Source organism: Clostridium sp. 1001270J_160509_D11 (assembly GCF_015667935.1).
Taxonomy (GTDB): domain Bacteria; phylum Bacillota; class Clostridia; order Peptostreptococcales; family Peptostreptococcaceae; genus Intestinibacter.
Window position 1 is genome coordinate 1 of sequence record NZ_JADPET010000005.1, and the last position, 40608, is coordinate 40608.

Annotated in this window: 37 protein-coding genes, 1 tRNA gene and 1 riboswitch; all 38 genes read left to right on the forward strand. The window is 30.0% G+C overall.

What is annotated here, in order from left to right:
- Window positions 1-161: 161 nt before the first annotated feature.
- On the forward strand, window positions 162-1019 hold the full coding sequence (locus I4U58_RS01125) for a tetrahydrofolate dehydrogenase/cyclohydrolase catalytic domain-containing protein (RefSeq protein WP_195929112.1): 858 nt from the start codon (window positions 162-164) through the stop codon (window positions 1017-1019).
- Window positions 1020-1061: 42 nt separating this feature from the next.
- Window positions 1062-1736, forward strand: coding sequence for a methylenetetrahydrofolate reductase C-terminal domain-containing protein (locus I4U58_RS01130; protein WP_195929114.1), 675 nt, complete (start codon window positions 1062-1064; stop codon window positions 1734-1736).
- Between the two features lie 33 nt (window positions 1737-1769).
- Window positions 1770-2651 (forward strand): methylenetetrahydrofolate reductase, encoded by an 882-nt coding sequence (locus tag I4U58_RS01135; RefSeq protein ID WP_195929116.1) that lies wholly within the window; start codon window positions 1770-1772, stop codon window positions 2649-2651.
- Between the two features lie 238 nt (window positions 2652-2889).
- Window positions 2890-4278, forward strand: coding sequence for a dihydrolipoyl dehydrogenase (lpdA, locus tag I4U58_RS01140; RefSeq protein ID WP_195929118.1), 1389 nt, complete (start codon window positions 2890-2892; stop codon window positions 4276-4278).
- A gap of 78 nt (window positions 4279-4356) precedes the next feature.
- Window positions 4357-5127, forward strand: a complete 771-nt coding sequence (locus tag I4U58_RS01145) for an AAA family ATPase (RefSeq protein WP_195929120.1) — start codon at window positions 4357-4359, stop codon at window positions 5125-5127.
- A 52-nt stretch (window positions 5128-5179) separates the two neighbouring features.
- A complete protein-coding gene (gene acsD / locus I4U58_RS01150) occupies window positions 5180-6124 on the forward strand; it encodes an acetyl-CoA decarbonylase/synthase complex subunit delta (RefSeq protein WP_195929122.1) in 945 nt (314 codons plus the stop codon).
- Window positions 6125-6157: 33 nt separating this feature from the next.
- Window positions 6158-7513 carry an acetyl-CoA decarbonylase/synthase complex subunit gamma gene (gene acsC, locus I4U58_RS01155; RefSeq protein ID WP_195929124.1) on the forward strand — a complete coding sequence of 452 codons (1356 nt, stop codon included), beginning with the start codon at window positions 6158-6160 and terminating at the stop codon, window positions 7511-7513.
- A 134-nt stretch (window positions 7514-7647) separates the two neighbouring features.
- On the forward strand, window positions 7648-8460 hold the full coding sequence (gene acsE, locus I4U58_RS01160; protein WP_195929125.1) for a carbon monoxide dehydrogenase/acetyl-CoA synthase methytransferase subunit: 813 nt from the start codon (window positions 7648-7650) through the stop codon (window positions 8458-8460).
- Window positions 8461-8537: 77 nt separating this feature from the next.
- Window positions 8538-10673, forward strand: a complete 2136-nt coding sequence (acsB, locus tag I4U58_RS01165; RefSeq protein WP_195929127.1) for an acetyl-CoA decarbonylase/synthase complex subunit alpha/beta — start codon at window positions 8538-8540, stop codon at window positions 10671-10673.
- A gap of 42 nt (window positions 10674-10715) precedes the next feature.
- Window positions 10716-11096, forward strand: a complete 381-nt coding sequence (gene gcvH, locus I4U58_RS01170) for a glycine cleavage system protein GcvH (RefSeq protein ID WP_195929129.1) — start codon at window positions 10716-10718, stop codon at window positions 11094-11096.
- A 106-nt stretch (window positions 11097-11202) separates the two neighbouring features.
- A riboswitch (cobalamin riboswitch) is annotated at window positions 11203-11378 on the forward strand.
- 421 nt (window positions 11379-11799) lie between these two features.
- Window positions 11800-13731 carry a corrinoid activation/regeneration protein AcsV gene (gene acsV, locus I4U58_RS01175; RefSeq protein ID WP_195929131.1) on the forward strand — a complete coding sequence of 644 codons (1932 nt, stop codon included), beginning with the start codon at window positions 11800-11802 and terminating at the stop codon, window positions 13729-13731.
- Window positions 13732-13937: 206 nt separating this feature from the next.
- Window positions 13938-14129, forward strand: coding sequence for a CooT family nickel-binding protein (locus I4U58_RS01180; RefSeq protein ID WP_195929133.1), 192 nt, complete (start codon window positions 13938-13940; stop codon window positions 14127-14129).
- Window positions 14130-14177: 48 nt separating this feature from the next.
- The gene (locus I4U58_RS01185; RefSeq protein ID WP_195929135.1) at window positions 14178-14594 is read left to right on the forward strand and encodes a DUF3842 family protein; all 417 of its coding nucleotides are present in this window, start codon (window positions 14178-14180) and stop codon (window positions 14592-14594) included.
- 15 nt (window positions 14595-14609) lie between these two features.
- Window positions 14610-15077, forward strand: coding sequence for a zinc transporter (locus I4U58_RS14210; RefSeq protein ID WP_195929137.1), 468 nt, complete (start codon window positions 14610-14612; stop codon window positions 15075-15077).
- A gap of 70 nt (window positions 15078-15147) precedes the next feature.
- The gene (gene hisJ / locus I4U58_RS01195) at window positions 15148-15963 is read left to right on the forward strand and encodes a histidinol-phosphatase HisJ (RefSeq protein WP_347708155.1); all 816 of its coding nucleotides are present in this window, start codon (window positions 15148-15150) and stop codon (window positions 15961-15963) included.
- A 182-nt stretch (window positions 15964-16145) separates the two neighbouring features.
- Window positions 16146-16237: transfer RNA gene (locus I4U58_RS01200), tRNA-Ser, on the forward strand.
- Window positions 16238-16474: 237 nt separating this feature from the next.
- Window positions 16475-17149 carry a Wzz/FepE/Etk N-terminal domain-containing protein gene (locus tag I4U58_RS01205; protein ID WP_195929139.1) on the forward strand — a complete coding sequence of 225 codons (675 nt, stop codon included), beginning with the start codon at window positions 16475-16477 and terminating at the stop codon, window positions 17147-17149.
- A gap of 23 nt (window positions 17150-17172) precedes the next feature.
- The gene (locus tag I4U58_RS01210; RefSeq protein ID WP_195929141.1) at window positions 17173-17871 is read left to right on the forward strand and encodes a CpsD/CapB family tyrosine-protein kinase; all 699 of its coding nucleotides are present in this window, start codon (window positions 17173-17175) and stop codon (window positions 17869-17871) included.
- 28 nt (window positions 17872-17899) lie between these two features.
- Window positions 17900-18586: an exopolysaccharide biosynthesis polyprenyl glycosylphosphotransferase gene (locus tag I4U58_RS01215; RefSeq protein ID WP_195929143.1), complete on the forward strand. Its 687-nt coding sequence runs from the start codon at window positions 17900-17902 to the stop codon at window positions 18584-18586.
- 13 nt (window positions 18587-18599) lie between these two features.
- Window positions 18600-20291 (forward strand): phospho-sugar mutase, encoded by a 1692-nt coding sequence (locus I4U58_RS01220; RefSeq protein WP_347708156.1) that lies wholly within the window; start codon window positions 18600-18602, stop codon window positions 20289-20291.
- Window positions 20292-20303: 12 nt separating this feature from the next.
- Entirely contained in the window at window positions 20304-21137 is an 834-nt protein-coding gene (gene rfbD / locus I4U58_RS01225; protein ID WP_195929145.1) for a dTDP-4-dehydrorhamnose reductase, read from the forward strand.
- Between the two features lie 30 nt (window positions 21138-21167).
- On the forward strand, window positions 21168-22082 hold the full coding sequence (gene rfbA / locus I4U58_RS01230; protein WP_195929147.1) for a glucose-1-phosphate thymidylyltransferase RfbA: 915 nt from the start codon (window positions 21168-21170) through the stop codon (window positions 22080-22082).
- Between the two features lie 9 nt (window positions 22083-22091).
- Window positions 22092-22664: a dTDP-4-dehydrorhamnose 3,5-epimerase gene (gene rfbC / locus I4U58_RS01235; protein ID WP_195929149.1), complete on the forward strand. Its 573-nt coding sequence runs from the start codon at window positions 22092-22094 to the stop codon at window positions 22662-22664.
- Between the two features lie 2 nt (window positions 22665-22666).
- Complete coding sequence (gene rfbB / locus I4U58_RS01240; protein WP_195929151.1) at window positions 22667-23689, forward strand: dTDP-glucose 4,6-dehydratase; 1023 nt, start codon at window positions 22667-22669, stop codon at window positions 23687-23689.
- A 61-nt stretch (window positions 23690-23750) separates the two neighbouring features.
- Window positions 23751-24911, forward strand: a complete 1161-nt coding sequence (locus I4U58_RS01245; protein WP_195929152.1) for a glycosyltransferase family 1 protein — start codon at window positions 23751-23753, stop codon at window positions 24909-24911.
- Window positions 24912-24956: 45 nt separating this feature from the next.
- A complete protein-coding gene (locus tag I4U58_RS01250) occupies window positions 24957-26240 on the forward strand; it encodes a polysaccharide biosynthesis C-terminal domain-containing protein (protein ID WP_195929154.1) in 1284 nt (427 codons plus the stop codon).
- A 62-nt stretch (window positions 26241-26302) separates the two neighbouring features.
- Window positions 26303-27403, forward strand: coding sequence for a glycosyltransferase family 4 protein (locus I4U58_RS01255; RefSeq protein ID WP_195929156.1), 1101 nt, complete (start codon window positions 26303-26305; stop codon window positions 27401-27403).
- Complete coding sequence (locus I4U58_RS01260) at window positions 27390-28718, forward strand: O-antigen ligase family protein (protein WP_195929158.1); 1329 nt, start codon at window positions 27390-27392, stop codon at window positions 28716-28718. The genes I4U58_RS01255 and I4U58_RS01260 overlap by 14 nt, the downstream gene beginning before the upstream one ends.
- The gene (locus tag I4U58_RS01265) at window positions 28678-30030 is read left to right on the forward strand and encodes a hypothetical protein (protein ID WP_195929160.1); all 1353 of its coding nucleotides are present in this window, start codon (window positions 28678-28680) and stop codon (window positions 30028-30030) included. The genes I4U58_RS01260 and I4U58_RS01265 overlap by 41 nt, the downstream gene beginning before the upstream one ends.
- Window positions 30031-30095: 65 nt before the next feature.
- On the forward strand, window positions 30096-31268 hold the full coding sequence (locus I4U58_RS01270) for a hypothetical protein (RefSeq protein ID WP_195929162.1): 1173 nt from the start codon (window positions 30096-30098) through the stop codon (window positions 31266-31268).
- A 2-nt stretch (window positions 31269-31270) separates the two neighbouring features.
- Window positions 31271-32503: a glycosyltransferase gene (locus tag I4U58_RS01275; RefSeq protein ID WP_195929164.1), complete on the forward strand. Its 1233-nt coding sequence runs from the start codon at window positions 31271-31273 to the stop codon at window positions 32501-32503.
- 95 nt (window positions 32504-32598) lie between these two features.
- Entirely contained in the window at window positions 32599-33756 is a 1158-nt protein-coding gene (locus I4U58_RS01280; RefSeq protein ID WP_195929166.1) for a glycosyltransferase family 4 protein, read from the forward strand.
- A gap of 248 nt (window positions 33757-34004) precedes the next feature.
- On the forward strand, window positions 34005-35831 hold the full coding sequence (gene glmS, locus I4U58_RS01285; RefSeq protein WP_195929168.1) for a glutamine--fructose-6-phosphate transaminase (isomerizing): 1827 nt from the start codon (window positions 34005-34007) through the stop codon (window positions 35829-35831).
- Window positions 35832-35910: 79 nt separating this feature from the next.
- Complete coding sequence (locus I4U58_RS01290; RefSeq protein ID WP_195929170.1) at window positions 35911-36450, forward strand: small multi-drug export protein; 540 nt, start codon at window positions 35911-35913, stop codon at window positions 36448-36450.
- Window positions 36451-36474: 24 nt separating this feature from the next.
- Window positions 36475-37494, forward strand: a complete 1020-nt coding sequence (gene galE / locus I4U58_RS01295) for a UDP-glucose 4-epimerase GalE (RefSeq protein ID WP_195929172.1) — start codon at window positions 36475-36477, stop codon at window positions 37492-37494.
- A 61-nt stretch (window positions 37495-37555) separates the two neighbouring features.
- Window positions 37556-38437 (forward strand): UTP--glucose-1-phosphate uridylyltransferase GalU, encoded by an 882-nt coding sequence (gene galU, locus I4U58_RS01300; protein ID WP_195929174.1) that lies wholly within the window; start codon window positions 37556-37558, stop codon window positions 38435-38437.
- Between the two features lie 109 nt (window positions 38438-38546).
- On the forward strand, window positions 38547-39551 hold the full coding sequence (gene galE, locus I4U58_RS01305) for a UDP-glucose 4-epimerase GalE (RefSeq protein ID WP_195929176.1): 1005 nt from the start codon (window positions 38547-38549) through the stop codon (window positions 39549-39551).
- A gap of 41 nt (window positions 39552-39592) precedes the next feature.
- Window positions 39593-40519 (forward strand): DUF368 domain-containing protein, encoded by a 927-nt coding sequence (locus I4U58_RS01310; RefSeq protein ID WP_195929182.1) that lies wholly within the window; start codon window positions 39593-39595, stop codon window positions 40517-40519.
- Window positions 40520-40608: the final 89 nt, after the last annotated feature.

A 40608-nucleotide genomic window follows, 5' to 3' on the forward strand; every position in this document is an offset into this window, starting at 1 on the left:
TATCTATAATGAATAATTAATATATTCATTTGAATAATTTTTTAACAAAAAACTATGGTTATACACAAAACTTTATACAATATTTGCCACAGAAGTATATAATTATAGTATATAAATATACATAAACCAAATAAAATTTAGAAATTAGGGGGCGTTAAAAAATGGGACAAATAATAAAAGGTAAACCAGTTGGAGATGCGTTAAGTGACCAATTAAAAGTAGAATGCGAAGCATTAGTTAAAGAAGGAATTCAACCAAAATTAGCAATATTAAGAGTAGGTGCAAAACCTAACGACCTTTCTTATGAAAAAGGTGCTTTAAAGAAATGTGAAACTATAGGTATTCAAACAGAAGTTACTGAACTTCCAGAAGGAACAACTCAAGATGAATATATAGCAGCACTAGAAAAATTAAATAAAGATACATCAGTTAATGGTATATTAACATTTAGACCATTACCAGAAGGTATAGATGAAAATGTTATAAAAAATATTATAGCAGCAGAAAAAGACGTAGACTGTTTCAGTCCTTTAAATACAGCTAAACTTATGGAAGGTGACAAAACAGGATTTCCACCATGCACACCAACAGCAGTTGTAGAAATATTAAAACATTACAATGTGCCACTAAGTGGAGCTAATGTAGTTGTATTAGGTAGATCTATGGTAGTAGGTAAACCAGCTGCAATGTTATTATTAGCAGAAAATGCAACAGTTACAATTTGTCATTCAAGAACTAAAGATTTACCAGCTGTTTGCGCTAAAGCAGATGTTTTAGTAGCAGGTGTTGGTAGAGCTAGAATGGTTAAAGCTGACTACGTTAAAGAAGGTGCAGTAGTTATAGACGTTGGTATAAATGCTAAACCAGAAGGTGGCGGAATTTGTGGTGACGTTGATACAGATGATGTAGTAGAAAAAGCATCTATGGTAACTCCAGTTCCAGCAGGTGTTGGTTCTGTTACTACTTCAATTCTTGCTAAACATGTTATAAAAGCTTGTAAACAACAAAATAACAAATAATTTTCTATAGATTTTTAGAATTCAAATTGGGGGGAAAATCGTATGGTAATTTCTGAAAGAAAACCAATGGAAGAAATATTAGGATTTTTAAAAGGATGCGAAAAAGTAATCCTTGTTGGCTGTGGTCAATGTGCTTCAGCATGTAAAGTTGGTGGAGCTCCTGAAATAGAAGAAATGACAGCTTTATTAGAAGCTGAGGGGAAAACTGTTTTAGGTAGCGTACTGCCAGACTCTACGTGTAACTTACTTCTAAATAAAAAAGAATTAAAATCTGTTAAAGAAGAATTAAAACAAGCAGATGCTGTATTATCTCTTGCATGTGGAGATGGTACTCAAACTATAATGAAAAACACTAAAAAACAAAATATACCTGTTTATCCAGCAAACAACACTATGTTTATAGGTGAAGTTGAAAGAGTTGGTAAATTTGAAGAAGCTTGTAAAGCTTGTGGAGAATGTGAACTTGGATGGACTGGAGGTATATGCCCAGTAACTATGTGTGCTAAAGGCTTAGTAAATGGTGCTTGTGGTGGAGCTAAAAATGGTAAATGTGAAGTTAGCCCTGACAATGACTGTGCATGGGTATTAATTTACGAAAGACTTAAAGATTTAGGTCAATTAGACAACTTAAAAGAAGTTAGACCACCTAAAGATTATTCTAAACAACTTAATCCAAGACGTTTAGATGCTAATAAGAAAGCAAGCGCAGAAGCTTAAAACAAAGGTTATTATTAAAGGGGGATTTTTTAGATGAGTAAGTTAAGAGAAGCATTCGAAAAAGGTGAATTTGCAATAACAGCTGAAATGGCACCTCCAAAAGGAACTGATTTATCACATTTAGCAGAATGTGCAAAATTAGTTATTGGGAGAGTACATGCAGCTAATGTTACAGACAATCAATCTGCTGTAATGAGAACTTCATCTCTTGCTACATGTAAAATGTTAAAAGATTTAGGATTAGAGCCAGTTATACAAATGACAGGTAGAGACAGAAATAGAATTGCTATAGAAAGTGAAATGCTTTCTGCAGGATTCTTTGGAATAGATAATTTATTAGCTTTAACAGGGGACCATGTCTGTGTAGGTGACCACAAACAAGCTAAACCAGTATTTGACTTAGACGCTGTTAGTATATTATCAACAGCAACTATGATGAATAATGGTACAGATAGTACAGGATTAGAATTAAAGGGTAAAACAGACTTCTTCTTAGGAGCTTGTGTTACTCCAGAATATGATCCAATAGAAGTACAATTATTAAAAATGGAAAAGAAAATAAAAGCTGGAGCTAGATTTTTCCAAACTCAAGCCGTTTATGATATAGAACATATGAGAAAATTTAGAGAATTAACTAAAGATATGGACTGTAAAGTAATGGCTGGTATAGTTCCGCTTAAGTCACCAGGAATGGCAAGATTTATGACTGCTAATGTTCCAGGTATATTCGTTCCAGATGATCAAATCGAAAGATTAAAAGCTGCTGGTAAAGGTAATTATGTTGCAGAAGGTATAAAAATGGCAGGTGAATTTATCAGACAATTAAAAGAAGAAAATCTTTGTGATGGTGTTCACATAATGGCTATAGGTGCAGAAGAAAATGTACCACTAATATTAGACGCTGCAGGTTTATAGGATATATCTGTTTAAACAGAATAATTTTAAGGGGTATTCTCTAAAAATATTACATAGAATGTTAAAATTCTAGATAATAAGAGAAAAATCTAAAAATATTTGTAAAAATTTAACAGAAAAACAAGCTAAATGGGTCTATATTAGCTATAATATAAATAGATATATATTATATCTATATAGACCTTAATAATAAATAATAAAACTATAAAACATACAAGGTAAATGGGGGAAATAACAAATGAAAGTAGCAGTAATAGGAGGAGGCCCAGGTGGATATGTAGCCGCTCTAAAAGCAGCTATGCTTGGTGCTGAAGTAACTGTAATTGAAAAAAACAAATTAGGCGGTACTTGTTTAAATGTAGGTTGTATACCAACAAAAGCTTTATTAGCTTCTGCTGATGTTTTTAGAACTGTGAAAGAAGCTAAGAACTTCGGAATCGAAGTTGAAGGCGATGTTAAACCTAATTTTGATGCTATAATAGCAAGAAAACAAAAAGTAACAGATGAGTTAGTAGCTGGAATCCAATTTTTATTTGACAAAAGAGGAGTTAAAAAAATAGATGGATTCGCTAAATTAGTAGACAAAAATACTATAGAAGTTACTAAAGCAGATGGTACTGTAGAAACAGTTGTAGCTGATAAAATTATATTAGCTAATGGTTCTATCCCAACTGTATTCCCAGGCATGCCTTATAATGGTAAAAATGTAATAACTTCTGATGAAGTTTTAAACTTACCAAAACAACCAGAATCATTAATCATAGTAGGTGGAGGAGTTATAGGTAGTGAAATAGGACAATTCTTCGCTACAATAGGAACAAAAGTAACTATAGTTGAAATGGCCCCACAAATACTAGGAAGAATGGACTCAGAAGCAGCAAAAAGCTTAACTAGACAATTCAAAAAAGATAAAATCAAAGTTATGACAGGTGTAGGAGCAGACAACTACATTGTAAATGATGATTCAGTTAAAATAGAATTAAATAATGGAAAATCAGTAGAAGCTGAAATGGTATTACTTTGCGTAGGTAGAAGACCTAACTTAGCTAACTCAGGTGTTGAAGAAGTTGGTATAGAAATGGCACCAAGAGGATTTATAAAAGTTAATGAATACCTAGAAACAAGTGTTGAAGGTGTATACGCAATAGGGGATATAATACCAGGAGCAATGCTTGCTCACGTTGCATCTGCTGAAGGTATGGTAGCAGCTGAAAATGCTGTTAAAGGTAACAGCGAAACAGTTAACTATAAAGCTATACCAAGCTGTGTATATACTGAACCAGAAGTATCTGGTGTTGGTGTAACAGAAGACGAATTAAAAGCTAACGGTACACCATATAACGTTGGTAGATTCGAATTTAGAAGCTTAGGTAAAGCAAAAGCAATAGGTAAATTACAAGGATTTATAAAAGTAATGGCCGACGAAAATGACACTATAATAGGTGCTTCTTTAGTTGGACCTCATGTAACTGACCTATTAACAGAATTATCTTTAGCTGTAGGTTTAGGATTAAAAGCTAAAGATGTAGGTAAAGTAATACATGCTCATCCAAGTTTATCAGAAGGCTTAATGGAAGCTATACATGATATACATGGAGAATGTGTACATGCTATACCAAAAAAATAATTTGAAAACACAGAGTTTGACATAATTTGATAAAAAGCTCTGTTGTGATAACACTTAGCTTAAGGGGGATATCATAAGATGACTTATAACATTGCTGTAGCCGGCAAAGGCGGAGTTGGTAAAACTAGTCTAACAGGGCTTTTAATTGACACATTAGTAAAACAAAAAAAGGATCCAATTCTAGTAGTTGATGCAGATGCAAACTGCAATCTGTATGAAGTATTAGGAACAGAGGAGCCAGAAACAATTGGACATATTAGAGAAGTAGCTAATATGACTGAAAAAAATGGGGATTCATTTCCAGGGGGAATGACTAAAGCTCAATTCCTACAATGGCAATTAAGCATGATCTTAGAAGAAGGCGATGGATACGACATGCTAGTTATGGGTAGATCAGAAGGGGAAGGTTGCTATTGTTTCGTAAATGGAATATTAAAACAACAAGTTCAAAAAATTTCAGATCACTATAAATATGTAATCACTGATAATGAAGCAGGTATGGAACATATAAGTAGAAAACTTACAAAACATGTTGATACTCTTATATTAGTTAGTGATTGTGCAAAACGTAGTATTCAAGCTGTTGCAAGAATTAGAGATTTAGCAGAAGAAATGAATTTAAGCGTTGGAAAAATCGGCTTAATCGTTAACAAAGCTCCAAATGGAGAATTAAGTAATGGTGTTAAAGAAGAGATTGAAAAATATGGCTTAGATTTATTTGGAGTAGTTCCTTCAGATGAATTAATATATGAATATGATTCAGAAGGTATACCACTAGTAAAATTACCTGATGATTCAAAGTCTAGGGTAGCACTAGAAAAAATAATAGAAACCCTAGATTTACCTTAATTTTTAAGGGGCACACATTATAAATTAAAATAGGCTTAAGGGGGAAAAAGATATGGCATTTAAAATGTCTACTCAAAAAGTTACTGGAACAGTTAATGTAGTAGAAATAGGTACAGGAGATAAAGCTATAAAATTAGGAGGAGAACAAGTTCTACCTTTCTATAGCTTTGATGGAGAAACAGGAAATGCGCCAGTTGTTGGTGCAGAAATATCAGATATCCAACCTGAAGAATGGATAGAATGTTATTCTAAAATATATGGAGACGTTTGGGCAGATCCTGCTAAATGGGCTAAATATGTTGAAGATAACACAGAAGCAGATTTCATATGCTTAAGATTAAATGGAGCTTCTCCAGATGGAGCTGATAAATCTCCAGAAGAATGTGCAGAAGTAGCAAAAGCTGTTGCTGATGCTATAACTTTACCATTAGTAGTTGCTGGATGTGGTAACGCAGAAAAAGACGGTAAAGTCTTTGATAAAGTTTCTGCTGCATTAGAAGGAAAAAATATATTAGTAATGTCAGCTGTAGAAGAAAACTACAAAGCAGTTGGTGCTGCGGCTGGTATGGCCTATGGTCAAAAAGTTGCTGCAGAATCTGCAGTTGATATAAACTTAGCTAAACAAATGAATGTATTACTGACTCAATTAGGCGTTAAACAAGAAAATATAGTTATGAATGTTGGTTGTTCAGCAGTTGGTTATGGTTATGAATATGTTGCATCTACTATGGATAGAGTTAGATTAGCAGCTTTTAACCAAAATGATAAAGCATTACAAATACCAATAATAACTCCAGTTTCATTCGAAGTTGGTCACGTTAAAGAAGCAATAGCTACTGAAGCTGACGTACCAGAATGGGGAGATAATGAAGCTAGAACAATAGGTATGGAAGTATCTACAGCTGCAAGTGTACTTGTTGGTGGATCAAATGCAGTAATACTTCGTCATCCAGAATCAATGAAAACTATAAAAGGTTTAATAAGCGCTTTAGCGTAATAGAATTATTTGTAAGGTTAGGGGGAAATAATAATGGCATTAAAAGCATTAGATATATTTAAATTAACACCAAAGAAAAACTGTAAGGAATGTGGATTCCCAACTTGTATGGCTTTCTCTATGAAAGTTGCAAGTGGGGCTGTAGAAGTTTCTGCTTGTCCTAAAATGGCTCCAGAAGCATTAGCTAAATTAGCTGCAGCTACTGCACCTCCAATGAAAACTTTAAAAGTTGGTGCTGGAGAAAGTGAATATGAGCTAGGTGGAGAAACAGTTTTATTCAGACATGAAAAAACTTTAGTAAACAGAAATAGATTTGCTGTTAAATTCTGTGATTGCATGGATGAAGCTACAGTAGATGCTAAAATAGAAGGAATGAAAGTTGTTCATTATGAAAGAATAGGCGAAATAATGAAACCTGAATTCGCTTATGTTAAATACAATGACAATAAAGATAACTTCTTAGCTATAATCAACAAAATAAAAGATAGCGATGTTGAATGTGCATATGTATTAGAAGTTGCAGATGCAGACGTTGCTAAAGAAGCTGTTGCTGCATTAGCTGGATTAAAACCAGTAGTAATAGGAGCAAACAAAGATAACTTTGCTGCTATGGTAGATGTAGTTAAAGCTGACAGTTTAGCTTTAGGTGTACAAGGTGCTAACTTAGAAGAATTATATAAAACAGTACAAGCTATAGAAGCTGCTGATTACAAAGAATTAATAATAGATGTAACAGGAGAAACTATAAAAGATACTTATATAAATGCTGTACAAGTTAGAAGAATAGCATTAAAAGAAGGAGATAGAAGTTTTGGTTATCCATCATTCGTAAACGTAGCTAAATTAGCTAACGGAGATGCTAACTTAGAAATAGCTTTATCTTCAATATTTACTATTAAATACGGAACTATATTAGCTGTAGAAGATATGACTTATGCTAAAGCATTACCACTATATGCATTAAGACAAAATATCTTCACTGACCCTCAAAAACCAATGAGAGTAGAAGCTAAAGTTTATCCATTAAATAACCCAGACAAAAATTCTCCAGTATTATGTTCAGTTGACTTCGCGTTAACATACTTCACAATTACTGGTGATATAGAAGCATCTAAAGTACCTTGCTGGTTAATGATACCAGATGCTGGTGGATATTCAGTTCTTACAGCTTGGTCTGCAGGTAAATTCGGTGGATCTGTTATAGGTGCATTTGCTAAAGAATGTAATATAGAACAATATACTGATTGCAGAGATATAGTTATACCAGGTAAATTAGCAGTTATAAAACCTGACGTAGCTGATAATATGCCAGGATGGAATGTAATCATAGGGCCATTAGAATCTATGGAACTTCCAAAATTCTTAAAAGAATATGCTGCTAATCACTAATATATATTAGTAATGAGTTGAATAATTAATATAAAAAAGCTTATTAAATTTAAACATTAATAATTATAGATAGAGACTTGAGGTTTTCCTTAAGCCTCTAAGATAATATAAAAATTCTAAGGGGGATATTAAGTATGGAAAAATTTATGATCATAGGGGAAAGAATACACTGTATAGCACCACCAATAAGAAAAGCTATAGCAGAAAGAGATCCTGAACCAATATTAAAAAGAGCAATAGAACAATTAGATGCAGGAGCTCATGTTATAGACTTCAACATAGGGCCAGCTGAAAGAGATGGAGCTGAAATAATGACTTGGGGTGTTCAATTATTACAATCTGAATTAAATAATGTACCTCTTGCATTAGATACAGCAAATGTCGCTGCATTAGAAGCTGGACTTAAAGTTTATGATAGAACTCATGGTAAACCAATTATAAACTCTGCAGATGCAGGTGGAAGAAAACACTTAATGGAATTAGCAGGTGAATATGATGCAGCTATAATAGCATTATGTGCTAAAGAAGGTATTCCAGCTGATAATGATCAACGTATGGGATATTGTACTGAATTAATTGAAGCTGCTGCTATGGCCGGTATAGACCCAGAAACAGATGTTTATTTTGACCCACTTTGCTTAGTTATAAAAGGTATGCAAGATAAACAAATGGATGTTTTAGATGCTATCAGACAAATGACTGAAATGGGATTAAAAACTACTGGTGGTTTATCAAATGTATCTAATGGTTGTCCAAAACATATAAGACCAATATTAGATAGTAACTGGTTAGCAATGGCAATGGCTAACGGATTTTCTTCAGCAATAGTTAACCCATTAGATGAGTTATTAATGCAAACTATGAAATCTTGCGATATTATAAGAAATGCTTCTTTATACGCTGATTCATACTTAGAAGTTAAAGAATTAGGATTTGAATACAAATAAAAACTATAAATAAATAAAACTCTCGGTCAAGCTTTATAAAAGCTTGACTTGTGAATATATTTAAAGGGGGAAGTAGAGTGAATTTATATAACATAATTTATACAGGTGCTAATCAAGCATATGATGCTGCAAGCCAAGCTTTAACAGCTGTAGTAGCAGAAAAAGGTAAAGACCATCCAGTAGCATTCCCAGATACTGCATATGCAATCCCATGTATATATGCTGCAACTGGATTAAAAGCTACAACTTTAGCAGATTTAGAAACAGCTTTAGGTGTTGCTAAATCATTAATAGTAGAAAAACCATTATTAGAAACTGCTTTAAATGCAGGTTTAGCTACTGCAGTTTGTGCAGAAATAATAGAAGCTATAAAATACGTAAATAGTGATGCTCCATACGAAGCTCCTTGTGCAGGACATATAGTTGACCCTATAATAAGATCTCTAGGTGTTCCACTTGTTACAGGAGATATACCTGGTGTTGCAGTTGTTCTTGGTGAATGCCCAGATTCTGAAACATTAGGAAAAATAGTTAAAAAATATCAAGCTGCTGGTATCATGACTTTCTTAGTTGGTAAAGTTATAGACCAAGCTATAGAAGCAGACGTTAAAATGGGTGTAGACCTACGTGTTATCGCTTTAGGATATGATGTAACTTCAGTTATCCACGTTGTTTCTGTTGCTATAAGAGCTGCTTTAATATTCGGTGCTGTTAAACCAGGTGACTTAAATGCATTATTAGCATATACAGCAGAAAGAGTTCCTGCATTTGTTAATGCATTCGGACCACTTAGTGAATTAATAGTTGCTTGCGGTGCTGGTGCAATCGCCCTTGGATTCCCAGTAATAACTGACCAAGTTGTTACAGAAGTTCCATGTAACTTATTAACTCAAAGAGATTATGATAAATTTGTTGATACTTCATTAGAAGCTAGACATATAAAAATAAAAATAACTGAAATACCAATTCCAGTTGGATTTGCAGCTTCATTCGAAGGTGAAAGAATCAGAAAAGCTGAAATGGCTTACGAATTTGGTGGAAACAAAACTACTGCTTGGGAATTAGTTAAATCATATGATTTAGGTGAAGTAGAAGACCATAAAATAGAAGTAATAGGACCTGAAATAGATCCAGAAGCTGCTAAAGATGGTGTTGTAAGATTACCACTTGCAATAATCGTTCAAGTTGCTGGTAGAGCAATGCAAGATGACTTCGAACCAGTTCTAGAAAGAAGATTCCACTACTTTATGAACTATACTGAAGGTTTAATGCACGTTGGACAAAGAGACCAAGCTTGGGTAAGAATATCTAAAGACGACGTTGCAAAAGGATTCCAATTAAAACACATAGGTGAAGTTATGTACGCTATGATGAAAGACGAATTCGATGCAGTTGTAGATAAATGTGCTATAACAATAATAACTGATGAAAAAGTAGTTGAAGAAAGAAAACATGAAGCTATAGAAAGATATAATGCTAGAGATGACAGATTAGAACAATTAACTGACGAAGCAGTTGATGATTTCTATTCTTGCAACATGTGCCAAGCATTCGCTCCAGCACACGTTTGTATAGTAACTCCAGAAAGACTTGGATTATGTGGTGCAGTTTCTTGGTTAGATGCTAAAGCTACTAAAGAACTTAACCCAACAGGACCATGTCAACCAATAGAAAAAGGTCCATGTCTAGATGAAAAGAAAGGTATCTGGCAATCAATGTCTGATGCAGTTTGTGAAATATCTCAAGGTGCAGTAGAAAATGTAACATTATACTCTATAATGGAAGACCCTATGACTTCTTGTGGATGTTTCGAATGTATATGCGGTATAATGCCTGAAGCTAATGGATTAGTTATAGTAAACAGAGAATATGCTGGTACTACTCCAGTTGGTATGACATTTGGTGAATTAGCATCTATGACAGGTGGTGGAGTTCAAACTCCAGGATTCATGGGTCATGGTAGACATTTCATATCTTCTAAAAAATTCGCATATACTGAAGGTGGACCAGAAAGAATAGTATGGATGCCTAAAGAATTAAAAGATGCTGTTGGAGAAAAATTAAATAAAACAGTTAAAGAAATGGCTGGTATAGATAACTTTACTGACTATATCTGTGACGAAACAATAGCAGTTGATTCTGAAGAAGTTTGTGCTTTCTTAGCAGAAAAAGGACACCCAGCATTAGAAATGGGTTTCATAATGGGAGAATAATTTTCCAGAAATTAAGAAAATACGATTAGGGGGAAAATAAAAATGGAAATACTAAACGATAGAAAATACAGTCCAAAACATACTTGGGCAAAATTAGATGGAGAATATGCTTATATAGGAGTAACTGACTTTGCTCAAGATCAACTTGGTGAAGTTCTATACGTAGACGTACCAGAAGTTGAAGATGAATTAACTAAAGACTCTGATTTTGGAGTAATAGAATCTTCAAAAGTTGCTTCTGAATTAATAGCACCTATATCTGGTGAAGTTGTAGAAGTAAATGATGAAAAATTAGAAGACGAACCAGAATTCGTTAATGAAGCTCCATATGATGCTTGGATTTGTAAAATAAAAGTAGCTGATATGGCTGAATATGAAGCATTATTAACAGCTGAACAATACGAAGCTACTTTAGCTGAATAGTATTTGAACCCGCTTATTTCAGATTAAAATAAAAGTATAGTGAAGGTGAGTAAATTCACTTTTACTATACTTTTTTAAAAAAGATAGGGGATAATTATATCTGATAAAATTTAATATAAATTTAGGTTTTCTTAATCGAAATTAATAGGGAAAAAGGTGAGAATCCTTTACAGTTCCCGCTACTGTAATATAGACGAAACCAAAAGGCCACTGTATTTTACGGGAAGGCCGGAAGTAGGATGAAATTAAGTCAGGAGACCTGCCTAAATTAAACGTGATTTACCTCGGGAGATAGGATAACTTCACAACATTATTTAGGTTAGGTTCAAATTAAAAAATACTATAAATAAGATAAATTTAAGTATTTTTAGAACTTAATATAAATATGTTTGAATTAAAAAGTCTTCATGGAGAAGGCTTTTTTTAATTTCCAACATATTAACTTAAGCAACGGACGAAGTCGTTGGCGTCATGAACGTAGTGAATTTTAACTTAAGCAACGGACGAAGTCGTTGGCGCCATGAACGTAGTGAATTTTAACTTAAGCAACGGACGAAGTCGTTGGCGCCATGAACGAAGCGAATTTTTAATTTTGGGAATGACTAAATTTGGTAAAATAATAACGATGTTTTTAACTTATTATATGTCGAATATGATAAAATAATAGTAAGAGTTTATTTATAATTTTGGGGGAGGATAAATTATGGCGAAAGTTGTTTTTAGACCATCAGGCAAAACAATAGAATGTGAGATAGGGGATAACTTATTAGAAGTTGCAAGAAGAGCAGATGTTTATATAGAAGCTCCATGTAATGGTAGTAAAAGTTGTGGAAAATGTAAGGTAAAATTATTAACAGGGGAAGTTAATCAAGAAGTATCATCTCACTTAAGTGATGAAGATAGAGAAAATGGATTTATCTTAGCATGCTGCACAACAATAATATCAGATATAGAAGTTCTTACAAACTCTTCTTTAGATATGGCTATGAGAGGAATGAAAGTTGAAGGCGGAGATAAAGCTAAGGACAAAGTATTATTTGATAAAGCTGTAGAAATAGCAGAAAAACACAACATAACTTTAGAAAATAATATAAAGAAAACTTGTATAACTCTTGATGAACCAACATTAGACGACAATATAAGTGATGTTGATAGATTAGAAAGGCATATAAGTATGAACTTCGGTGGAAAACAAATGACATACGACATAGAAGTTCTAAAGAAAATGCCAAAAGCATTTAGAAAAAATAACTTTGAAATAACTATTACATATAGAGATTTTGACGATAGATTAGAAATAATAGATGTTGAACCAGGAAATACAGAAGGTGAATTATATGGTTTAGCAATAGATATAGGTACTACTTCTGTTGTTGTATGTTTAGTAAACTTAATCACAAATGAAGTAGTAGAAAAAGGTGCATCAGGAAATGGACAACTTCAATTTGGTGCAGACGTTATAAACAGAATAGTTTATGCAATAAAGAAAAACAACATAGAAAAAGCTAAAGCAGCTGTAGTTGATGATACTTTAAATATGTTGATAAACGAATTAGTAAAATCATCAGGTGTTAAAAGAAATAATATAGTAAGCGTTGTTGCATCAGGAAATACAACAATGTCTACTTTATTCTTAGGAATATTCCCTGATTATTTAAGATTAGAACCATTCATCCCACCATTTTTTAAATCACCAAAATTAAATGCAAAAGAAGTTGGGTTAGATATAAATCCAAGTGCAAGTGTTTATTTATCACCAAATGTAGCTAGTTATGTTGGTGGAGATATCACATCAGGTGTACTTGCGTCTGGTATTTGGGCTAATGAAGAAAATGTTCTATTTATAGACTTAGGGACTAATGGTGAAATAGTATTTGGTAACCAAGATTTTATGATGAGTTGTGCATGCTCAGCAGGTCCAGCATTTGAAGGTGGAGGAATTAGTTGTGGTATGAGAGCATCTGCAGGAGCAGTAGATGGTGTAGATATAGACCCAGAAACTCTAGTTCCAAAATTAAATACTATAGATAATGAACCAGCTATTGGTATATGCGGTTCTGGTATAATCGATTTAATTTGTGAAATGCTTAAGAAAAAAGTAATCGACAGAAGAGGAAAAATACACAGAGATTTAAATAATGAAAGAATAAGATTTGATGAAAATGATATTGGTGAATACGTACTAGCATTTGCTAAAGATAATGAGCATCTACAAGATGATTTATTTATAACAGAAGTAGATATAGATAACTTTATAAGAACTAAAGGTGCTATATATTCTGGAGCAGCAACATTAGTAGAAAGTTTAGGTATGGATTTTGACTGTGTAGATAAAGTTTATATAGCAGGTGGTATAGGAAACCACTTAAATATTGAAAACTCAGTATTTATAGGATTACTTCCAGATATCGATAGAGATAAGTTCCAATACATAGGAAACAGTTCACTTATAGGATCTTACTTAACATTATTAAGTGATGAAGCTAAAGCTAAATTGGAAGAAATATCAGATGTAATGACATATGTTGAACTAAGCGTATACCCAACATATATGGATGAATTTATATCTTGTTGTTTCTTACCTCATACAAATATAGATGCTTTCCCAAGTGTAAAAGCTATATTAGAAGGGTAATTTAGTGATAACAAAATAGAATTGAAATAAAATACAATATTTGGATATTGTGTTTGACTTTGGATAAATAACAGTGCTATACTTAAGGTATATGAATATTGTGTAACGAAATCATGAAGGTTTCTATAAGTATAGCAGTACTATAGAAATCTTTTTTGATTTTTTTTAGAAATCGCTTTAAAGTATTTATAGGAGGGTGATTTAAAATGTGTGAATCTTCAGCATTTGTATTAGGGAAAAATAATGAATTAACAAGAGTTATGGAAAACGTAGTTAACGTAAATCCTGTTAATGGAAAGGTATATCTAACTGATTTATTGGGAGAAGAAAAAATATTAGATGGATATATAAAAGAAATAAAATTAATGGATCATAAAATCATATTAGCTCAAGATTAATAATATAATATTATCTTAGCTTAAAAAAGATTAGATGAGGTATAGCACATGGTAATAGCAGTAATAGATGGAATGGGTGGGGGAATAGGAGCCCAAATAATATTATCTTTAAGAGAAGAATTACCAACATATATTGATATATATGCTTTAGGCACAAATTCAATTGCAACTAGTGCAATGATGAAATCCCATGCCAATAAAGGAGCAACAGGGGAAAATGCTATAGTAGTATCATCCAAAAAGGCAAGCGTAATAGTTGCACCAATCGCAGTAACAATGCCTAATACTATGATGGGTGAAGTTACTAGTAAAATTAGTGAAGCTATATGTGATAGTGAAGCTCTAAAAATATTACTACCTATAATGCCAGAGAATTTTTCTTTAGTAGGGGTAGAAAATAAACCACTATCTTTATTAATAAAAGATACAATAAAAGTCATAAAGAAAGAATTTAATATAAAGTAATTGGAGGACAAAGAAATGATATTTAACAGAGACATAATAAGACAACATCATGGAGATAACTGTGGATGTGGAGGACATGACCACGGGCATTCACACGGACACGAAGCAGCTCACAGTCATGGGGATGACTGCGGATGCGGGCATGACCACGGACATAGCCACGAAGAAGAACATGCACATGCACACGGAGACGATTGTGGATGCGGACATGACCATGATGATCACGGACATAGCCATGGAGATGACTGCGGGTGCGGTGGACATGACCACGCAACAGTAGTAGAAAATAAAGACGAAAAAACTTTAAATATACTATTAGTTCATTGGGTAAACCACAACCAATCTCACGAAGAATCATTCCAAGAATGGGTAGAAAAAGCTAAAGCTATGGGTAAAACAGAAACAGCTACTTGCATAGAAAAAGCTATAGAATATATGAATAAAGCTAACGAAATGTTAATGGAAGCTAAGAAAAGTATGTAATTGAGCATAAGAAGTAATACAATGTATTTGTATTACTTCTTTTTTATGTTCAAAATATAGGGGGGAGAAAATGAACAAATCACCACATAAATATCTGAAAGATGGGCATATACATACACCATACTGTCCCCATGGGACAGATGATTCATTTGAAGAATACGTACAAAAAGCTATACAAGTTGGGCTGGATGAAATATCATTCACAGAACACTTTCCACTACCAGAAGGATTTGAAGACCCAGCTCCAGCAAAAGATAGCTCTATAGAAGCAGATAAAATGGAAAGCTATATAAATGATGTAAAAAAAATAAAAGAAAAATATAAAGACCAAATAAAAATCAACATCGGCGCAGAAGTAGATTATATAGAAGGGTTTGAAGAAGAAATAAAAAACAACTTAAATAAATACGGTGAGTATTTGGAAGATAGCATTTTATCTGTGCATATGATAAAAATAGAAGACAAGTATTATTGTATGGATTTTAGTTGTGAGGAATTTGAAAAAATAGTAAACTTGCTCGGTTCAGTAGAATCAGTATATAATCTTTACTATGAAACACTTATAAAAGCTATTAATTCGGACTTAGGAAAATATAAACCTAAAAGAATAGGACATCTAAACTTAGTAAGAAAATACAATAAGAAGTTTCCATATGATTATTCAAATAATAAAAAATTAAAAGAATTAGTAAAACTAATATCAGATAGAGGATATGAACTCGATTATAACATAGCAGGATTATTTAAAGAAGATTGTGGCGAAACTTATATAAGTGGATATCTCGCAGAATTGATTAAACAATATAATATAAAATTAGTTTTAGGTTCAGACTCACATAGTGCAAAGTATATAGATAAATATGAAAAACTTAATGAACAAATCTAATAGATTTTGCATATCTTAAATATGAATTAGTTTTGATTCAAATGCTTCTCTGGATGCTGCTTAGGGGAGAGGGCCGTTCAGAGAGGCAAGATTTATTTTTTGAAAGAATTAAAATAATAAATAAAATAAAAATAAATTATTGACTACTGTAAAAAAATAGTATATACTGTGTATATAGAAATGGAGAAGTACTCAAGTGGCTCAAGAGGATCCCCTGCTAAGGGATTAGGCTGGGTTAACCGGTGCGAGGGTTCGAATCCCTCCTTCTCCGCCAGTAAGCTCTGATGATTTCATCAGAGCTTTTTTTGTATTTTATTTATAAAGTATTAAAATTCAGAATTTATCCACTAAATCTTAATATTAAAAAAACAAATAAAAAAAATAAAAGATAATGAAATTTATTCTATACAATTCTGATAAAAAATATTATAATATTCTTTGTCGGAAAAAATTAGAATAATATGCATTATTTATAAATAATGTGTAAATATAAAATCGGGGAGGGAAAAAATTGGAGGAAGAAGTAATAGACTTAAGGGAGTATCTTTCTATTATTAAGAAAAAATGGTTTATAATAGCGATATTATGCGCTGTATGTGTAGCAGCAAGCGCAGTATACAGTTTCTTTATCGCAAAACCAGTATACCAAGCAGAGACAACATTAATTGTAAAGACTGAGAAAACAGAGGGGACAAATACAGTAACAAGTGATCAAATTAAAACGACTCAACAATTAGCTGTAACATATGGGGAAATAATAAAATCAAGAAAAGTTTTAGACGATGTTATAAAAAACTTAGATTTAGATGAATCATATAGTCAATTATCTGGGAAAATATCTGTTTCAACAGTTTCAGACACACAGATAATAAAAGTATCAGTTCAAGATACAAATAAGTCTAATGCAGCAAAAATAGCAAATGAAATACCAAAAGTATTTGCTAAGGAAGCTATCAGAATAGCTGATGCAAACGGTGTAGAAGTTATAGACAAAGCTCAAACACCAGTAAATCCAGTTTCACCAAATAAAAAGATGAACATCTTAATAGCAGGTGTGCTAGGTGTAATGATAGGATTATTTATTATATTTATAATAGAATTCCTAAATACAAAAATAAAAACACCGCAAGATATAGAAAAGGAATTGGGACTTCCTTTACTAGGTGTAATACCAGAAGAATTATAAAAATAAATACATAGGGAGATAATATGGGAAAAATAACGAGTTTAGAAAAACCACAATCAAACATATCAGAAGCATATCGAACTATAAGAACGGGGATAGAATTCTCTAATTTAGATAAAAATTTAAAAGTAATTTGTGTAACAAGCTCTAAAAAAGATGAGGGAAAAACAACTGTTTTATGCAATTTAGGAGTAAACTTTGCAAAAATAGACAAAAAAGTTCTTTTAATAGATGGAGATTTGAGAAATCCAACAGTTAACAAATTATTTGATACAAAAAATGCACAAGGTCTAATGGATATATTATTAGGACGAAAAAATATTGAAGAATGTATAAAGAAAACTACACAGGAAAACTTATACGTTTTAACAGGAGGAACAATACCTCCAAATCCTGCAGAAGTTTTATCTTCAAAAAAAATGAGCCAGTTTATAGAATCTATAAAAGATGACTATGATTATATATTTATAGATACTCCACCAGTTGGGATAGTGAGTGATGCATCTATAATATCTTCATATTCAGATGGAGTTATATTTGTAGTAGGCTCTGAAGAAGTAGATTCAAATTTAGCAAAAGTGGCAAAAGAAAGACTAGATAGTGTAAATTCAAATATATTAGGCGTTATTCTTAATAAATATAAAACTGAGACAAATAGCGAATATTATAATTATTACTATCATAGCCAAGAAGAAAAGAAAAAGAAGAGAAAAAGAAAATAATTTTTGTTTATAGAGAGGGGGAGTATTAATGGAAAAAACAATCTCTAAAAACAAAAATACAGATTTAACTGATGGTATTAACTTAAATGAGATTTTAGAGAGGGAATCAAATTTATATCTTTTTATAAAAAGAAGCATAGATATCATATGCTCTTTAGCTGGGATAATAGTATTATCACCAATATTTTTAATAGTAGCCATCCTTATAAAAATAGAAGATCCAAAGGGACGTATATTTTTCTGTCAGGAGAGAAATGGCCAACATCCAAAAACTTTTAAAATGTATAAGTTTAGAAGTATGGTTCACAATGCCGAAGAATTACTAAAACATTTACAAGAACAAAATGAACAAACAGGTCCAGCATTTAAGATGACTGATGACCCTAGGATAACAAAGGTAGGAAAATTTATAAGAAAGACTAGCTTAGATGAATTACCGCAATTATTTAATGTTTTAAAAGGAGATATGAGCTTAGTCGGACCGAGACCACCAATTCCTAGAGAAGTTGAGCAATATAATTCATACCAAAAACAAAGACTTCTTGTAAAGCCAGGTCTTACTTGTATATGGCAAGTCAGCGGAAGAAATAATATCGGTTTTGATGAATGGGTAGAGATGGATTTAGAATATATAAAAAATAGAAATTTATTATTAGATATAAAATTGATTTTAAAGACAGTAAAAGTACTGTTTGGAGACAGTAATGCATCTTAGGGAGTGTAAGTAAGTGAGGGAATATATAAAAAATTATAATGAATGGATGAATAATCCATATTTTGATGATGAAACAAAACAAGAACTAAAAGCAATTCAAAATGACGAAAAAGAAATAGAAGATAGATTTTACAAGGAATTAGAATTTGGAACTGGAGGACTTAGAGGAGTTATTGGTTATGGAACTAATAGAATCAACAAGTACACAGTGAGAAAAGCAACTTTTGGACTTTGTAATTATATCTTAAAAAAATGCAAAGAAGACGGTCAGAAAAGAGGCGTAGTAATAGCCTATGACAGCAGACACAAATCAAAAGAATTTTGCATAGAAGCGGCAAAGACATTAGCAGCTTGTGGAATAAAAGCTTATATATATGACAGCTTGAGAAGCACACCGCAATTATCATTTTCCGTAAGATACTTAAATTGTGTAGCAGGTATAGTAATAACTGCGAGTCACAATCCACCAGAATATAATGGATACAAAGTTTATTGGTCAGATGGAGGACAAGTTTGTCCAGATGTTGCAAATGAAATAATATCAGAAGTAAATAAAATAGATGATTACAGCAAGATACCAACTACTAAACTTGGCGATAATTTAATCCAAGTATTAAATAAAGACATAGACAAAGCATTTATAAATGAAGTAAAAAAACAAATTATAAACCAAGATGTAATAGATAGAGTTGGAGATAAAATAAAAATAATTTATACACCTATACATGGAACAGGGAATATCCCAGTAAGAGAAGTTCTAAAACAATCAGGATTTAAAAATGTAGAGGTAGTAAAAGAACAAGAATTACCAGATAGTAATTTTTCTACAGTTGAATATCCAAATCCAGAAGAAAAAGCAGTATTTGAAATAGCTATAGAAATGGCTAAAAACTCAGGTGCTGATATCATAATGGGAACAGACCCAGACTGTGATAGAGTTGGAGTTGTAGTAAAAAACAACGAAGGAGAATATGTAGTACTTAATGGTAATCAAGTAGGTTCATTATTAGTGGAGTATGTAATTAGTAGCAATAAGGAAAATATATCAAACCAAGTAAATCCTACAATAATAAAAACAATAGTTACATCAGAATTAGGAGCTAAAATAGCAAAAGAAAATGGTGTTGACTGTATAGATACATTAACAGGATTTAAATTCATTGGTGAAAAAATAAATCAATTTGAACAAAATAAAGATAGAACATTTGTAATGGGTTATGAAGAAAGTTACGGATACTTAGTAGGAACTCATGCAAGAGATAAAGATGGAGTAGTATCGGCACTTTTAATATCTGAGATGGCAGCCTATTACTACGACAAAGGAATGACTTTATACGAAGGGCTTCAAGAAGTATATAAAAAGTACGGATATTATAAAGAAGAATTAAAATCGATAACTTTAAAAGGAATTGATGGCATGAAACAAATTCAAAATATTATGAATAGTTTCAGAACTTCAGATATAGATGAAATAGCGAATATAAAAGTTAGTGAGGTTAGAGATTATAAAGAAGGAATAAATGACCTTCCAAAATCAGATGTTCTTAAGTTTGTTTTAGAAGATGGAAGTTGGATAGCTGTTAGACCATCGGGAACAGAGCCAAAGATTAAGTTCTATTTTGGATGTAATGGAGATAATCAAGAGATTGTTGATGAGAAATTGGATAGGATAATAGAAGATATAACAAATAGAGTTAATAAATAGGGGAGAATTTAGATGAAAATTATAATAACTGGTGCACAGGGTCAGTTAGGGCAAGAATTAGTAAAACAACTTGATAAAAAATATGAATATGATGTTATAAAAACAGATAGAGATACTCTGGATATTACAAATATAGAAAATGTAAATACATTTACATTAGATCAAAATCCAGATGTAGTTATAAACTGTGCAGCACATACAGCAGTAGATTTATGTGAAACTGATATGGAAAATGCATATAAAATAAATGCAGTAGGACCTAGAAATTTAGCTATAGCATGTGAAAAAGTCGGTGCTAAACTAGTACAAGTATCTACTGATTATATATTCGACGGAAATGGAACTAGACCATATAGAGAAGATGATATAACTTGTCCAAATTCAGTATACGGAACAAGTAAATTAATGGGTGAAAACTTTGTAAGAGAATTTTGCTCTAAATATTTTATAGTTAGAACAGCATGGTTATATGGTGAAGGAAATAATTTTGTAAGAACAATGCTAAAATTATCAGAAACTAATAGCGAACTTAATGTAGTAAATGATCAGATAGGAAGTCCTACAAGTACAGTTGATTTAGCAAAAGCAATAATCGATTTAATACATACAGAACATTATGGAATTTATCACGGAACATGTGAAGGACAATGTAGTTGGTATGATTTTGCTAAAAAAATATTTGAAATAAAAAATATAGATATAAAAGTAAATCCAGTAACAAGTGATGAATTTAAAAGACCAGCGCCAAGACCTAAGTATTCAGTACTTGATAACTTTATGCTTAAACTAGTCGGATTAAATTCATTTAGAAAATGGGAAGATTCATTAGAAGAATATTTAAAGTAAAAGAAGTAAATTATTTGAGGGAGGATTTTTATGAAAGGAATTATATTAGCTGGAGGTTCTGGAACAAGACTTTATCCAATAACACAGTCTGTATCAAAACAAGCATTACCTATATATGACAAACCAATGATATATTATCCAATGTCAGTACTTATGCTCGCAGGAATAAAAGATATATTAATAATATCAACACCTAGAGACTTACCAATGTTCAAAGAATTATTTGGTAATGGAAATCATTTAGGACTTAATATAGAATATGCAGTGCAAGAGCAACCAAATGGATTAGCGGAAGCATTTATAATAGGTGAAGACTTTATTGGAGATGATAAAGTAGCTTTAGTACTTGGAGATAATATATTCTATGGATATGGATTTAGTGAGAGATTACAAAATGCTGTAGAAAGAGATGAAGCTACTATATTTGGATATCATGTAGTTGATCCTCAGGCATTTGGAGTAGTTGAGTTTGACAAAGACTTTAATGTAATTTCAATAGAAGAAAAGCCAGAAGAACCTAAATCAAACTATGCAGTACCAGGTTTATACTTCTATGATAATGATGTAGTAGAAATAGCTAAAAGTGTTGAACCATCAGAAAGAGGAGAACTAGAGATAACTGCGGTAAATAATGAATACTTAAGAAGAGGAAAACTTAAAGTAGAACTATTTGGTAGAGGGATGGCTTGGTTAGATACAGGTACTCATAAAGGATTATTAGAAGCATCTAATTATGTAGAAGCTGTTCAAACTAGACAAGGTTTATATATAGCTTGTTTAGAAGAAATTGCTTATAGAAAAGGTTATATAGATAAAGAACAACTATTAGATTTAGCTAAACCATTAATGAAAACGGAATATGGTAGATATTTAGTTAAAATAGCTGATGAAGATATAAATGACAATCAAAATATTTATGAAGAAAGATTGCTTAAATTAGTATAGGGAGAAAATATGGGAAATTTTAATTTTATAGAAACTAAGATAAAAGACTTATATATAATTGAGCCTAAAGTATTCGGAGATGATAGAGGATACTTTATGGAAACTTACAATAAAAAAGCATTTGAGGAAGCTGGTCTTGATATGGTATTTGTTCAAGATAATGAATCTAAATCTAAAAAAGGTGTTCTTAGAGGAATGCATTTTCAAACTAAATTTACTCAAGGTAAATTAGTAAGATGTACACAAGGAGAAGTTTATGATGTTGCTGTAGATTTAAGAAAAGGGTCACCTACTTATGGACAATGGGAAGGGGTTCTTCTTTCAGCAGAAAATAAAAGACAATTTTATGTACCAGAAGGATTTGCTCATGGATTTTTAGTTTTATCAGATGAAGCAGTATTCAATTATAAATGTACTAATTTATATGCACCAGAATATGATGGTGGGCTTTTATGGAATGATCCAGAAGTGGGAATAGAATGGCCACTTGATGGAATAGATGAAATAATATTATCTGAAAAAGACAAAAAGCAACCAACTTTAAAAGAATTAGACTTACCGTTTGAATATAAAGGAGAGTAACAATGAAGAAGATATTAGTTACAGGTGGAGCAGGTTTCATCGGTGGAAACTTTGTCCACTACATGGTGAATAAATACCCAGAATATATGATAGTAAATTTAGATGCACTAACTTATGCAGGAAACTTAGAAACTTTAAAAACAGTTGAAGATAAGCCTAATTACAAATTTGTAAAAGGTGATATAGCTGATAGAGAATTTATATTTGACTTATTTAAAAAAGAAAAATTTGATATAGTTGTAAACTTTGCAGCTGAATCTCATGTCGATAGATCTGTAGAAGATCCAGGAATATTTGTAAAAACAAACGTAATAGGAACACAAGTATTATTAGATGCTTCTAAAGAATTTGGTGTAGAGAGATATCACCAAGTATCTACAGATGAAGTATATGGTGACTTACCATTAGATAGAAAGGATTTATTCTTTACAGAATCTACTCCTTTAAATCCATCTTCACCATATTCAGCATCAAAAGCAAGTGCAGATTTCTTAGTACATGCTTACCAAAGAACTTTTGGACTACCAGCTACAATATCTAGATGTTCAAATAACTATGGTCCATACCACTTCCCAGAGAAGTTAATACCTTTAATGATATCTAGAGCTTTAGCTGATGAAAGACTTCCAGTATATGGAAAAGGAGAAAATGTAAGAGACTGGTTACACGTAGAAGACCACTGTTCTGCAATAGATTTAATAATACACAAAGGTAAAGTTGGAGAAGTTTACAATGTAGGTGGACACAACGAAAGAACTAACTTAGAAGTTGTAAAAACTATACTTAAAGCTTTAGATAAACCAGAAAGCTTAATAACTTATGTAAAAGATAGACCAGGACATGATTTAAGATATGCTATAGATCCTGAAAAATTAGAAAATGAATTAGGATGGAAACCTAAGTATAATTTTGATACTGGTATAGCTATGACTATTAAATGGTATTTAGAGAATGAAGACTGGTGGAAAAATATAATATCAGGTGAATATGCTGATTATTATGAAAAAATGTATTCAAATAAATAAAAAGAGTTTAATATGCTAGTCTAGTATTCTAGACTGGCATAATTTTCAGAAAGGAAAAAATATGAAGCATATTTTTATTATAGGTTCTAAAGGTATACCTGCAAATTATGGTGGATTTGAAACATTTGTAGAAAAACTTACAGAACAACAACAAAGCAAAGAAATTAAATATCATGTATCATGTTTGGCAGATAATGATGATGAATTTGAACATAATGGAGCAAGATGTTTTAATGTTAAAGTGCCCAATATAGGTGCTGCAAAAGCAGTTTATTATGATGTAATAGCATTTAAAGAATGTATTAGATATATTAAAGAAAATAGGATTGAAAATCCTATAGTGTACATACTTGCTTGTAGAATAGGTCCTTTTCTTGGTAACTATAAAAAACAGTTAAAAAAATTAGGTGGAACATTATTTGTTAATCCAGATGGTCATGAATGGAAAAGAGCTAAATGGAATGCAGCTATCAGAAAGTACTGGAAAATATCGGAAAGGCTAATGGTAAAGCATGCAGATTTATTAGTATGTGATTCTATAAATATTGAAAAATATATTAAAGAAGATTACAAACAATATAATCCTAAAACTACTTTTATTGCATATGGTGCTGACATAGAAAAGTCTAAATTATCAGATGATGATGAGATTTTACTTAAGTGGTATAAGGAAAAAGGCGTTAAAGCAAAGGAGTATTATTTAGTTGTTGGTAGATTTGTTCCAGAAAATAATTACGAGACTATGATAACTGAATTTATGAAATCTAATACTAAGAAAGATTTTGTACTTATAACTAATGTTGAAAAGAATAAGTTTTATGAAGAATTAAAAAGAAAAACTGGGTTTGATAAAGATCAGAGGATTAAGTTTGTTGGAACTGTTTATAATCAAGAATTGTTAAAGAAAATTAGAGAAAATGCTTATGGATATTTACACGGACATGAAGTTGGTGGGACTAATCCATCATTGTTAGAATCATTAGCTACTACTGACTTAAATTTATTATTAGATGTAGGTTTTAATAAAGAAGTAGCAGAAAAAGGAGCTATTTATTGGAGTAAAAGAAGTGGTGATTTAGCAACAGCTATTATAAATTCAGAAATGATGAGTTATGAAGAAATAAATAGGGTTGGAGAGTTTGCAAAAAATCGTATTATTAATACTTATAGTTGGGACTTTATTGTTAATAGATATGAGGCATTATTTAACAATTATAAATAGTTTACATTATTTATATCAATTGTATTTACTAGAAAGAGGAGATTTATGTTAAAAAAAATAAATGATTTTCTGAAAGGAAGTTTTTTTAAAGGGAGCTTCTTAGCAATGACAGAACAAGGAATTTCAAGCTTAACCTCATTTTTGACGAGTATTATTTTGGCCAGAAATGTAACACCAAATTCAGTTGGGATATATACATTATTATTGTCTATTGCAATGATTATTATGGGATTGCAGAGAGTGTTTATTTTAGTGCCATTCAACATTTATTATCCTAAAATGAAAGAAGATAGAGAAAAAAAAAGTTATGCAGCTAAGACAATGGGGTTTGAGATTGTATTTTTGACAAGTGTGATGATAGTATTAATACTATTACAAGTGTTAGGAATAATAAATATGAATTTGAGCATAATCAGTTGTGGAATATTCATGGTAGGATATTTATTAAAAGATTATACTAGACAATTCTTATTTGGTATAAATAAAATTCTTTCAAGTTTGTTGATGGGAATTATACAATCATTATTCCAGCTAGGTTTGTTTATGGTATTATTACATTTAAATAATTTCACAATTAATCATTGCTTAATTATAATAGGAATGACAACTGGAATAAGTTCGATAGTATTCTTAGTAGTTAATACTAAGATTTCAATAAAATTAAGTGACTTAATAGAGGTATGGAATAAAAATAAATATATTTCAAAATGGAGTGTAGGAATTAGTATGTCTGATTCGGTTAAAAACCAAATATCTATGTGGATATTAAATAGTTTTATATCAACAAAATCAGTTGGGATATATTCTATTCATAATACCTTTGCAATGTTACCACAACCAATTTTTAATGGATTGTCACAGTATTTATTACCTCACTTTTCAAAAATATTTTCTGAGAAAAAATATGAAAGTGTAATAAAAAAATCTATTATTGCAATTACAGTAGTATTTTTTATGAATGCTTGTTGGGGATTAGTGTTACTAGTAATGGGTAAAAAATTAGTTGTGCTAATATATGGAGATGAATATATAGGGATAACAACTGTTTTACTATTATGCTGTATTCGTGGATTCTTTACATCTATAATTAGTATAATATCATCTATATTACAAGCCATTGAAAAACCTAAATTAATATTAAAATCTTTAGTCATAGGAATAGGAATATTAATTATTACTGGAACTATACTAACTTTGAAGTACAGTATGGTAGGAATGTGCATTTCTCTATGTATATCATTTGCAACTATTGCAATAATACAGACTATTGACTTGGCAAGTATAATTATTGAGTTAAAAAAAAATGAAAAGGAAGAAGTAATAATATGAAAAAAAAGAAAATGGCAATATTATATTTTTCTAATTTTGACAATTGGCCTATGGGAGGAATATTGAATTATATATTAGGAATTTTACCTTATTTAGAAAATAAATATGAAATTGATATTTGGGGATGTAGCGTCGATGGAAAAGAATTAAATAATATTAAGGTCAATGATAAAGAATATGAAATTCATTCATTGGGGAATGTGAAAACTAAAAAGATTATTCCGAACTATTTAAGATATTTTTGGTACATGATAATTAATTCAAAAAAAATAGAGGAAAAAAATTATGATATTTTATATTTTCATGGAGCACCAATACTATATGCTTATATGAAAAAAATTAAGAAATCAAAATCATTAATAGTATATCATCAACATGGTCTATCTTGTATAAATAAAATGGTTACAAAAATACAACATAAGGCGCAAGAATATTCAGATGTAAATTTTGTAAATAGTGATTTAATTTCTATAAAGGAGCATCAAAATAAACTTGCTAGGAAAGGAAAGAGTATCGAATTTATTAAAGCACCTGGACCAGTTAATGTTAAGAAATTTTTCCCAGTGAAAGATAAAGAAGAATTAAGGAAAAAAATGAATATAAAATTTAATACAGTTTTTTTATTTACAGGAAGAATTGTAGAATGGAAGGACCCGTTAATAGCACTAGAAGCTTTTAATAAATACTTCCAAGAATATGATAATAATTCTGTATTATATTTCATTGGAGGAGGAGATTTAGAAGAAAGATTAAGAAAAAGAATCTCTGAACTAAATTTAGATAATAATGTTAAAATGTTAGGAATATTACCTCAAGATGAAATATGTGATTGGCTAAGAATAAGTGATGTTTTTGTTTTTCCATCAAAAGGTGAGGGATTATCAATATCAGTAGCAGAAGCTATATCGTGTGGAGTACCAGTTATAGGGTTTGATGTAATTGGAGTAAGAGAATTAGTGAAAGATGGATTTAACGGTTATTTATTAAATGAAAGAAATGATGGGATTTTATATACCTCTATGATTAAAGCAATAGAAAATATAGAAGTTTTAAGAAAAAATACATTAGAATTAGTAGAAGAATATTCGGGAGAAAAAGTAGCTAAAATTATTATTGATGGAATAGAAAAAGCTAAAAAGAGGGATATAAATGAAAGTATGTAAAGTGAATAGTAGGTTAAAAAAAGAATATGTACCTATTTATTTATTATTTGGAAGTTTTCTTACGTTCTCTACAAGAGGATTTCAAGAGGCTCAAGAAAACTTATTTAATTTAGGTAATTTAGTTAGATATATATCATTACCACTATTTTATTTATATACTTTTCATCTATGTTATAAATATAAATTTTTTAGTATTCCTAAAATATCAAAATCAATCACTTTTTTATTTTTATATTGGATAATAGGATTAATATCATTGACCAATTCTCAATGGTTAAGTTATTCAATAATTAAATGGATAGAATATTTTCAAATATTTTTATTAGCATTTTACATATTTAATATGGAGAGAATAAAAGTTGGATTTACTAAAGAAGTATTTGGCATAGTATTGAATTTTTTTGAATTTTTAATGATAACTGTATTAATAGGAGCTATATTTTCACCTTCAAAAGCACTATATTTTGGAAGTTCGGAGTACAGTGCGATAAGAAATGCAGCTATTCCATTTAGATTATCAGGGTATTTAATCCCAATTACATCAACTAGTGTTGGATTTTTGTCATCATTTTTATTTTATAATTATTTGGTTGAATTAGCAAATAATTATAAAAGAAGACTTATAAAAGTAAAAATGTTAATTTTACTTATATTCATAATAACAGCTCAAGCTAGAATGGCTATATTAGGGCTTGTAATAGCTATATTTATATATTATTTTTTCATCAATAAAAAATTATTATATAAAATAGCTACAGCATATATTAGTATTATTATGTTTATGTTTGCAGGAAATACAATTTTAAATGTAATTCTTAGAGGACAAGATTTCGCACAGATATTTTCACTGTCTGGAAGGACAGAATGGTGGAGTTATGCATTAGATGTGTTTAGTAGATTGAATATTTACGAAAAATTATTTGGTATGGGTTTTGCTGGAGGAGAAAAAGTTGTTGCGGCACAGAGTAATGATGCTATGTACACTTTAGATTCAGAGTTCTTAGGAACTTTAATTTCGACAGGTGTACTTGGAAGTATTTTCTTAATGCTATCAATATGTTATATATTACTTCAGGTTATAAGATTGAGAAAATATAATATAGAAATGATTACAAATAGGGAAAATAAAATATATGTAGATCAAATTACAGGAATTTTAATAATATTAATAGTTAGAATGATTACTACTAATACATTTTCTACATTATCATATTATTCTGTAATATATGTAATAAGTGTTATAGTAATTCAAAAAATTATTAGGGAGATAAGATATGAGATTAAATATAGAAAAAATATTAACAGAAACATTTGATACTTTGGATAAAGAGATTAATAAATATGTAGTAATGAATAAATACGATGTACTACCATATGAATTACCATCTGATATAGACATATGTGTTGCACAAGAAGATTTTATTAGATTAGATGATATTGTGAAAAATATAGCAAAAAACACTAATACGGTAGTAACACAGAAAATTTGGCATAATTATAGAAAGTGTGCCTATATTTTATCGCCACTTAGAATTAATAGTTCATTTAGATTACAATTAGATTTCTTCTCGGATTTTAGTGTCGAATCTACTCCAAAGTTGATACCATTTGAAGAAATATTAAAAAATACAAGGAAGGTAAATAGGTTTACTGTACCAGCTTATGAAGTAGAATATGTATTTTTATTATTAAGAAGAATATACAAAAATGATTTTAGTTTAGAACATGTAAAAATTATTAAAGAAATATTAATGAAATCTCAAAAATCAATATCAGAATATGCATTAAAGTATTTTGATAAGGATGTTATAGAAGTTATAAATGATTTACTTATTAAAGAAGATATTGAAAAATTAAAAGAAATACAACCGTACTTATGGAAGAATGTAAAAAGATTATCTAAGAGAAATTCATTTGGTATATATTATTTAAAATATTGGACAAGTCAGATTTATAGAGCAATATATAGATTAAAAAATCCTGTAGGATTATCGATAGCAATATTAGCTCCAGATGGGGGAGGTAAAACTACTGTAATAGAAGGAGTGAATTCACTTGTAAGCGGAAGTTTTCATGGAATTGATAATAGATATATTAGGCCACGATTATTTAAAAATTTAGGTTCATACAAAGTATTTAACCCATCAGAAGAAAGTAGTAGTAACCCTAATCCTCATGATAAGCCTTTAAATGGCCCAATAAAGTCAATAATAAGATATTTATTTTATAACTTAGATTACCAAATAGGTACTATATTTGATATTAATATAAAAAAAGTTAAGAAGAAGCTAATTATATTTGATAGATATTATTTTGATTACTATGTAGATTTAAAAAGATTTCAGTATAATATGCCGGAATGGTTACCGAAAGTATTTTCTTGGTCAATACCAAAACCAAATATTATTTTTGTACTAGATGCACCAGCAGAAGTGCTATATGAGAGGAAACAGGAACTACCAATTGAAGAATTACGAAGACAAAGAAAAGCATATTACAACTTAAAGAATAATATCAAAAATGTTGTTGTTATTGATGCAACTAAAAAAATAGAAGAGATAGTAGAGGAAATAACAACTATAATATTAGAAAAAAAAGCTAAACAGACTTCGAAGCTTCTTAAATAAAGTAGCTATAAAGTTACTTATAAATTTATATTTAAATAACAATAGATAGGTAAAGTGATAGAGCTATGAAGAAAATTAATGTTTTCCTAGATACAATTAAAAATATAGGATTTGAAAAATGTGATCAACAAAATGAAAATATTGAAAAATATTTAGCTATACCTAATATAAAAAATGTTAGATGGCTAGTACCATTAAATGATAAAATTAATAAAAAGAATTCGGTTTTATTATATCAACCAAGTGCAATTAAAGGTAAGGTATTAAAAGAATTATATCTTAGAATACCATTTGTCATAATAAAATGTATATTTAAAAAAAATATTATAACTTTAAATAGAATTAACATCTTAAATAATAAAAAAATATTTGAGAATGAAATATTCTATAATGAAGAAGTTTATTATTCATTTTTTTTAGGTACAGAGGGAGCACACTGTAAAATTACTGTTCAGATATCTGATAAAAATAAGCCAATTATGTATTTAAAAGTTACCGATAAATTTGAGATAGTTGAATTATTTAATAATGAAGAAAAAATATTGTCATTATTAAATAACACTACTTTAAAGAATGAAATACCAAATATTATTACAAATACTAAGTATAATGAATTATATTGTTTTGCATCTTCTACAACTAAAACAATAAAATCAAATTATAGAAATAATTTATCAAGAGAACATGTAGATTTTTTAGTTAATTTATACTTGTCTACAAAAAATAAATTAATTGATGAGGAATCGATATATTATAAAAGTACAAATATTTTATTGAATAAATATATGACTCAAAATAAAGAGAGTGTATGGATAAAAGATGCTTTCCAAAATTCCTTTGAAAATATAAAAATGATGAAGGTACATCTTGGAGTATGTCATAGAGATTTTACATTTTGGAATTGCTATTTTAATGATAATAAGATATTTGTTTTTGATTGGGAGTATGCAACAAATGATTATCCACCATATTTTGATGTTTTACATTTTATTATTCAAAAGAGTATTTTAGATGGAGAGAGTTGTGAAAAAATATATGAAAGTATAATAGAGAATAGTTTTATATATGAATATGCAAAACGAATTGATGTATCATTTAAGAATATAAAAGATTTTATTATTTTATATTTAATTGATATTTTATTATTGTATGAATTTAGAGCAAAAGAGTTTTCAACCTCTGATTTACTAAATAAGGAAAGAAGATTAAAGATGATAAAATATGTTTTGGAGGTATAATAATGAAAACAATATTAATATCTGCATATGCCTGTGAACCCAATAAGGGATCAGAACCAGGTGTTGGATGGAATTGGATGAAGGAAATTGCTAAGAATAATAAGGTGATTGTAATCACAAGACTAAATAATAAAAATATTATTGAAGATGAATTAAAATTTAATTCAAATCAATATAATAATATTAGTTTTTATTATTGTGATGTTCCTAAACGACTATCTTTTTGGAAAAAAGGTCAAAGAGGATTACATTTATATTATTTTTTATGGCAAATTGAGTGTTACAAATTATCAAAACTTATTATGAAAAATATTAAAGTAGATATAGCGCTTGGATTGACATTTGGTAATATGTGGTTACCTACTTTTATGTATAAATTACCTTGTAAATTTATTTGGGGACCATTAGGTGGTGGTGAAGGTGTTCCAACTAAATTGTGGGGGAAATTACCTATAAAGCAGAAATTAGTTGAAATTATTAGAATAATAAATAAATATTTACCATTAACAAATATATGGTTCTATAGTATTTGTAAAAAATCAGATTATATATTAGTGAGAACAAATGATTCATTTAATTGCATACCTAAAAAATATCGTAGTAAATGTGATATTATTATAGAAACAGGTGTTTCGGTAGAAGAATGTGAGGAATTAAATAGAAGAGCAAAAGAAATAGAACCTAAATATGATTTTATATTTATAGGAAGATTAGTACCGTTTAAGATGGCCGATATTGCCATTAAGGCATTTGCTAATGTCGCAAAAGAAAACAGTAATATTAATTTTCATATAGTAGGTGATGGTCCATGTTTAAATGAATATAAAAGACTAATAGAAAGATTAGAAATGGAAAGGCAAATAATTCTTCACGGTGAACTAGATAGAAATGATGCATTAGAGATGCTAATGTCATCTAAAGCTTTTTTATTTCCAAGTGCAAGAGAAGGTGGAGCATGGGTACTTTTTGAAGCTATGATGTGTAGTAAACCAATAATATGTCTTGATACATCAGGTATGAATGTAGTAGTAACAAATGAAACAGGAATTAAAATTCCTGTAAATGATTATGATAAGGTTGTTCAAGACTTTTCAATAGCGATAAAAGAATTAATAGATAAACCTGATAATGCTTTGTATAGAGGAGTAAATGGATACGATAGAGTTAAAAGTGAGTTTGAATGGAAATCAAAAGGAAAATTTATTAGTGAAATTATAGAAAAAATATATGAATAAACGACTATAAGAAAATAATTAAAAATAGGAACTGATAAAACTACGAAATAAACGTAGTTTTATATTTATAAATATATTTTAATTAAGGAGAAAAAATGAAGAAAAAAAATATATTATTTATACATTCTGGAGCAGAACTATATGGAGCTGATAAAATTTTATTAGAGGTATTAAAGGGATTAGATAAAAAGTTATTTTGCCCTATATTAATAATACCTAATGGAGGTCCATTAGAATATGAGTTGAAGAAAAATAATATTAAATATATAATTTATGACTTTCCAATTTTAAGAAGACAGTATTTTAATTTAAAAGGAATTATATCATATACATATAAATATATTAAGAGTTTAATATACTTATATAGAATAGTTAAGAGAGAAAAAATAGATGTTATATGTTCTAATACATTAGCTGTATTAGAAGGTATATTTTTAAGTAAAATATCTAAAATACCACATGTATGGCATATACATGAAATAATAAAAGAGCCTATAATTATGCAAAAGTTTTATAGTATAATTGTGCCTAAATTTGCTCAAAATGCAATTTGTGTGTCTGATGCTGTAAAGTGTAATTTATTTAAAGAAAAACATAACTATAAATGCAATATTAGAGTAATACATAATGGAATAAATATGGAAGATTATAAAAGTGGGGATAAAGCTAACATAAAGCGAGATTTATTAATCGATGAAGATAGATTAATAATAGGGATGATAGGAAGAGTCAATAAAATTAAGGGACAATCTTTCTTGGTAGATGTAACTAAAAAATTAGTTGAAAGATATCCTGAATTATTAGTTATTATGGTAGGTGGTGTATTTGCAGGGCAAGAAGATTTACTAATTAATCTGAAAGAAAAAGTAAAGAAAAACAACTTGCAAAGCAACATAAAAATATTTGACTTTGACAACGATGTTAATAAATTTTATGATATATTTGATATTTTTGTTTTACCATCAATTAAACCAGATTCATTTCCTACTGTTGTATTAGAAGCTATGAGTCATGGTAAACCCATAGTTGCACATGTGACAGGTGGAGTAAGTGAAATGGTAGAAAATTTTGAAAATGGTATATTAATCACAGATATAACTATAGATAATACATGTAAAGCTATAGAAAAATTGATAAATAATAAGGAGTTAAGAGTAAAATACGGAGAAAATTCTGTAAAAATAATGGAAAAAAAGTTTTCAAGTGATATATTTAAAGAACGAATTAATGAATTTTATGCTAATATTAATTAATTTTACATTTATTTATACAAAAATAACAAAAACTATTACGATATACTGATTAATATATAAAAAAGTTTAAATCTATACAGTTATTATATAAGTACTATATTAGGCATTAAAAAGTTGTAAGAGGAAATGTGCATTAAATATGTCAGTTGGATTAACTTTTGTAGTAATTTTTATGAAATAATAAGTTAATATTAATATAATAGTAGTGTTATAAAAATTTGAAAAGGAAAGATTAGAGTATAGAAGGTATGTGTGGAATAGTAGGATACTTAGGAAAGAGACAAGCAACAGAAGTTCTAGTAGAAGGACTTTCTAAATTAGAATACAGAGGATACGACTCAGCAGGAGTTGCTGTAAATATAGGAGAAGAATTATCAGTAAGAAAATTCAAAGGAAGATTACAAGTATTAGCAGATGACTTAACTGCTAATCCAATAAATGGGGGCTTAGGAATAGGACATACTAGATGGGCAACTCACGGAGAGCCATCAGATGTAAACTCTCATCCTCATTTCAACAAAGAAAAAACAATAGCAGTAGTGCATAACGGAATAATAGAAAACTACTTAGAATTAAGAGAAGAATTACAAGCTGAAGGATATGTATTCTTATCTCAAACAGATACAGAAGTTGTGGCTCACTTAGTGGACAAGTTCTATGAAGGAAACTTATTAGAAGCTGTTTACAAAGCTACTGAAAAATTAAGAGGAGCTTATGCTTTAGGAGTTGTTTGCAAAGACAACAACAACGAATTAGTGGCAGTAAGAAAAGACAGTCCATTAATAGTAGGTGTGGGAGAAGATGAAAACTTTATAGCATCTGATATACCTGCCATATTAAAATACACTAGAGATGTAATATTCTTAGAAAATGACGAATATGTACATATGCAAGGACCAAAAGTAACTATATTAGATGAAAATAAAAATGTAGTTGAGAAAAAAATAAATGAAATAAACTGGGATATAGAAGCTGCATCAAAAGGCGGATATGACTGTTTTATGACAAAAGAAATGTATGAACAACCAAAAGGTGTTGAAGATACATTAATGAGAAGATTAGATGAAAATGGAAGAATCAAATTAGATGATATAAAAATAACTAAAGAAGATTTAGATAAAATAAACAAAGTATATATAGTAGCTTGTGGTACTGCTTATCATGCAGGACTTGTTGGTAAATATGCTATAGAAAAATTTGCAAAAATACCAGTAATAGCTGATATAGCATCAGAATTTAGATACTCAGATCCATTTGTAGATGAAAATACTTTAATAATAATAGTAAGTCAATCAGGAGAAACTGCTGATACATTAGCAGCACTTAGAGATGCTAAGGCTAAAGGTGCTAGAGTATTATCAATAACTAATGTTGTTGGTTCATCAATAGCAAGGGAATCTGATGATATATTCTATACATGGGCAGGTCCAGAAATAGCAGTTGCTTCAACTAAGGCTTACACAACTCAATTAACTGCTTTCTGTATGATAGCTTTAAACTTAGCTATGACTAAAGGAAGTATAACTGAGGAACAATACTTTGATGGAATAGAAGAGTTAAGAAAAATACCGGCTCAAGTGGAAAAAGTGTTGGAGTGCAATGAGTTAGTTGGACAAATAGCTGAAGAAATAAAAGAAGCAAATGACATATTCTACTTAGGTAGAGGAGTGGACTACTCTTTAGCTATGGAAGGTGCTTTAAAAATAAAAGAGATATCTTATGTTCATGCTGAAGCTTTTGCAGCAGGTGAATTAAAACATGGAAGTATAGCTTTAATAGATAAAGGAACGCCAGTAGTTGCCATAGCTACTCAAAGTCAATTATTTGAAAAAATGGTTTCAAATATGCAAGAAGTTAGAGCTAGGGGAGCTAGAGTTATAGCTATAACTCAAGAAGGAAATACAGAAGTGGAAAAATCAGCTGATAGAGTAATTTATATACCAAAAGTTGACGATATGTTTGCTAGTATAACAGCTGTTGTACCAATGCAGTTACTTGCTTATCATGCATCAAATATAAGAGGGTTAGATGTGGATAAGCCAAGAAACTTAGCTAAATCAGTTACAGTTGAATAATATAAAAGGGTATCACAATAATGTGATGCCTTTTATATTAAATAACCATGATAAATTATGATGAAGAGGTATTTTATTGATGGAATATATAAAATTAATGTTAATTTCTATGGTGCCAGTTATAGAACTTAGGGGAGCTATACCATTAGGAATAGCTATGGATCTAAATCCCATATATGTATATCTAAGTTGTTTGATTGGTTCATCCATAGTATCTATACCTGTAGTACTTGTTTTTAGACAAGTTATAGATTATTTAAGACATAGAAAGTATTTCAATATAGTAATAAGATGGATAGATGCAAAAATAGAAAGTCGTGCTAAGAAGCTAAAAGCAGCTAGTATATTAGGACTTATAGTATTTGTAGGCGTTCCACTTCCAACTACAGGATCATGGAGTGGGGCTGCTTTGGCCTCTATTTTTAAAATGAGAATAAAAGATGCCTTATTTGGAGTATTTATAGGAAATGCCATAGCAGGTGCAATAATGCTGGGGGTATCTCTGCATATATCAGAAGGTTCTATTGAGATGATAATAGCATCTGCACTATTAGTTTTAGTAGGAATGGTATTTTATATATATAAAAAGAAAAAAAATAAAAAGATAATGGAAATATAGATTATTTGAAGGAGGATGGGGAAAATGGCAGTTTTAGTAACTGGAGGAGCAGGATATATAGGAAGCCACACAGTGGTGGAATTATTAAATGAAGGAAAAGACGTAGTTATAGTTGATAATTTTTCAAATAGCTGTCCTATAGTTCTTGATAGAATAAGAGAAATAACAAATAGAGATTTTAAATTTTATGAATTAGATACTACTGATGAAAAAGCATTAGAAGTAGTATTCAAAGAAAATGACATAGATTCAGTAATACATTTTGCTGCATATAAGGCTGTGGGAGAGTCTGTGGCAAAACCTTTAGAGTATTACAGAAATAACTTAGGAAATACATTAACAGTTTTAACTTTAATGAAAAAATACAATGTGAAGAAGTTTGTATTTTCTTCATCAGCAACAGTATATGGAGATCCACATACTTGTCCAATCACTGAGGATTTCCCACTTAGTACAACAAATCCTTATGGAGCGACTAAACTTATGATAGAAGATATGCTAAGAGATATGTGCAAAGCTGATAAAGAGTTAAATGTAGCAATTCTTAGATACTTTAATCCAGTGGGAGCTCATGAAAGTGGATTAATAGGAGAGGACCCTAATGATATACCAAATAACTTAATGCCTTATGTTTCTCAAGTAGCTGTTGGAAAATTGGAGCAACTTAGTGTATTTGGTGATGATTACAACACTCCTGATGGAACTGGAGTTAGGGATTACATACATGTTGTAGACTTAGCAAATGGACATTTAAAAGCATTAGATAAATTAGAAAGTCTGCCAGGTCTTGTTACTTATAACTTAGGTACAGGAAATGGTTATAGCGTTCTTGATATGGTGAATGCTTTTAGGCAGGCTAGTGGAAGAAAAGTTGCTTATAAAATAGTAGATAGAAGGCCAGGAGATGTAGCAATGTGTTATGCGGATCCAACAAAGGCAAATAAAGAATTAGGATGGAAAGCTAAGTATACTATAAAAGAAATGTGTGAAGATACTTGGAAATGGCAAAGTACAAATCCTAATGGATATAGAGTAAAAGAATAAGAATTAGTGTAGTAAATATTATGATCTAAAAATAAAAATAAATTAACCGTGGGGGAATTAAATGAGCAAAAGAGTAAGAAAAGCAATAATACCAGCAGCTGGTCTTGGTACAAGATTTTTACCAGCGACTAAATCACAACCAAAGGAAATGCTACCAATAGTAGACAAACCAACACTTCAATACATAATAGAAGAAGCGATTGAATCGGGGATAGAAGAAATACTAATAGTAACAGGAAGAAGTAAAAAATCTATAGAGGACCACTTCGATAGATCTGTTGAATTAGAGTTAGAACTTGAACAAAAAGGTAAAACAGAAATGTTAGAAATGGTTCAAGACATATCAAACATGGTAAACATCCACTACATAAGACAAAAGGAACCAAAAGGATTAGGACATGCTGTGCATTGTGCAAAGAGCTTTATAGGAAATGAGCCTTTTGCAGTTTTACTTGGAGATGATATAGTAGATGCGGAAACTCCATGTTTAAAACAAATGATAGATGCTTATGATGAGTATAAGACCTCAATATTAGGTGTACAAGAAGTTGCAAAAGAAAATGTGGACAAGTACGGAATATTAGATGTTAAATATATTGAAGACAGAGTATATAAAGTAAAAGATATGATTGAAAAGCCATCTGTTGACGATGCACCTTCTAATATAGCGATACTTGGAAGATATATAATAACTCCTGAGATATTCAATATATTAGAAAATCAAGAGGCAGGCAAAGGTGGAGAGATTCAATTAACTGATGCTCTTCAAACTTTAGCAACTAAGGAAGCTATATATGCATATAATTTTGAGGGAAGAAGATATGATGTTGGTGATAAGTTAGGATTCTTAGAGGCAACTGTAGATTTTGCATTAAAAAGACCTGAGCTTAGAGATGATTTTGAAGCGTTTATAAAAGAAAAGGCTGCTTGTATAGAAAGATAGATATTGAGATTATGCTTATTAATAAGGCATAAATTTATTAAATTAATTAGCCTCTGGAAAGTTTTTATTATAACGACCAGAGGCTTTTATTTAGAGGGAGAATTTTATTATGAGTATATTAATTATAGGGGGAGCAGGGTATATTGGCTCTCATACAGTGAAATATTTTATTGAACAAAATGAGGATGTAATAATTGTAGATAATTTATTAACAGGACATAAAGAAGCTATTTTAAGCGATAAGTTTTATGAATGTGATATAAGAGATAAGGAAAATTTAGATAAAATATTTAAAGAAAATGATATAGAAGCTGTTATTCATTTTGCAGCAAATTCACTAGTCGGAGAAAGTATGGTAAAGCCATATGAATATTACCACAACAATGTTTATGGAATGATGTGTTTATTAGATGTAATGAAAGAAAACAACGTAGATAAAATAGTATTTTCATCGACTGCTGCGACATATGGTGAGCCGAAAAATATTCCTATATTAGAATCTGATGAAACAAATCCAACTAATACATATGGTGAAACTAAATTAGCTATGGAAAAGATGATGAAATGGTTTGACAATGCATATGGAACTAAATATGTTTCATTGAGATATTTTAATGCTGCGGGTGCATATTTTGATGGAAGTATTGGTGAAGCTCATACTACTGAAACTCATCTTATACCATTAATACTTCAAGTTCCTCTTGGTAAGAGAGAGCATATAAGTATATTTGGTAATGACTATGATACTAAAGATGGAACATGTATAAGGGACTATATCCATGTTATGGACTTAGCATCTGCTCATTACAAAGCACTAGAGTATTTAAGAAAAGGTAATGAAAGTAATATCTTCAACTTAGGTAATGGAAATGGATATTCAGTTAAAGAAGTTATAGATGTTGCGAGAAAAGTTACAAGTCATGAAATACCAGCTAAGTTAGAAGAAAGAAGAAGTGGAGATCCTGCTGTTCTTATTGCATCTAGTGATAAGGCTAAAGAAGTTCTTGGGTGGAAACCTGAGTATGATTCACTTGAAAGAATTATAGAAGATGCTTGGAGATGGCATAAGAATAATGTAAATGGATATAAAAAACTAGCAATAAATAAAATATAAACATTAATTATATAGATATACTACTTGAGGGGGTGGATAAAATATATATATTAAATTTTATTAGAGGATTTTGTATGGCATTAGCTGATAGTATCCCAGGTGTATCAGGAGGTACTATTGCGTTCATACTTGGATTTTATGATGAGTTTGTAAGTTCATTACACAACTTAATATCGGGGAGTAAAGTAGAAAGAATTAATGCATTAAGGTTTTTATCTAAGATTGGTATAGGATGGGCTACTGGATTTATATTATCTGTAATCTTTATAACAGCTATATTTGAAAAGAATATTTATGAAATCAGTTCTTTATTTTTAGGGTTTATAATAGCCTCTATACCTTTGATAATTAAATCAGAAAAAAGAACATTGTCAGAAGGGAAAAATATCATATTTTTATTAATCGGAATTGTTGTAGTATTTACAATGACATATTTTAACCCAATAAGTAGTAGTGGAAGAAGTTTTTCGATTAAAGCTGAAAATTTAGGATTGATATTTGGAATATATATTTTCTTGTCTGGTATGATTGCTATATCAGCAATGGTTTTACCGGGAATATCAGGCTCTACTATTTTATTAATCTTTGGACTTTATACTCCGATTCTTAATGCTATAAAGGGTATACTAAAATTAAATTTTGAATACTTACCAGGGATTGTTATCTTCGGAAGTGGTATCTTAATTGGTGTTTTACTAACTATAAGAAGTGTTAGATATTTGTTGAGAAAGTTTAGGTCACAAACTATATACTGTATTATTGGTCTTATGATTGGGTCTATATATGCAGTTATTATGGGGCCATTATCACTAGAAGTTCCACAATCGCCAATGAATTTAGAAAGTTTTAATATAATATTTTTTGTTATAGGATGCATATTAGTTCCAGCATTAGAAATGCTTAAAGTATTATTAAAAAGTAAAAGTGATGATTTAGAGCAAGATACTCATATAGAAGATATGATTTAAAAATATAATATAAATTATCAAACAATAAATATAGAAGTTTTATTATTTATACTTCTTAACTTCTAAAAAAATATAAAAAATATTCTATA

What these genes read in the sequence shown, in the direction of transcription:
- I4U58_RS14210 (WP_195929137.1), top strand. Translation starts at nt 14,610, where the DNA reads ATGATATTTAACAGAGACATAATAAGACAACATCATGGAGATAACTGT.
- I4U58_RS01245 (WP_195929152.1), top strand. Translation starts at nt 23,751, where the DNA reads ATGAAGCATATTTTTATTATAGGTTCTAAAGGTATACCTGCAAATTAT.
- I4U58_RS01270 (WP_195929162.1), top strand. Translation starts at nt 30,096, where the DNA reads ATGAAGAAAATTAATGTTTTCCTAGATACAATTAAAAATATAGGATTT.
- acsV (WP_195929131.1), top strand. Translation starts at nt 11,800, where the DNA reads ATGGCGAAAGTTGTTTTTAGACCATCAGGCAAAACAATAGAATGTGAG.
- I4U58_RS01265 (WP_195929160.1), top strand. Translation starts at nt 28,678, where the DNA reads ATGAGATTAAATATAGAAAAAATATTAACAGAAACATTTGATACTTTG.
- I4U58_RS01145 (WP_195929120.1), top strand. Translation starts at nt 4,357, where the DNA reads ATGACTTATAACATTGCTGTAGCCGGCAAAGGCGGAGTTGGTAAAACT.
- rfbA (WP_195929147.1), top strand. Translation starts at nt 21,168, where the DNA reads ATGAAAGGAATTATATTAGCTGGAGGTTCTGGAACAAGACTTTATCCA.
- I4U58_RS01250 (WP_195929154.1), top strand. Translation starts at nt 24,957, where the DNA reads ATGTTAAAAAAAATAAATGATTTTCTGAAAGGAAGTTTTTTTAAAGGG.
- rfbB (WP_195929151.1), top strand. Translation starts at nt 22,667, where the DNA reads ATGAAGAAGATATTAGTTACAGGTGGAGCAGGTTTCATCGGTGGAAAC.
- glmS (WP_195929168.1), top strand. Translation starts at nt 34,005, where the DNA reads ATGTGTGGAATAGTAGGATACTTAGGAAAGAGACAAGCAACAGAAGTT.
- acsD (WP_195929122.1), top strand. Translation starts at nt 5,180, where the DNA reads ATGGCATTTAAAATGTCTACTCAAAAAGTTACTGGAACAGTTAATGTA.
- I4U58_RS01210 (WP_195929141.1), top strand. Translation starts at nt 17,173, where the DNA reads ATGGGAAAAATAACGAGTTTAGAAAAACCACAATCAAACATATCAGAA.
- I4U58_RS01275 (WP_195929164.1), top strand. Translation starts at nt 31,271, where the DNA reads ATGAAAACAATATTAATATCTGCATATGCCTGTGAACCCAATAAGGGA.
- galU (WP_195929174.1), top strand. Translation starts at nt 37,556, where the DNA reads ATGAGCAAAAGAGTAAGAAAAGCAATAATACCAGCAGCTGGTCTTGGT.
- I4U58_RS01260 (WP_195929158.1), top strand. Translation starts at nt 27,390, where the DNA reads ATGAAAGTATGTAAAGTGAATAGTAGGTTAAAAAAAGAATATGTACCT.
- rfbC (WP_195929149.1), top strand. Translation starts at nt 22,092, where the DNA reads ATGGGAAATTTTAATTTTATAGAAACTAAGATAAAAGACTTATATATA.
- acsE (WP_195929125.1), top strand. Translation starts at nt 7,648, where the DNA reads ATGGAAAAATTTATGATCATAGGGGAAAGAATACACTGTATAGCACCA.
- lpdA (WP_195929118.1), top strand. Translation starts at nt 2,890, where the DNA reads ATGAAAGTAGCAGTAATAGGAGGAGGCCCAGGTGGATATGTAGCCGCT.
- I4U58_RS01130 (WP_195929114.1), top strand. Translation starts at nt 1,062, where the DNA reads ATGGTAATTTCTGAAAGAAAACCAATGGAAGAAATATTAGGATTTTTA.
- galE (WP_195929176.1), top strand. Translation starts at nt 38,547, where the DNA reads ATGAGTATATTAATTATAGGGGGAGCAGGGTATATTGGCTCTCATACA.
- I4U58_RS01185 (WP_195929135.1), top strand. Translation starts at nt 14,178, where the DNA reads ATGGTAATAGCAGTAATAGATGGAATGGGTGGGGGAATAGGAGCCCAA.
- rfbD (WP_195929145.1), top strand. Translation starts at nt 20,304, where the DNA reads ATGAAAATTATAATAACTGGTGCACAGGGTCAGTTAGGGCAAGAATTA.
- I4U58_RS01215 (WP_195929143.1), top strand. Translation starts at nt 17,900, where the DNA reads ATGGAAAAAACAATCTCTAAAAACAAAAATACAGATTTAACTGATGGT.
- I4U58_RS01125 (WP_195929112.1), top strand. Translation starts at nt 162, where the DNA reads ATGGGACAAATAATAAAAGGTAAACCAGTTGGAGATGCGTTAAGTGAC.
- hisJ (WP_347708155.1), top strand. Translation starts at nt 15,148, where the DNA reads ATGAACAAATCACCACATAAATATCTGAAAGATGGGCATATACATACA.
- I4U58_RS01180 (WP_195929133.1), top strand. Translation starts at nt 13,938, where the DNA reads ATGTGTGAATCTTCAGCATTTGTATTAGGGAAAAATAATGAATTAACA.
- gcvH (WP_195929129.1), top strand. Translation starts at nt 10,716, where the DNA reads ATGGAAATACTAAACGATAGAAAATACAGTCCAAAACATACTTGGGCA.
- I4U58_RS01135 (WP_195929116.1), top strand. Translation starts at nt 1,770, where the DNA reads ATGAGTAAGTTAAGAGAAGCATTCGAAAAAGGTGAATTTGCAATAACA.
- I4U58_RS01290 (WP_195929170.1), top strand. Translation starts at nt 35,911, where the DNA reads ATGGAATATATAAAATTAATGTTAATTTCTATGGTGCCAGTTATAGAA.
- galE (WP_195929172.1), top strand. Translation starts at nt 36,475, where the DNA reads ATGGCAGTTTTAGTAACTGGAGGAGCAGGATATATAGGAAGCCACACA.
- I4U58_RS01280 (WP_195929166.1), top strand. Translation starts at nt 32,599, where the DNA reads ATGAAGAAAAAAAATATATTATTTATACATTCTGGAGCAGAACTATAT.
- acsC (WP_195929124.1), top strand. Translation starts at nt 6,158, where the DNA reads ATGGCATTAAAAGCATTAGATATATTTAAATTAACACCAAAGAAAAAC.